Annotated in this window: 56 protein-coding genes (2 of these 56 running past the window's edge); 43 read left to right on the top strand and 13 right to left on the bottom strand. The window is 69.6% G+C overall.

All coding sequences use genetic code 11. The annotated features are described in order from the left end of the window. Positions 1 to 275, bottom strand: the beginning of a protein-coding gene (crtD, locus tag AAHF99_RS20495) for a 1-hydroxycarotenoid 3,4-desaturase CrtD (RefSeq protein WP_342166318.1). 1,261 nt of this gene lie to the left of the window's left edge; only the first 275 of its 1,536 coding nucleotides appear in the window; its start codon is at positions 273 to 275; its stop codon lies beyond the left edge, outside the window. A gap of 100 nt (positions 276 to 375) precedes the next feature. On the opposite strand from crtD, the gene AAHF99_RS20500 reads away from it, so the two are divergent. The 15 genes from AAHF99_RS20500 (at position 376) to AAHF99_RS20570 (ending at position 14,932) form a co-directional block, all read left to right on the top strand. Next, positions 376 to 1,245 carry a polyprenyl synthetase family protein gene (locus AAHF99_RS20500; RefSeq protein ID WP_342166389.1) on the top strand — a complete coding sequence of 290 codons (870 nt, stop codon included), beginning with the start codon at positions 376 to 378 and terminating at the stop codon, positions 1,243 to 1,245. A 14-nt stretch (positions 1,246 to 1,259) separates the two neighbouring features. Then, positions 1,260 to 2,393, top strand: coding sequence for a methyltransferase (locus tag AAHF99_RS20505; protein WP_459558956.1), 1,134 nt, complete (start codon positions 1,260 to 1,262; stop codon positions 2,391 to 2,393). A 99-nt stretch (positions 2,394 to 2,492) separates the two neighbouring features. Continuing rightward, positions 2,493 to 3,431 carry a chlorophyll synthesis pathway protein BchC gene (gene bchC / locus AAHF99_RS20510; RefSeq protein ID WP_342166320.1) on the top strand — a complete coding sequence of 313 codons (939 nt, stop codon included), beginning with the start codon at positions 2,493 to 2,495 and terminating at the stop codon, positions 3,429 to 3,431. Further along, positions 3,428 to 4,432: a chlorophyllide a reductase iron protein subunit X gene (locus AAHF99_RS20515; protein ID WP_342166321.1), complete on the top strand. Its 1,005-nt coding sequence runs from the start codon at positions 3,428 to 3,430 to the stop codon at positions 4,430 to 4,432. Before bchC ends, AAHF99_RS20515 begins: the two co-directional genes overlap by 4 nt. 5 nt (positions 4,433 to 4,437) lie before the next feature. Next, positions 4,438 to 5,967: a chlorophyllide a reductase subunit Y gene (gene bchY / locus AAHF99_RS20520; RefSeq protein ID WP_342166322.1), complete on the top strand. Its 1,530-nt coding sequence runs from the start codon at positions 4,438 to 4,440 to the stop codon at positions 5,965 to 5,967. Continuing rightward, entirely contained in the window at positions 5,967 to 7,433 is a 1,467-nt protein-coding gene (bchZ, locus tag AAHF99_RS20525; protein WP_342166323.1) for a chlorophyllide a reductase subunit Z, read from the top strand. The genes bchY and bchZ overlap by 1 nt, the downstream gene beginning before the upstream one ends. Positions 7,434 to 7,461: 28 nt before the next feature. Beyond that, positions 7,462 to 7,683: a hypothetical protein gene (locus AAHF99_RS20530; RefSeq protein ID WP_342166324.1), complete on the top strand. Its 222-nt coding sequence runs from the start codon at positions 7,462 to 7,464 to the stop codon at positions 7,681 to 7,683. A gap of 129 nt (positions 7,684 to 7,812) precedes the next feature. Beyond that, positions 7,813 to 8,049 carry a light-harvesting antenna LH1, beta subunit gene (pufB, locus tag AAHF99_RS20535; protein WP_238204760.1) on the top strand — a complete coding sequence of 79 codons (237 nt, stop codon included), beginning with the start codon at positions 7,813 to 7,815 and terminating at the stop codon, positions 8,047 to 8,049. 10 nt (positions 8,050 to 8,059) lie between these two features. Then, entirely contained in the window at positions 8,060 to 8,248 is a 189-nt protein-coding gene (pufA, locus tag AAHF99_RS20540; protein ID WP_243958276.1) for a light-harvesting antenna LH1, alpha subunit, read from the top strand. 66 nt (positions 8,249 to 8,314) lie between these two features. After that, on the top strand, positions 8,315 to 9,139 hold the full coding sequence (gene pufL / locus AAHF99_RS20545; RefSeq protein WP_342166326.1) for a photosynthetic reaction center subunit L: 825 nt from the start codon (positions 8,315 to 8,317) through the stop codon (positions 9,137 to 9,139). A gap of 85 nt (positions 9,140 to 9,224) precedes the next feature. Next, the gene (gene pufM / locus AAHF99_RS20550) at positions 9,225 to 10,205 is read left to right on the top strand and encodes a photosynthetic reaction center subunit M (protein WP_342166327.1); all 981 of its coding nucleotides are present in this window, start codon (positions 9,225 to 9,227) and stop codon (positions 10,203 to 10,205) included. A 10-nt stretch (positions 10,206 to 10,215) separates the two neighbouring features. Further along, positions 10,216 to 11,331: a photosynthetic reaction center cytochrome PufC gene (gene pufC, locus AAHF99_RS20555; RefSeq protein ID WP_342166328.1), complete on the top strand. Its 1,116-nt coding sequence runs from the start codon at positions 10,216 to 10,218 to the stop codon at positions 11,329 to 11,331. 114 nt (positions 11,332 to 11,445) lie between these two features. Continuing rightward, the gene (locus AAHF99_RS20560; protein ID WP_342166329.1) at positions 11,446 to 11,598 is read left to right on the top strand and encodes a DUF3096 domain-containing protein; all 153 of its coding nucleotides are present in this window, start codon (positions 11,446 to 11,448) and stop codon (positions 11,596 to 11,598) included. A 188-nt stretch (positions 11,599 to 11,786) separates the two neighbouring features. Beyond that, complete coding sequence (gene ppdK, locus AAHF99_RS20565; protein WP_342166330.1) at positions 11,787 to 14,474, top strand: pyruvate, phosphate dikinase; 2,688 nt, start codon at positions 11,787 to 11,789, stop codon at positions 14,472 to 14,474. A gap of 203 nt (positions 14,475 to 14,677) precedes the next feature. After that, positions 14,678 to 14,932: a hypothetical protein gene (locus tag AAHF99_RS20570; protein WP_243958300.1), complete on the top strand. Its 255-nt coding sequence runs from the start codon at positions 14,678 to 14,680 to the stop codon at positions 14,930 to 14,932. A 40-nt stretch (positions 14,933 to 14,972) separates the two neighbouring features. On the opposite strand, the gene AAHF99_RS20575 is transcribed toward AAHF99_RS20570, so the two are convergent. Then, entirely contained in the window at positions 14,973 to 16,853 is a 1,881-nt protein-coding gene (locus tag AAHF99_RS20575; protein ID WP_342166331.1) for a M3 family oligoendopeptidase, read from the bottom strand. 249 nt (positions 16,854 to 17,102) lie between these two features. Here AAHF99_RS20575 and AAHF99_RS20580 point away from each other — a divergent pair, with 249 nt between their 5' ends. From AAHF99_RS20580 to AAHF99_RS20610, 7 genes are all read left to right on the top strand, one after another. Further along, positions 17,103 to 18,587 (top strand): sigma-54-dependent transcriptional regulator, encoded by a 1,485-nt coding sequence (locus AAHF99_RS20580; RefSeq protein WP_342166333.1) that lies wholly within the window; start codon positions 17,103 to 17,105, stop codon positions 18,585 to 18,587. A gap of 163 nt (positions 18,588 to 18,750) precedes the next feature. After that, positions 18,751 to 19,044, top strand: coding sequence for an aa3-type cytochrome c oxidase subunit IV (locus AAHF99_RS20585; RefSeq protein ID WP_243958306.1), 294 nt, complete (start codon positions 18,751 to 18,753; stop codon positions 19,042 to 19,044). A gap of 180 nt (positions 19,045 to 19,224) precedes the next feature. After that, positions 19,225 to 20,442 carry a Re/Si-specific NAD(P)(+) transhydrogenase subunit alpha gene (locus AAHF99_RS20590; protein WP_342166335.1) on the top strand — a complete coding sequence of 406 codons (1,218 nt, stop codon included), beginning with the start codon at positions 19,225 to 19,227 and terminating at the stop codon, positions 20,440 to 20,442. A gap of 21 nt (positions 20,443 to 20,463) precedes the next feature. Further along, a complete protein-coding gene (locus AAHF99_RS20595) occupies positions 20,464 to 20,922 on the top strand; it encodes a proton-translocating transhydrogenase family protein (RefSeq protein WP_238204817.1) in 459 nt (152 codons plus the stop codon). A gap of 4 nt (positions 20,923 to 20,926) precedes the next feature. Beyond that, the gene (locus AAHF99_RS20600; RefSeq protein ID WP_342166336.1) at positions 20,927 to 22,327 is read left to right on the top strand and encodes an NAD(P)(+) transhydrogenase (Re/Si-specific) subunit beta; all 1,401 of its coding nucleotides are present in this window, start codon (positions 20,927 to 20,929) and stop codon (positions 22,325 to 22,327) included. Positions 22,328 to 22,428: 101 nt separating this feature from the next. Beyond that, positions 22,429 to 24,243, top strand: coding sequence for a single-stranded-DNA-specific exonuclease RecJ (gene recJ, locus AAHF99_RS20605; RefSeq protein ID WP_412759922.1), 1,815 nt, complete (start codon positions 22,429 to 22,431; stop codon positions 24,241 to 24,243). Positions 24,244 to 24,251: 8 nt separating this feature from the next. Then, positions 24,252 to 25,208 carry a right-handed parallel beta-helix repeat-containing protein gene (locus AAHF99_RS20610; protein WP_342166337.1) on the top strand — a complete coding sequence of 319 codons (957 nt, stop codon included), beginning with the start codon at positions 24,252 to 24,254 and terminating at the stop codon, positions 25,206 to 25,208. 4 nt (positions 25,209 to 25,212) lie between these two features. On the opposite strand, the gene AAHF99_RS20615 is transcribed toward AAHF99_RS20610, so the two are convergent. The 3 genes from AAHF99_RS20615 to AAHF99_RS20625 all read right to left on the bottom strand — a co-directional run bounded on the left by AAHF99_RS20615 (position 25,213) and on the right by AAHF99_RS20625 (position 27,897). Next, positions 25,213 to 25,707, bottom strand: a complete 495-nt coding sequence (locus tag AAHF99_RS20615; protein WP_342166338.1) for a CAP domain-containing protein — start codon at positions 25,705 to 25,707, stop codon at positions 25,213 to 25,215. A 119-nt stretch (positions 25,708 to 25,826) separates the two neighbouring features. Further along, the gene (locus AAHF99_RS20620; RefSeq protein WP_342166339.1) at positions 25,827 to 26,906 is read right to left on the bottom strand and encodes an HD-GYP domain-containing protein; all 1,080 of its coding nucleotides are present in this window, start codon (positions 26,904 to 26,906) and stop codon (positions 25,827 to 25,829) included. A gap of 298 nt (positions 26,907 to 27,204) precedes the next feature. Continuing rightward, a complete protein-coding gene (locus AAHF99_RS20625; RefSeq protein WP_342166341.1) occupies positions 27,205 to 27,897 on the bottom strand; it encodes a GntR family transcriptional regulator in 693 nt (230 codons plus the stop codon). A gap of 160 nt (positions 27,898 to 28,057) precedes the next feature. Between AAHF99_RS20625 and AAHF99_RS20630 the strand changes: the two genes are divergently transcribed. From AAHF99_RS20630 to AAHF99_RS20640, 3 genes are all read left to right on the top strand, one after another. Continuing rightward, positions 28,058 to 28,726: a class II aldolase/adducin family protein gene (locus tag AAHF99_RS20630; protein ID WP_342166342.1), complete on the top strand. Its 669-nt coding sequence runs from the start codon at positions 28,058 to 28,060 to the stop codon at positions 28,724 to 28,726. 82 nt (positions 28,727 to 28,808) lie between these two features. Then, complete coding sequence (locus AAHF99_RS20635; protein ID WP_342166344.1) at positions 28,809 to 29,801, top strand: flagellar motor protein MotA; 993 nt, start codon at positions 28,809 to 28,811, stop codon at positions 29,799 to 29,801. Then, positions 29,801 to 30,814, top strand: a complete 1,014-nt coding sequence (locus tag AAHF99_RS20640) for a peptidoglycan -binding protein (RefSeq protein ID WP_342166345.1) — start codon at positions 29,801 to 29,803, stop codon at positions 30,812 to 30,814. Before AAHF99_RS20635 ends, AAHF99_RS20640 begins: the two co-directional genes overlap by 1 nt. Positions 30,815 to 30,822: 8 nt before the next feature. Here AAHF99_RS20640 and AAHF99_RS20645 read toward each other — a convergent pair whose 3' ends face one another. Further along, positions 30,823 to 32,682 (bottom strand): ABC transporter transmembrane domain-containing protein, encoded by a 1,860-nt coding sequence (locus AAHF99_RS20645; RefSeq protein WP_342166346.1) that lies wholly within the window; start codon positions 32,680 to 32,682, stop codon positions 30,823 to 30,825. A gap of 302 nt (positions 32,683 to 32,984) precedes the next feature. Here AAHF99_RS20645 and rpmE point away from each other — a divergent pair, with 302 nt between their 5' ends. The 6 genes from rpmE to AAHF99_RS20675 all read left to right on the top strand — a co-directional run bounded on the left by rpmE (position 32,985) and on the right by AAHF99_RS20675 (position 39,257). Next, on the top strand, positions 32,985 to 33,224 hold the full coding sequence (gene rpmE, locus AAHF99_RS20650) for a 50S ribosomal protein L31 (protein WP_313898773.1): 240 nt from the start codon (positions 32,985 to 32,987) through the stop codon (positions 33,222 to 33,224). Positions 33,225 to 33,347: 123 nt separating this feature from the next. Next, positions 33,348 to 33,572, top strand: a complete 225-nt coding sequence (locus tag AAHF99_RS20655) for an AbrB/MazE/SpoVT family DNA-binding domain-containing protein (protein WP_243958330.1) — start codon at positions 33,348 to 33,350, stop codon at positions 33,570 to 33,572. Positions 33,573 to 33,593: 21 nt separating this feature from the next. Beyond that, the gene (locus tag AAHF99_RS20660) at positions 33,594 to 33,980 is read left to right on the top strand and encodes a type II toxin-antitoxin system death-on-curing family toxin (protein WP_342166347.1); all 387 of its coding nucleotides are present in this window, start codon (positions 33,594 to 33,596) and stop codon (positions 33,978 to 33,980) included. 85 nt (positions 33,981 to 34,065) lie between these two features. Further along, the gene (locus AAHF99_RS20665; RefSeq protein WP_342166348.1) at positions 34,066 to 35,433 is read left to right on the top strand and encodes an ABC1 kinase family protein; all 1,368 of its coding nucleotides are present in this window, start codon (positions 34,066 to 34,068) and stop codon (positions 35,431 to 35,433) included. Positions 35,434 to 35,695: 262 nt separating this feature from the next. Beyond that, positions 35,696 to 37,657 carry a L,D-transpeptidase family protein gene (locus AAHF99_RS20670; RefSeq protein WP_342166349.1) on the top strand — a complete coding sequence of 654 codons (1,962 nt, stop codon included), beginning with the start codon at positions 35,696 to 35,698 and terminating at the stop codon, positions 37,655 to 37,657. A gap of 160 nt (positions 37,658 to 37,817) precedes the next feature. After that, positions 37,818 to 39,257, top strand: coding sequence for a DUF882 domain-containing protein (locus tag AAHF99_RS20675; RefSeq protein WP_342166350.1), 1,440 nt, complete (start codon positions 37,818 to 37,820; stop codon positions 39,255 to 39,257). Between the two features lie 10 nt (positions 39,258 to 39,267). Here AAHF99_RS20675 and AAHF99_RS20680 read toward each other — a convergent pair whose 3' ends face one another. After that, on the bottom strand, positions 39,268 to 39,774 hold the full coding sequence (locus tag AAHF99_RS20680) for a hypothetical protein (RefSeq protein WP_342166352.1): 507 nt from the start codon (positions 39,772 to 39,774) through the stop codon (positions 39,268 to 39,270). Positions 39,775 to 40,059: 285 nt separating this feature from the next. On the opposite strand from AAHF99_RS20680, the gene AAHF99_RS20685 reads away from it, so the two are divergent. The 3 genes from AAHF99_RS20685 to AAHF99_RS20695 are packed head-to-tail and all read left to right on the top strand — an operon-like array spanning position 40,060 to position 42,838. Further along, on the top strand, positions 40,060 to 40,278 hold the full coding sequence (locus tag AAHF99_RS20685; RefSeq protein WP_342166353.1) for a ferredoxin: 219 nt from the start codon (positions 40,060 to 40,062) through the stop codon (positions 40,276 to 40,278). 1 nt (position 40,279) lies between these two features. After that, the gene (locus AAHF99_RS20690) at positions 40,280 to 41,560 is read left to right on the top strand and encodes an NAD(P)/FAD-dependent oxidoreductase (RefSeq protein WP_342166354.1); all 1,281 of its coding nucleotides are present in this window, start codon (positions 40,280 to 40,282) and stop codon (positions 41,558 to 41,560) included. Positions 41,561 to 41,584: 24 nt separating this feature from the next. Then, positions 41,585 to 42,838 (top strand): cytochrome P450, encoded by a 1,254-nt coding sequence (locus tag AAHF99_RS20695; RefSeq protein WP_342166355.1) that lies wholly within the window; start codon positions 41,585 to 41,587, stop codon positions 42,836 to 42,838. A gap of 1 nt (position 42,839) precedes the next feature. On the opposite strand, the gene rcdA is transcribed toward AAHF99_RS20695, so the two are convergent. Continuing rightward, positions 42,840 to 43,370 (bottom strand): protease adaptor protein RcdA, encoded by a 531-nt coding sequence (rcdA, locus tag AAHF99_RS20700; protein ID WP_243958347.1) that lies wholly within the window; start codon positions 43,368 to 43,370, stop codon positions 42,840 to 42,842. Between the two features lie 411 nt (positions 43,371 to 43,781). Between rcdA and AAHF99_RS20705 the strand changes: the two genes are divergently transcribed. Together AAHF99_RS20705 and AAHF99_RS20710 are read left to right on the top strand one after the other, a co-directional pair. After that, complete coding sequence (locus AAHF99_RS20705; RefSeq protein WP_243958349.1) at positions 43,782 to 45,110, top strand: L,D-transpeptidase family protein; 1,329 nt, start codon at positions 43,782 to 43,784, stop codon at positions 45,108 to 45,110. A gap of 127 nt (positions 45,111 to 45,237) precedes the next feature. Continuing rightward, positions 45,238 to 46,857 (top strand): calcineurin-like phosphoesterase family protein, encoded by a 1,620-nt coding sequence (locus tag AAHF99_RS20710; protein WP_342166356.1) that lies wholly within the window; start codon positions 45,238 to 45,240, stop codon positions 46,855 to 46,857. Positions 46,858 to 46,863: 6 nt separating this feature from the next. Here AAHF99_RS20710 and AAHF99_RS20715 read toward each other — a convergent pair whose 3' ends face one another. Further along, positions 46,864 to 47,442 carry a type 1 glutamine amidotransferase domain-containing protein gene (locus AAHF99_RS20715; RefSeq protein ID WP_342166357.1) on the bottom strand — a complete coding sequence of 193 codons (579 nt, stop codon included), beginning with the start codon at positions 47,440 to 47,442 and terminating at the stop codon, positions 46,864 to 46,866. Positions 47,443 to 47,609: 167 nt separating this feature from the next. Between AAHF99_RS20715 and AAHF99_RS20720 the strand changes: the two genes are divergently transcribed. Beyond that, positions 47,610 to 47,813: a hypothetical protein gene (locus tag AAHF99_RS20720; protein WP_243958355.1), complete on the top strand. Its 204-nt coding sequence runs from the start codon at positions 47,610 to 47,612 to the stop codon at positions 47,811 to 47,813. A 14-nt stretch (positions 47,814 to 47,827) separates the two neighbouring features. Here AAHF99_RS20720 and AAHF99_RS20725 read toward each other — a convergent pair whose 3' ends face one another. Then, positions 47,828 to 48,223 carry a hypothetical protein gene (locus AAHF99_RS20725; RefSeq protein WP_342166358.1) on the bottom strand — a complete coding sequence of 132 codons (396 nt, stop codon included), beginning with the start codon at positions 48,221 to 48,223 and terminating at the stop codon, positions 47,828 to 47,830. A 362-nt stretch (positions 48,224 to 48,585) separates the two neighbouring features. Here AAHF99_RS20725 and AAHF99_RS20730 point away from each other — a divergent pair, with 362 nt between their 5' ends. Both AAHF99_RS20730 and AAHF99_RS20735 read left to right on the top strand, forming a co-directional pair. Next, positions 48,586 to 48,795, top strand: coding sequence for a cold-shock protein (locus tag AAHF99_RS20730; protein ID WP_243958359.1), 210 nt, complete (start codon positions 48,586 to 48,588; stop codon positions 48,793 to 48,795). A 151-nt stretch (positions 48,796 to 48,946) separates the two neighbouring features. Next, positions 48,947 to 49,174, top strand: a complete 228-nt coding sequence (locus tag AAHF99_RS20735) for an AsnC family transcriptional regulator (RefSeq protein WP_243958361.1) — start codon at positions 48,947 to 48,949, stop codon at positions 49,172 to 49,174. Positions 49,175 to 49,187: 13 nt separating this feature from the next. Here AAHF99_RS20735 and AAHF99_RS20740 read toward each other — a convergent pair whose 3' ends face one another. Continuing rightward, positions 49,188 to 50,003, bottom strand: coding sequence for an inositol monophosphatase family protein (locus tag AAHF99_RS20740; RefSeq protein ID WP_342166359.1), 816 nt, complete (start codon positions 50,001 to 50,003; stop codon positions 49,188 to 49,190). A 384-nt stretch (positions 50,004 to 50,387) separates the two neighbouring features. Here AAHF99_RS20740 and AAHF99_RS20745 point away from each other — a divergent pair, with 384 nt between their 5' ends. Then, complete coding sequence (locus tag AAHF99_RS20745; protein WP_342166360.1) at positions 50,388 to 50,858, top strand: DUF6101 family protein; 471 nt, start codon at positions 50,388 to 50,390, stop codon at positions 50,856 to 50,858. A gap of 12 nt (positions 50,859 to 50,870) precedes the next feature. Here the strand turns inward: AAHF99_RS20745 and ubiA are convergent, their stop codons facing one another. Then, complete coding sequence (gene ubiA / locus AAHF99_RS20750; RefSeq protein ID WP_412759923.1) at positions 50,871 to 51,836, bottom strand: 4-hydroxybenzoate octaprenyltransferase; 966 nt, start codon at positions 51,834 to 51,836, stop codon at positions 50,871 to 50,873. Continuing rightward, a complete protein-coding gene (locus AAHF99_RS20755; RefSeq protein ID WP_342166392.1) occupies positions 51,833 to 52,258 on the bottom strand; it encodes a hypothetical protein in 426 nt (141 codons plus the stop codon). Before AAHF99_RS20755 ends, ubiA begins: the two co-directional genes overlap by 4 nt. Positions 52,259 to 52,600: 342 nt before the next feature. Here AAHF99_RS20755 and AAHF99_RS20760 point away from each other — a divergent pair, with 342 nt between their 5' ends. From AAHF99_RS20760 to AAHF99_RS20770, 3 genes are all read left to right on the top strand, one after another. Next, entirely contained in the window at positions 52,601 to 53,353 is a 753-nt protein-coding gene (locus tag AAHF99_RS20760) for a 16S rRNA (uracil(1498)-N(3))-methyltransferase (RefSeq protein WP_342166361.1), read from the top strand. Positions 53,354 to 53,632: 279 nt separating this feature from the next. Next, positions 53,633 to 55,000, top strand: coding sequence for a glutamate--cysteine ligase (locus AAHF99_RS20765; protein ID WP_342166362.1), 1,368 nt, complete (start codon positions 53,633 to 53,635; stop codon positions 54,998 to 55,000). 102 nt (positions 55,001 to 55,102) lie between these two features. Next, on the top strand, positions 55,103 to 55,263 hold the beginning of the coding sequence (locus AAHF99_RS20770) for a hypothetical protein (RefSeq protein WP_342166363.1). Its footprint extends 271 nt past the window's final position; 161 of the gene's 432 nt are visible here — the first part of the coding sequence; its start codon is at positions 55,103 to 55,105; the stop codon falls past the right edge of the window.

Consider the following 55,263-nt stretch of genomic DNA (forward strand, 5'->3'; position numbering starts at 1 on the left):
GCGTGGCGGGCCAGCAGGCTCGCATCCCGCAGGGTGACACGCTCGGCGAGACTCGCGCCGCACTCGGCCAGAAGCTCCTCGAACACCCAGCGCATGGTGAAGACGGTCGGCCCCGCCTCGATGCGCGTGCCGTCCACCGGCACCGCGCGCATCTTGCCGCCCGGCGCCTCGGCGCGCTCCACCACCGTGACCGACAGGCCGGCACGGGCGAGCCTGAGGGCGGCGGCGAGCCCGCCGATCCCGGCTCCGATCACGACGACGCGCGTGGCCGACACGGTTGCGGAGCCTCCCTGGCCGGGATTGATCTTGTGGTCCGTGAGTGTCAATTATAAGTGACACATGGCGATGGCAACCCGCCATGACAGGGAGGGCGGCATGGAGCCCGGCGCGCGGATCGAATCGGCCCTCGACAGGGCTGTCGCCTACTCGGAGGCGCCCGGCGCGCCACCCCTTCTGGCGGAAGCGATGCGCTACGCCGTCTTCCCCGGCGGGCACCGCATCCGGCCCCGGCTCTGCCTCTCGGTGGCGCGGGCCTGCGGCGACGACGATCCCCTGGGCGCCGATTCGGCGGCGGCGGCGATCGAGCTTCTGCACTGCGCCTCCCTCGTCCACGACGACCTGCCCTGCTTCGATGACGCGCCGACGCGCCGCCAGAAGGACACGGTCCACATCGCCTTTGGCACGCCCATCGCCGTCCTCACCGGGGACGCGCTGATCGTGCTTGCCTTCGAGACCCTGGCGCGGGGATCGTGGCGGCATCCGCGCCGGCTCGCCCGGCTCGTCGGGCTGCTCGGCCGGGCGGCGGGCTCACCCTCCGGCATCGCGGCGGGGCAGGCCTGGGAATCCGAGGCGCATGTGGATCTCAGCGCCTACCAGCAGGCCAAGACCGGCGCGCTCTTCGCGGCGGCGACGGTGGCCGGCGCGGCGGCGGCGGGGGCCGAGCCGGAGCCGTGGCGGCGCCTCGGCGAAGCGCTCGGCGAGGCCTATCAGGTGGCCGACGATCTGCGCGACGTCGCCTGCCGTCAGGAGGAGATCGGCAAGCCCGCCGGGCGCGACGCGACCCTCGGGCGGCCCAACGCGGCAGCGCTGCTCGGCACGGGCGGCGCCCTCGACAGGCTGAAGCGCCTCACCCGCGAGGCCATCGCGGCCGTGCCGGATTGCCCCGGCGCGAAGGGGCTGACGGCGGAGATCGAGGCGCAGGCCCGGCTGTTCCTGCCGGCGAGCCTGCGGGCGGTGTCGGCCTGAGCCGGGGCGCGGCCCTGTCGGATCCCCCGGCGGCGCGCCCGCGCCCGCTCTCCGAGCGCTGGCTGGCGCTGCGGAATCGCCTCGTGGCGAGTCCGCGCTTCCAGCGCTGGGCGGCGGGTTTCCCGCTGACGCGGCGCATCGCGCAAGCCAACACGCGGACCCTGTTCGATCTCTGCGCGGGCTTCGTCTACGCGCAGGTGCTGACGGCCTGCATCCGCTTCGACCTGTTCGCGATCCTGGCGGAGGGGCCGATGACGATCGAGGCCCTGGCCGTGCGCCTCGGCCTGCCGCCGGAGAAGGCGCGGACGCTGCTCCTCGCCGCCCGCTCCCTCGATCTGATTCGCGCCCTGCCGGACGGGCGCTTCGCCCTGGCCGACCTCGGCGCCGCCGTCACCGGCAATCCCGGCATCGCGGCGATGGTTGAGCACCACGCCCTGCTCTACGCCGACCTCGCCGATCCCGTCGCCCTGCTGCAGGGCCGCGCGGAGCGCACGCGGCTCTCCTCCTACTGGCCCTATGCCGAGGGCGGCGCCGTCGCGCCGGGCGAGGCCGCGCCCTACGGCGCGCTGATGGGCACGTCCCAGGCGATGATCGCGCAGGACATCATCGAGGCCTGCGACCTGCGCGGCATCCGCCACTGGATGGATGTCGGTGGTGGGGAGGGGGCCTTCCTAGAAGCCGCCGCGCCGCATCTGCCGGGGCGACGACTCACCCTGTTCGACCTGCCCGCCGTGGCGGAACGGGCCGGCGCCCGCCTCGGCCGCGTCGGGCTGGGCGACCGGATCGACTGCGTCGGCGGCAATTTCCACGCCGGCTTGCCGGAGGGCGCCGACGCGATCTCCCTCGTGCGCGTCCTTCACGACCACGACGACGCACCGGTTCGGGCGCTGCTGCGCGCGGCCTATGCGGCGCTGGCCCCCGGCGGACGACTCGTCATCGCTGAACCGATGGCGGGAACGCCCGGCGCGGAGCCGGTGGGGGACGCCTATTTCGGGTTCTACCTGCTTGCGATGGGCTCCGGCCGTCCCCGGACGGCAGACGAACTGTCACGCTTGGCCCGCGAGGCCGGATTCGCGGCGTTGAAAGAGCGCAAAACCCGTCGTCCCCTGCTCGCCCGTGTGCTCGTCGCACACAAAACCAGCAGATGACTGTTAAGACAGGTTGACGCGCAAAAGTGTCTATCTAGAATGACACTCAGGAGACCCGACCCTGCGGTGTCGCCTTTGAGTCGGGCGGAAATTCCAGTCATGGACGCTCTCGCCGTCATCCTCGAACAACCGGAAAGGCTGGCCCTGCGGCGCCTGACCCTCACCGGCGCGGGTGTGGGCGACGCGGTGGTCGATGTCGCCTGGAGCGGCATCAGCACCGGCACCGAGCGCCTGCTCTGGTCCGGCCGGATGCCGGCCTTTCCGGGCATGGGGTATCCGCTGGTGCCGGGCTACGAGACCGTGGGCCAAGTCGCCGAGGCCGCCGCCGACGCTCCCGTCCGCGTGGGGCAATGGGTGTTCGTCCCCGGCGCCCGCTGCTTCGGCCCGGTGCGCGGCCTGTTCGGCGGCGCGGCCTCCCGCCTCGTCGCCCCCGCCGACAAGCTGCTTCCCGTCGATGGGGCGCTGGGCGAGCGCGCCTGCCTGCTGGCTTTGGCCGCCACCGCCCATCGCGCGGCCGGCGGCATCGCGGAGGGCGAGCGTCCCCTGATCGTCGGGCACGGCGTGCTCGGCCGGCTTCTGGCCCGTGTCGCCGTGGCGATGGGGGCCGAGCCCACCGTGTGGGAGACGAACCCCGCCCGCCGCGACGGCGCGGAGGGCTATGACATCCTGGCCCCCGAGGACGATGTCCGCCGCGACTACGCGCGCATCCTCGACGTGAGCGGCGATTCCGCCGGCCTCGACGGGCTGATCGGGCGTCTCGCCCCCGGCGGCGAGATCGTGCTCGGGGGCTTCTACGAGGCGCCGCTCTCCTTCGCCTTCCCGCCCGCCTTCATGCGGGAGGCGCGCCTGCGCATCTCCGCCGAGTTCCGGCCGGGCGACCTCGCCGCCGTCACCTGCCTGATCGAGGCAGGGCGCCTGTCTCTCGACGGCCTGATCACCCACCGCGTGCCCGCCGCGCGGGCCGAGGAGGCTTACCGGACGGCCTTCGCTGATCCGGCCTGCCTCAAGATGGTCCTGGATTGGAGGGACGCCGCATGAACGTTCAACTGAACAAGGCGGCCCTGGCCCAGGCGACGCACCTGCGCAACGAAGCCGCCATCGAGCCCGATCCCGTCTCCACCGCTCTGGCGAAGAAGGAGACGCAGATCATCGCGATTTACGGCAAGGGCGGCATCGGCAAGTCGTTCACGCTGGCGAACCTCAGCTACATGATGGCCCAGCAGGGCAAGAAGGTGCTGCTCATCGGCTGCGATCCGAAGAGCGACACCACCTCCCTGCTGTTCGGCGGCAAGGCCTGCCCGACCATCATCGAGACCTCCACGAAGAAGAAGCTCGCGGGCGAGCAGGTCGCCATCGGCGATGTCTGCTTCAAGCGCGACGGCGTCTACGCCATGGAACTCGGCGGGCCGGAGGTCGGGCGCGGCTGCGGCGGGCGCGGGATCATCCACGGCTTCGAGCTGCTGGAAAAGCTCGGCTTCCACGAGTGGGGCTTCGATTTCGTCCTGCTCGACTTCCTCGGCGATGTGGTCTGCGGCGGCTTCGGCCTGCCGATCGCCCGCGACATGTGCCAGAAGGTCATCGTCGTCGGTTCGAACGACCTGCAATCGCTCTACGTCGCCAACAACGTCTGCTCGGCGGTCGAATACTTCCGCAAGATGGGTGGCAATGTCGGCGTCGGCGGGCTCGTCATCAACAAGGATGACGGCACCGGCGAGGCGCAGGCCTTCGCGGAGGCCGCCGGCATCCCGGTGCTCGCCTCGATCCCGGCCGACGACGACATCCGCAAGAAGAGCGCGAATTACGAGATCATCGGCAAACCGGACGGCCGCTGGGGCGATCTGTTCTCCGAACTCGCCGCCAACGTGGCCGGCGCCGCCCCGCACCGTCCGACGCCGCTGACTCAGGACGGTCTCCTCGGCCTGTTCTCCAGCGAGACGACGGGCCGCGACGTGGTGCTCGTCCCGGCGACGCAAGAGGACATGTGCGGGGTCGCCGAGGTGACCAAGCCGTCCCTCGAAGTCGTGTACGACGAGGTCTGACGCGCATGGCCGTCTCCCTCGACATCGCCGAACTGCGGGCCCGCAAGGCGGCTCCCGCCATCGACCTCGCCGCCACCAAGGGCGACGGGCTCGGCTGCCACGCCGGCAAGGACGCGATGCGGGAGGCTGCGGAGGCGGCGGGGATGTCGGAGACCCTGGCGCAGCTGCGCGAGGATTACCCGCAGGGTCCGCACGATCAGCCGCAGAGCATGTGCCCGGCCTTCGGCTCGCTGCGCGTCGGCCTGCGGATGCGCCGCACCGCGACGATCCTCTCGGGCTCGGCCTGCTGCGTATACGGCCTGACCTTCACCTCGCATTTCTACGGCGCCCGCCGGAGCGTCGGCTACGTGCCGTTCAACTCCGAGACGCTCGTCACCGGCAAGCTGTTCGAGGACATCCGCGAGGCGGTCCACGCCACCGCGAAGCCTGAGGATTACGACGCCGTCGTCGTCATCAACCTCTGCGTCCCCACCGCGTCGGGCGTGCCGCTGCGGCTCCTGCCGAAGGAGATCGACGGGGTTCGGGTCATCGGTATCGACGTGCCGGGCTTCGGCGTGCCGACCCATGCCGAGGCCAAGGACGTGCTGGCCGGGGCCATGCTGAAGGTCGCCCGCGCCGAGGCCGAACAAGGCCCGGTCCAGGCGCCGAAGGGCGGCCGCTCCGAGCGCCCGACCGTGGCGCTGCTCGGCGAGATGTTCCCGGCCGACCCGATGGTGATCGGCAGCCTGCTGGCGCCGCTCGGCCTCGCCGCCGGGCCGGTGGTGCCGACGCGGGAATGGCGCGAATTGTACGGCGCCCTCGACTGTTCGGTCGTGGCCGCGATCCACCCGTTCTACACGGCGAGCATCCGCGAGTTCGAGGCGGCCGGGCGGCCCATCGTCGGTTCGGCCCCCGTGGGCGTCGAGGGCACGGCCGCGTGGCTGGAGCGGATCGGCAGCGCCTGCAACGTCTCGGCCGAGACCATCGACGCGGCCAAGGCCGGCATCCTCGCCGGCATTCGCGGCGCCCTGTCGGCCTCGCCGATCAAGGGCCGGATCACGCTCTCCGGCTACGAGGGCTCGGAGCTTCTGGTCGCCCGCCTGCTCATAGAGAGCGGCGCGGAGGTGCCCTATGTCGGTACCGCCTGCCCGCGCACACCCTGGTCCGAGGCGGATCGCGATTGGCTCGAAGCGCATGGCTGCGAGGTCCGCTACCGGGCTTCCCTCGAAGACGATCTCTACGCCTTCCACCACTTCCGGCCGGACCTCGCCATCGGCACGACGCCGGTGGTGCAGAAGGCCAAGGAGGCCGCGACGCCGGCCCTTTACTTCACGAACCTCATCTCCGCCCGCCCGTTGATGGGCGCGGCCGGCGCCGGCTCGCTGGCGACCGTGGTCAACGCGGCGCTCCGCAACAAGCCGCGCTTCGATGCGATGCGCGACTTCTTCGAGGGCGTCGGCACCGGGCATGCGGCGGGTGTCTGGCAGGAAATTCCGCAGAAGAAGCTGTCTCCGAAGGCCGAAGGCCCGAAGAAGCCGATCGGGGAGATGGCATAATGCTGATCCTCGATCACGACAGAGCTGGCGGATACTGGGGCGCGGTCTACGTCTTCACGGCGATCAAGGGCCTTCAGGTCGTCATTGACGGTCCCGTGGGCTGCGAGAACCTGCCCGTCACCTCGGTGCTGCACTACACCGACGCCCTGCCGCCGCACGAACTCCCCATCGTCGTGACGGGTCTGGCCGAGGAAGAACTCGGCCGCCACGGCACCGAGGGCGCGATGAAGCGCGCCCATTCGACCCTCGATCCGGGGCTGCCCAGCGTCGTCGTCACCGGCTCCATCGCCGAGATGATCGGCGGCGGCGTCACCCCGGAGGGCACCGGCCTCCAGCGGTTCCTGCCGCGCACCATCGACGAGGACCAGTGGCAGGCCGCCGACCGGGCGATCACCTGGCTCTGGCAGGAATACGGGGCGCGCAAGTTCGCCAAGAAGGGCATTCCGGCCCGCCCCGCCCGCAAAGAGGGTGAGAAGCCCCGCGTCAACCTCATCGGCCCGGCCTACGGCACGTTCAACATGCCGAGCGACCTCGCCGAGATCCAGCGGCTGGTGGAAGGCATCGGCGCGGAGGTGAACCTCACCTTTCCGCTCGGCTCGCACCTCGCCGACGTGCCGAAGCTCGTCAACGCGGATGCCAACATCTGCCTCTACCGGGAGTTCGGCCGGGGCCTGTGCGAGGCACTAGAGCGGCCGTATCTGCAAGCGCCGATCGGCGTGCTCTCGACCACCAAGTTCCTGCGGGCGCTGGGCGAGATCCTGGGCGTCGACCCCGAGCCGTTCATCGAGCGCGAGCGCCACACCACGATCAAGCCGGTCTGGGACCTCTGGCGGTCGGTGACGCAGGACTTCTTCGGCACGGCGAGCTTCGGCATCGTCGCCACCGAGACCTACGCGCGGGGCGTCCGCCACTTCCTCGAGGAGGAGATGGGCCTGCCCTGCCACTTCGCCTTCGGCCGTTCCGCCGGGCTCAAGCCCGACAACGCCAAGGTGCGGGACGCCATCGCCAAGAACCCGCCGCTGGTCCTGTTCGGCTCGTTCAACGAGCGGATGTACCTCGCGGAGGCCGGCGGCCGGGCGACCTACGTGCCGGCCTCGTTCCCCGGGGCGATCATCCGGCGGCACACCGGCACGCCGTTCATGGGCTACGCGGGCGCGACCTACCTCGTGCAGGAGGTCTGCAACGCCCTGTTCGACACGCTCTTCCACATCCTGCCGCTCGCCCGCGACATGGACAAGGTCGAGCCGACCCCGGCCCGCACCCACCGCGAGCTGCCCTGGGACGCCGAGGCGCTGTCCGCCCTCGACCGCGCCGTCGAGGCGCAGCCCGTCCTCGCCCGGATCTCCGCCGCCAAGCGCCTGCGCGACGCGGCCGAGCGCGCCGCCCGCATGGCTGGCGCCGACACCGTTGCCGCCGGTCATGTGACCGGCGCGCGCACCACACTCAGCGCGGGGATCCCCGCATGAGCCGCCTTTCACGAGAGGAGACCTGAGGATGCGTACGATGGCCCCGACCGCGCGCCTGCATCAGGAGGAACTCCAGTTCCGGCTGATCCTGGCCGCGACTTACCCCTTCTTCCTCGCCGCCGCCGCCCTCGGCCGGATGTCGCCCGCCCGCAAGCCCGCCCATGCGGGCCTGCCGGCGCCGCACCGTTCGGTCTTCGGCGAGGCCCGGGCGATGGCCATGCAGGCCATTCCCTTCGCCTTCATGGGCTGAGCGTTCGCGCCTCAGCCCAGACACGAGACGCTTCCGTCCGGTCACGCGGGGGAAGTGAGGCCGCGCCACACGCGGCAGCACCCGTCGCGCTTCGTGAGAGGCGCGGCCAACACACGGAGGTCTTAAACCATGGCTGGTGGACCCATCACGACTGAGAGACCGAGCAGCCTGTCCGGGCTGACGGAACCGGAGGCCAAGGAGTTCCACGCGATCTTCCTGACGAGCTTCCTCATCTTCACGGCGATCGCCGTGGTCGCCCACATCCTCGTCTGGCTGTGGCGCCCGTGGCTTCCCGGACCGCAGGGTTACGCCTCCCTCGAAGGCGTGACCGACACGGCCCGCGCCCTCGTTTCGATGATCGGCTGAGGAGGATCGGATGCACAAGGTTTGGTTGCTTTTCGATCCGCGGCGCACGCTGGTGGCTCTGTTCACCTTCCTCTTCATCCTGGCGCTGCTGATCCACTTCATCCTGCTCTCGACCGACCGGTTCAACTGGCTGGAAGGTCCGAAGGCGAACAAGGCCGCGAACGCCATCACGCTCGCGCTGCCGGAAATGCCGGCCTGACATCACTGAGCGGAGGGGCGGACGTCGCCGCCCGCCTCTCCGAACGACGAACGGGAGGTCTTCGCCATGGCGATGCTGAGCTACGAGCGCAAATACCGGGTCCGCGGCGGCACCTTGCTCGGCGGCGACCTCTTCGACTTCTGGATCGGTCCCTACTTCGTCGGGTTCTTCGGCGTGACGGGGATCTTCTTCACCGTGCTGGGCACCGCCCTGGTGATCTACGGCGCGGCCCTCGGGCCGACCTGGAACATCTGGCAGATCAACATCGCCCCGCCGGACATCAGCTACGGCCTCAAGCTCGCGCCCCTGAAGGAGGGCGGGCTCTGGCAGATCATCACCATGTGCGCGCTGGGCTCGTTCGTGTCCTGGGCGCTGCGCGAGGTCGAGATCTGCCGCAAGCTCGGCATCGGCTACCATGTGCCGATCGCCTTCGGCATGGCGATCTTCGCCTATTTCACCCTGGTGGTGGTCCGCCCGTTCCTGATGGGCGCCTGGGGCTACGGCTTTCCCTACGGCATCCTCTCGCACCTCGATTGGGTGTCGAACACGGGATACCAGTATCTCCACTTCCACTATAACCCGGCGCACATGCTCGCGGTGACGTTCTTCTTCACCACGACGCTCGCGCTCGCCATGCACGGCGGCCTGATCCTGTCCTCCACCAACCCGCCGAAGGGCGAGGTGGTGAAGACCCCCGAGCACGAGGACACCTTCTTCCGTGACACGATTGGCTACTCGATCGGCACCCTCGGCGTGCACCGTCTCGGCTGGTACCTCGCCCTGGCGGCCGGCTTCTGGAGCGCGGTCTGCATCGTGATCAGCGGTCCGTTCTGGACCCAGGGCTGGCCCGAATGGTGGGGCTGGTGGCTCAACCTGCCCGTGTGGCGCTGACGAATATCCCGCAGTCCGCGCGGGGTGTGTCGCGGACGCTGTGAGCCGGGTCGGGGCGACCGACCGGCCTCCGGGGGATCGGACGATGGCCTATTATCAGAATTTCTTCACGCAGGTTCAGGTCCGGCCCCTGGAGCCGGAGATGGGCATCCCGGTCGCGGTCGATGGCCGCGTCGGCAAGCCGTTCAACAGCTACCTGTTCGGCCTCATCGGCAACAGCCAGGTCGGGCCGATCTACATCGGCTATATCGCGGCTCTCTCGATGGTCTGCGGGCTGATCGCCTTCGAGATCATCGGCCTCAACATGTGGGCCTCGGTGAACTGGGATCCGGTGCAGTTCGTGCGCCAGCTCCCCTGGCTCGCCCTGGAACCGCCGCTGCCGAAATACGGCCTGCGCATCCTGCCGCCGCTGGCGGAAGGCGGCTGGTGGCTGATCGCCGGCTTCTTCCTCACCGCCTCGATCCTGCTGTGGTGGGTCCACCTCTATCGCCGCGCCAAGGCGCTGGGCCTCGGCACGCACGTGCCGTGGGCCTTCGCCAGCGCCATCTGGCTCTATCTCGTCCTCGGCTTCATCCGGCCGATCATGATGGGCTCGTGGTCCGAGGCCGTGCCCTTCGGCATCTTCCCGCACCTCGATTGGACGGCGGCGTTCTCGCTCCGCTACGGCAACCTCTTCTACAACCCGTTCCACATGCTCTCGATCACCTTCCTCTACGGGTCGGTGCTGCTCTTCGCGATGCATGGCGGGACCATCCTCGCCTGCTCCCGCTACGGGGCGGATCGCGAGATCGACCAGATCGTGGATCGCGGCACGGCCACCGAGCGCGCCGCCCTGTTCTGGCGCTGGACGATGGGCTTCAACGCCACGATGGAATCGATCCACCGCTGGGCGTGGTGGTTCGCGGTGCTGACGACGCTCACGGGCGGCATCGGCATCCTCCTCACCGGCACGGTGGTGGACAATTGGTACCTCTGGGCGGTCAAGCACGGCGTCGCGCCGGCCTACCCACAGGTCTACGGGCCGATCGTCGATCCGGCCCATCTCAACCCCGTCGTGAAGCCGTGAGGAGGGCGCAATGAAGACCGTTCTCTCCGTGGCGGGGGCCGCCCTGGCCCTCTTCCTCACCATCGCGATGTTCGGCGGGGCGGGCTGGACCCATCCGCCCATGGCCAACAAGCAGACCGGCTTCCGGGGCACCGGCATGGACCTCATCCGCACCCGTGCGGGCAACGAGGAACTGGCCGACGCCAACCGGGCGCCGGCTCCGGCCGATCCCGCCGACGCCTCGGGCGACAAGGCGTCGGCCGTCTACGAGAACGTGCAGGTGCTGGGCGACCTCTCGGCCGAGCAGTTCAACCGCGTGATGGTGTCGATCACCGAATGGGTCGCGCCGCAGCAGGGCTGCACCTACTGCCACAGCACCGAGAACATGGCCTCCGACGAGCTGTACCAGAAGCGCGTCGCCCGCCGCATGTTCCAGATGACCCAGCACATCAACTCGACCTGGAAGGAGAAGCACGTCCACGAGGCCGGCGTGACCTGCTACACCTGCCACCGGGGCAATCCCGTGCCGGCCAACATCTGGTTCGACACGCCCCCGCCTTCGGCCGGTGCGAAGTTCATCCCGCGCAACAACGGCCAGAACCTCGCCTCGGCGAATGTCGGCCTGACCTCGCTGCCCTATGCCGTCTTCGACGAGTATTACGGCAAGAAGGACGTGCCGGAATCCTTCGTGCGGGTGAACGCCACGACGGCTCTCCCCGAATCGAAGAGCAAGCCGATCCAGGACGCGGAGCGCACCTTCGCGATCATGATCACCATGTCCCAGGCGCTGGGGGTGAACTGCACGTTCTGCCACAACACCCGCTCGGTGGCGCAGTGGGACACCAGCACCCCGAACCGGGTCCATGCGTGGTACGGCGTGCAGATGGTTCGCGAACTGAACCAGGACTACATGCACCCGCTGACGACGACGTTCCCGGCGGCCCGCCTCGGACCGACCAACGACGTCGCCAAGATCAGCTGCGCCACCTGTCACAACGGCGCGAACAAGCCGCTGAACGGGGCGAACGTGATCTCGCCGTACCCGGAACTCGCCAAGCCGACGACAGAGGTCAGCCTCCCCGTCGGCGAGGCCAAGGATCCGATCCCCGGCACGAACACGCCGACGCCCAAGCCCCCGCCGATGTAGCGCCCACCCGGCCGCTCCCCGCGTGAGGGGAGCGGCCGGCATCGCCCGTCGAGGAACCCTTCAGGCCGCCTGGACGTCTCCTCCTCACGGCCGAGCTTGGCCGGAGGACGGACCATGACGATCACGATCTCGCACCTGCAGCCGATCATCGCCATCCTGGCGGGCATCCTGATCCTCGTGATGCCCCGGCTGCTGAATTACATCGTCGCGATCTACCTGATCGCGGTCGGCGTGATCGGCCTCGGCCTGTTCCGCGGCCTCTCCTGATCCGGATTCAACGAAGCCCGTCCGTGCGTCCATGCCCTCCCTTTCGGCGGGTGGGCGTCATGGGCGGGATTTCGTCACATGAGGCTGCCGTTTCGCACTGCCCGTTCATCTTGCGTTGCAGTGCCGAATGGTTCACCCCGCCGTGAAGGGCATTCACGGCCCAACGGCGAGCGACGAGCGGTATCGAGATGGCTGGCGACGCGAAGTGGGTCTACGCTTTCGGTGATGGCAAGGCCGAGGGCAAATCGCAGATGCGCGATCTGCTCGGCGGCAAGGGCGCGAATCTGGCCGAGATGTCGAATCTCGGCCTCCCGGTGCCTCCCGGCTTCACCATCACCACCGAGGTCTGTACGTATTACTACGACCACGGGAAGAGCTACCCGCCGGAGCTGAGGGACCAGGTGACCGCCGCCCTGGCGCAGGTCGGCAAGCTCACCGGCCGCGCCTTCGGCGATGCGAAGGCCCCGCTCCTCGTCTCCGTCCGCTCCGGCGCCCGCGCCTCCATGCCCGGCATGATGGACACGGTGCTGAACCTCGGCCTCAACGACGAGACCGTGACGGCGCTGGCCAAGGAAGCCGACGACGAGCGCTTCGCCTACGATTCCTACCGCCGCTTCATCACCATGTACTCGAACGTCGTGCTCGACGTGGAGCACCATGCCTTCGAGGAGGCGCTGGAGCAGTACAAGGAGACGAAGGGCTTCGACCTCGACACCGAACTCGGCGCCGAGGACTGGAAGACCCTGATCCAGACCTACAAGAAGATCGTCCGCGAGCAGCACGGCTCCGACTTCCCGCAGGGGGCCGACGACCAGCTCTGGGGCGCCATCGGCGCCGTGTTCAACTCCTGGATGATCCCGCGCGCGAAGAAGTACCGCGAGCTGAACAGCATCCCGGAGAGCTGGGGCACCGCCGTCAACGTGCAGGCGATGGTGTTCGGCAACATGGGCGACACGTCGGCGACCGGCGTGGCCTTCACCCGGAACCCTTCCACCGGCGAGCGGGCGCTCTACGGCGAGTTCCTTATCAACGCCCAGGGCGAGGACGTGGTGGCGGGCATCCGCACCCCGCAGAACATCACCGAGAAGGCCAGGGAAGAGGCCGGCAGCGACAAGCCTTCGATGGAGAAGGCCATGCCCGAGAGCTTCGCGGAGCTGACCCGGATCTACGGGATCCTGGAAGGCCATTACCGCGACATGCAGGACATGGAGTTCACCATCGAGAAGGGGAAGCTCTGGATGCTCCAGACCCGCAACGGCAAGCGCACCGCCAAGGCGGCCCTGCGCATCGCCGTGGATCTGGCGGCCGAGGGGCTGATCTCCCGCAACGAGGCCATCGGCCGCGTGGAGCCCTCCGCCCTCGACCAGCTGCTGCACCCGACCATCGACCCGAAGGCCGAACGCAAGGTGATCGCCAACGGCCTGCCGGCCTCGCCGGGCGCGGCCACGGGCCAGATCGTGTTCAACTCGGAGGATGCCGAGGCGCATCGCAAGGCCGAGAAGAAGTGCATCCTCGTGCGCGTCGAGACCTCGCCTGAGGACATCCACGGCATGCACGCGGCCGAGGGCATCCTCACCACGCGCGGCGGCATGACCAGCCACGCGGCGGTGGTGGCGCGCGGCATGGGCAAGCCCTGCGTCTCCGGCGTCGGCACGATCCGCATCGACTACAAGGCGCAGACGATGACCGTCGGCGGCCAGATGCTGAAGGCGGGCGACAAGATCACCATCGACGGCTCGACCGGACAGGTGATCCTCGGCGAGGTGGCGATGCTGGAGCCGGAGCTCTCCGGCGACTTCGCGACGCTGATGGAATGGGCCGACGGCATCCGCACCATGAAGGTGCGCACCAACGCCGACACGCCCACCGACGCCCGCACCGCGCGCAACTTCGGCGCCGAGGGCATCGGCCTCTGCCGCACCGAGCACATGTTCTTCGAGGGTGACCGGATCATCGCCGTCCGCGAGATGATCCTGGCCGACGACGCCGAGGGCCGGAAGGCGGCGCTGGCGAAGATCCTGCCCTACCAGCGGCAGGACTTCATCGAGCTGTTCAAGATCATGTCCGGCCTGCCGGTGACGATCCGCCTGCTCGATCCGCCGCTGCACGAGTTCCTGCCGCACACCGATTCGGAGGTGCAGGAGGTCGTGAAGGCGACGGGCGTGTCGGAGGACAAGATCCGCCAGCGGATGCGCGAGCTTTCCGAGCACAACCCGATGCTCGGCTTCCGCGGCTGCCGCCTCGCCATCGCCTTCCCGGAGATCGCCGAGATGCAGGCCCGCGCCATCTTCGAGGCCGCCATCCAGGCCGCCGAGGAGACCGGCAAGCCGGTGACGTCGGAGGTGATGGTGCCGCTGGTCTTCACCCGCGCCGAGTTCGACCTCGTGAAGGCCCGCATCGACGCTACGGCGAAGGCCGTCGAGCAGGAGAAGTCGGCCAAGCTCGACTATCAGGTCGGCACGATGATCGAGCTGCCCCGCGCCGCCCTGATGGCGGGCCAGATCGCCGAGACGGCGGAGTTCTTCTCCTTCGGCACCAACGATCTCACCCAGACGGCGCTCGGCATCTCCCGCGACGACGCGGCGACCTTCCTCGGGCCCTACACCCAGAAGGGCATCCTGCCGGCCGACCCGTTCATCACCATCGACCAGGAAGGCGTGGGCGAACTGGTGCGGATCGGCTGCGAGCGCGGCCGGGCCACACGGGCGAACATCAAGCTCGGCATCTGCGGTGAGCATGGCGGCGATCCCGCCTCCATCGCCTTCTGCCAGGAGGTCGGGCTCGATTACGTCTCGTGCTCGCCCTACCGCGTGCCGATCGCCCGTCTCGCCGCCGCCCAGGCGGCCCTGGGCAAGGCCCATGCGGGCGAGGGCTAGCGCCCTCCCGGCGCCCCCCGTCACAGGGCGGGGGGGCGCCGCCAAGCTTTCAACAAGCATAGCGGTGCAAAAAAGTACGCAACCGGCAATTGTCACGCTTGAACCTTTGCCGTTACGGCACGTTGCATGCTAGCGGCCCATAGCGTCCGCATGAGCGTGGCCGGATCGTCCGGCCGATGGCGTCGCGGGTGAAGCTAACTGCCATGAGCGACAGCAGCCCGACCCCGCTGGCCCTCGGCCCCTGCGCCGACGAGACCATCGTTCCACGCGCCGCGTTGCGCGCCTATCTGGCCCTCACCGCCGGTATCGGCGCGATCGGCACCGGCTTGATGCTGATGATGTCCGTCGCGGCCAACAGCGGCGGCGAGGCCGAGCGCATCGCCGACACGCGATCCGACGGCTACACGCTCACGCTGGTCTCGGCCTTGGCCGTGAACCTCGCCAAGCCCCTGCGCTGAGCGCCTGGAGGGGAGGGGGCGGCGAACCGCCCCCCGTTCCTCAATCCTGGCCTTCCATCGCTTCCAGTTCGGCGATCATGCCCTCGATCATCCCGAGGCCGACCTGCCAGAAGCCGGGATCGCGCGCGTCGAGCCCGAACGGCGCCAGCAACTCGGCGTAGGGCTTGGCCCCGCCCGCCGAGAGCAGCGCCATGTAGCGCTCCGCGAAGCCGTCGCCGGACTTCTGATAGACGCCGTAGAGCGAGTTCACGAGGCAATCGCCGAACGCGTAGGCGTAGACGTAGAACGGCGAGTGGATGAAGTGCGGGATGTAGGCCCAGAAGGGCTCGTACCCCGAATCCAGGGTGATCGCCGGGCCGAGGGATTCCGCCTGCACCGAGAGCCACAGGGCGTTGATCTGCTCGGTGGTCAACTCACCCTTGGCGCGGGCGAGGTGGACCTTCCGCTCGAACAGGTAGAACGCGATCTGCCGCACCACCGTGTTGATCATGTCCTCGACCTTCGCGGCGAGCATCGCCCGGCGCTGGGTCGTGTTCTGGGTCGCCGCGAGGAGCTTGCGGAAGGTCAGCATCTCACCGAACACGCTGGCGGTCTCGGCCAGCGTCAGCGGGGTCGGCGCCATGAGGGCGCCGTTCGGCCCCGCCAGCACCTGATGCACCCCGTGCCCGAGTTCGTGGGCGAGCGTCATCACGTCCCGCGGCTTGCCCTGGTAGTTCACCAGCACATACGGGTGCACGGAGGGCACGGTCGGATGCGCGAAGGCCCCCGGCGCCTTGCCCGGACGGGTCGGCGCGTCGATCCAGTTGCAGTCGAAGAAACGCTTGGCGATGCCGGCCATGTCCGGTGAGAACGCCTCGTAGGCGGTCAGCACCGTGTCGCGCGCCTCGGTCCAGGGGATCGTGCGCTGATCGACCTTCGGCAGGGGGGCGTTGCGGTCCCAATAGGGCAGGGTCTCCTGCCCGAACCACTTGGCCTTCAGCTTGTAATAGCGGTGCGACAGGCGCGGATAGGCGGCCTGCACGGCATCGACCAGCGCCGCCACGACCTCCGGCTCGACCCGGTTCGAGAGGTGGCGGGCATCGGCCACGTCCCGGAAGCCCCGCCAGCGGTCGGAGATCTCCTTGTCCTTGGCCAGCGTGTTGGTGATGAGCGTGAACACGCGCAGGTTCGTGCGCAGCACTTCGCTGATCGCCCCCGCCGCCTCCTTGCGCACGGTCCCGTCCGGGTCCTGCAGCTTGTTGAGGGTCGGCTCCAGGGACAGGCGCTCGCCCTGCACGGTGAAGCGCAGGCTGGCGATGGTCTCATCGAACAGCCGGTCCCAGGCGGCGTTGGCCGTCACCGACTTTTCGAGGAACAGCTTCTCGATCCGGTCCTCAAGCTGGAACGGCTTCTCCCGGCGGAGGTCGTCGATCCAGGGGGCGTAGCGCGACAGCGGCTCCCGCGCTTTGGCGGCGTCGAGGGTCGCGTCGTCCACGCGGTTCAGTTCGAGGCCGAAGAACAGCAGGTCGCCGGAGGCGTTGGTCAGCCGCTCGCGGGTGTCGCCGTAGAACTTGGCGCGGGTCTCGTCGGTGGTGTCGCCGGAATAGACGAGCCCGGCATAGGACATCAGCTTGCCGAGCAGGTCCTCGATCCGCTCATAGGCGGCGACGGCCTCCGCGAGGCGCACCGACGCGTCCGGCCCGGTGGCGAGGCCGGTGATCTTGCCCGCATACGATTCGTTGAACTGGCGGCATTCCTCCTCGGCGCGGGTGAGGTCCGTCGAGAAGTTCGGATCGTCGAGCCCGCCGTAGAGGTCGGTCAGGTCCCATTCCGGCAGCGGGCCGAGAATCTGGCCGAGATCGGCCGCCTTCGCGGCGGCGCGGGCGGCATCGGCTCCTTCTGCCATCACGGCGGGCAGCGGGGCGGCGGGGCTCACTCTCATCGGATCTTCAGTCCTCGGGCGCGTTGGGGCAGCGTGCGCTCAGGGGGGATATCGAGCGAAGCCCGTTGCGGTTCAACGCAAGCGTCCATCTCTTGCCCCAGAGCACGATCCGCCGGGAAGACAAAACGTCGTTAAGCGCGACTTTACGGATCTGGGCGAGGGTACGGCTCGAAACGAAACAGCCGCCGAATCGGACGCGCGCCGGACTCCCGGCGCCGAGCCGCAGGGTGCGGCCTCAAGGGTGCCGCCATGTCGACCGCCGTCCTCATCGTCGACGACGATCCCGTGCAGCGCCGCCTGACCGAGGCCGCCGTCCGCCGGTTCGGCTTCGAGGCGCGGGTGGCCGAGACGGGCATCGACGGGCTGGCCATGCTGCGGGCCGAGGGCGCCGACGTCGTGCTCCTCGACATGGTGATGCCGGGGCTCGACGGGCTCGGCGTCCTGGCCGAGATGCGCCGCAGCGGCCTCGACACGCCGGTCATCGTGCAGACCTCGAACGGCTCCATCGACGCCGTCGTGAACGCCATGCGGGCGGGCGCGGTGGATTTCGTGGTGAAGCCGGCCGGCGCGGAGCGCCTTCAGGTCTCGATCAAGAACGCCCTGCGGGTCGATCACCTCGAGGAGGAGGTGCGCCGGATGCGCCGCCGGGCCTCCGGGGCGCTGAGCTTCAAGGACCTCACCTCCCGCAGCCCGGACATGGAGCGGGTGATCCGCCTCGCCGAGCGGGCCGCGAAATCCACCATCCCCGTTCTGATCGAGGGCGAATCGGGTGTCGGCAAGGAAGTGCTGGCCCGCGCGATCCAGGGCTCCGGCGACCGCAAGGGCAAGCCCTTCGTCACCGTGAACTGCGGCGCCATCCCCGAGAACCTCGTGGAATCGACCCTGTTCGGGCACGAGAAGGGCGCCTTCACGGGTGCCACCGAGAAGCACGCCGGCAAGTTCGTGGAAGCCTCGGGCGGGACGCTGTTCCTGGACGAGATCGGCGAGTTGCCCCTCGACGCGCAGGTGAAGCTCCTGCGCGCCCTGCAGGAGGGCGAGGTCGATCCGGTGGGCGGCAAGCGCGCGGTGCGCGTCGACATCCGCCTGATCTCGGCCACCAACCGCTCGCTCCTCGACCTCGTGAAGCAGGGCAAGTTCCGCGAGGACCTGTTCTACCGGCTGAACGTCTTCCCGATGACGCTGCCGCCCCTGCGGGCACGCCGCGAGGACGTCGCCGAGTTGGCGCGCTCATTCTGTGCGCGGTTTGCCGCCGAAGAAGGCAAGCGCGTCCGGGGCATCAGCCAGGAGGCGATGGCGCTGCTCACCCGCTATCCCTGGCCCGGCAACGTCCGCCAGTTGGAGAACGCCCTGTTCCGCGCCGTGGTGCTGGCCGATGGCGACGAGCTCACCCTGGCCGAGTTTCCGCAGATCGCGGCGCAGGTCGAGGGCTTCGACGTGCGCATTCCCCCGGCGCCGAACCAGCCGGTGATGCAATCCTACGTGCCGGAGCCGGTGCGCGAGATCGTCCGGGTGGAGGTGCGCGATCCGCACGCCCTGTCGCTGGTCACGGAGGAGACCGGCGAGATCAAGACGATGGAGACCCTAGAGACGGACATCATCCGCTTCGCCCTGCAATTCTACCGGGGGCGGATGTCCGAGGTGTCCCGGCGGCTCGGGATCGGCCGCTCGACGCTCTACCGCAAGCTGAAGGATCTCGGCCTGGAAGGCGAGGAGAAGGCCGACGACGCCGCCTGACCGGGCGAATCGGCCAGACCACCCGGCGCAACTGCACTTTGGTACGGGAACGGGCCTGTCGAAGTCTCCTGCGGAGGGGGCATCGGGCGATTGCGACGATTGAGCCCGTCGGCTAGATACGCTACCAACGAAAAAACAGTTGCGCCCAAGGGATCCGCTTCAAATGGCCGAGAGTCAAACCGTCTCAGGGCACGCCTATAGCCCGGCTATGGATGGGTCTACTCACGAGCAGACCTATCGCGGCTTCGTCCGCTTCGTGGAAATCGGGACCGGCGTCGTCATCTGCTGGGTCCTCGCCCTCGCCGTGGGCGGCATCCGCGAGGCGTGGCTGATGGCCATCCTCGGTGTGGTCGCCTCGGGCGCGGCCGGCGCCGTTGGCGCGCTCGCCCCGGCCATCGGCTGGCGGGCTCCGCTCGTGGTCGGCGTACTTCTTGCTCTGTACCTCGCGTTCGCCTAGTTCGCATCACGCGGCCGGGCCGAACGGGTCCCGGTCGGTTCAGCGGACACGCTCGGCGGCAGGAATGCCGTCGGGTTACAACCGCTCCGAAACTCCTATCGCAACCTGACATGATCCCTCGAAATGTAGCCGAGCTTGGCGCATGCGGGGGGTCACACGCTTTTGTCTGAGGGTCGACGCATGCGCATCGCTGTGCTGTCCGAAAGGGACTCCGCGGAACCGCGGGTCGCGGCGGTGCCGGAGACGGTGAAGAAATTCAAGGCGCTCGGCGCCGACGTGGTGGTCGAATCCGGGGCCGGCACCCGCGCCGGTATCCTGGACAGCGAATACGAAGCGGCCGGCGCCACCGTCGCGTCGAGCGCCGAGGAGGCCGCCCGTGACGCCGACCTCATCCTGAAGGTCCGCCGCCCCGCCAAGGAAGAGCTTCCGCATCTCCGGCGCGGCGCCACCGTGGTCGCCATCATGGACCCCTACGGCAACGAGGCGGCCCTGAAGGACATCGCCGACGCAGGCGTCAATGCCTTCGCGATGGAGCTGATGCCCCGCATTACCCGCGCGCAGGTGATGGACGTGCTGTCCTCGCAGGCGAACCTCGCCGGCTACCGCGCCGTGGTGGACGGCGCTTCCGAATACGGCCGCGCCATGCCGATGATGATGACGGCGGCCGGCACCGTGCCGGCGGCCCGCGTCTTCGTGATGGGTGTCGGCGTCGCCGGCCTCCAGGCCATCGCCACCGCCCGCCGCATGGGCGCGGTCGTGACCGCCACCGACGTGCGCCCCGCCACGAAGGAGCAGGTCGAATCGCTCGGCGCGAAGTTCGTCGCCGTCGAGGACGAGGAGTTCAAGCAGGCGGAGACCTCCGGCGGCTACGCCAAGGAGATGTCGGCCGATTACCAGAAGAAGCAGGCCGATCTGGTGAAGGGCCACATCGCCAAGCAGGACATCGTCATCACCACGGCCCTCATCCCGGGTCGCCCGGCGCCGAAGCTCGTCTCCGAGGAGATGGTCGCCTCGATGAAGCCGGGCTCGGTGCTGGTGGACCTCGCGGTGGAGCGCGGCGGCAACGTCGTCGGCGCGAAGCCGGGCGAGATCGTCGTCACCGACAAGGGCGTGAAGATCGTCGGGCACCTCAACGTGCCGGGTCGCCTCGCCGCCACGGCGTCGAGCCTCTACGCCCGCAACCTCTACGCCTTCATCGAGACCCTGGTCGACAAGGAGTCCAAGGCTCTGGCGATCAAGTGGGACGATGAACTGGTGAAGGCCACCAACCTCACCCGCGACGGGTCCGTCGTTCACGCCTCCTTCCAGCCGAAGACCGACGGCGCCGCCTCCGAGGCCGGCGCGGTCGGCCTGGCCAAGTCGGAGCCGGGCAAGTCCCCGGCTACCGGCGCCGCCTGATCCGTCGAGGGGATTCCTGTCATGGCAAACGTTGTCGTCGTTCCTCCCGACCAGGCGGCCGATCAGGCCCGCGTCCTGGCCGATGCGGCCCGTGCCGCCGCCGCCGTCGCCCGTAACGCCGCCGATCAGGCGCAGGTCATCGCCGACGGCATGGGCCACGGCGTGGCCGCCGCCACCGGCGGCGCGGTCGATCCCACCGTCTTCCGGCTCGCGATCTTCGTGCTGGCGATCTTCGTCGGCTACTACGTCGTGTGGTCGGTGACCCCGGCGCTCCACACGCCGCTGATGTCCGTCACCAACGCGATCTCGTCGGTGATCATCGTCGGCGCGCTCCTCGCCGTGGGCGTGCCGCTCATCGAGAAGGGCACGGGCGTCGCCCGCTTCTTCGGCTTCATCGGCATCGTGCTGGCCAGCGTGAACATCTTCGGGGGCTTCCTCGTCACGCAGCGCATGCTCGGCATGTACAAGAAGAAGGGCTGAGCCGGTGTCCGAGAACGTCTCCTCACTCCTCTACATCGTCGCCGGCGTCCTGTTCATCATGGCGCTGCGGGGGCTCTCGCACCCGACCACCTCCCGCCAGGGCAACATGTACGGCATGGTCGGCATGGGGCTGGCCATCCTGACCACCCTGGTCGGCCATCCGCCGGCCGGCTTCGGCGCCTGGATCCTCGTGCTGCTGGGCCTCGGCATCGGCGGCGGCGCGGGTGCGGTGATCGCCAAGCGCGTGCCGATGACCGCCATGCCGCAGCTCGTCGCGGCCTTCCACTCGCTGGTCGGCCTCGCGGCGGTGTTCGTGGCGGCGGGCGCCCTCTACGCCCCGCAGGCCTTCGGCATCATCGAGAACGGCCACTTCCACAAGCAGTCGCTGTTCGAGATGGGCCTCGGTGTCGCCATCGGCGCCATCACCTTCACCGGCTCGGTCATCGCCTTCGCGAAGCTCGACGGCCGCATGTCCGGCAAGCCGATCATGCTGCCGCAGCGCCACCTCATCAACGCGCTGCTCGCCGCCGGCCTCGTGCTGCTGATCGCCCTGTTCATCGGCACCGAGTCGAAGGCCATCTTCTGGCTGATCATCCTCGCCTCGCTGGTGCTCGGCGGCCTGATCATCATCCCGATCGGCGGCGCCGACATGCCCGTCGTCGTGTCGATGCTCAACTCCTACTCGGGTTGGGCGGCGGCCGGCATCGGCTTCACCCTGGGCAACCTCGCGCTCATCATCACGGGCTCGCTGGTCGGCTCCTCGGGCGCGATCCTGTCGTACATCATGTGCCACGCGATGAACCGCTCGTTCATCTCGGTCATCCTCGGCGGTTTCGGCGGTGATGCCGCCGCGGCGGCCGGCGGTGGGCAGGTCGAGACGCGTCCCGTGAAGCAGGGCTCGTCGGACGACGCGGCCTACATCATGAAGAACGCCGAGCGCGTCATCATCGTCCCCGGCTACGGCATGGCGGTCGCCCAGGCGCAGCACAGCCTGCGCGAGATGGCCGACATGCTGAAGAAGGAAGGCGTGGACGTGAAGTACGCCATCCACCCGGTGGCGGGCCGGATGCCGGGCCACATGAACGTGCTGCTCGCCGAGGCGAACGTGCCCTACGACGAGGTGTTCGAGCTTGAGGACATCAACGGCGAGTTCCCGCAGGCCGACGTGGCCTTCGTGATCGGCGCCAACGACGTCACCAACCCGGCCGCCAAGACGGACAAGGCCTCGCCGATCTACGGCATGCCGATCCTCGACGTGGAGAAGGCCAAGACCGTGCTGTTCATCAAGCGCGGCATGGGCTCGGGCTACGCGGGCGTGGAGAACGAGGTGTTCTTCCGCGACAACACGATGATGCTGTTCGGCGACGCCAAGAAGGTGGTCGACCAGATCCTCAAGGCGTTCTGACCGCCCGACAGGGACGGAACCGGGGGGCGGGCGATGAGCCCGCCCCTTTTTCGTGTGAGGGTGCCACAGCATTGCCCCGGCCGGCGGTGTAGGATGCGCCCGTGTCTGCCGCCTCAGCCCTGATCGAACCCGCCTCCCTCCTCGGCGTCGACTGCTCCGTCACGGGGCGGCGCTGGGCGACGCGCTGCGCGGGCCTCGACAGCGATCTCGCCATCGCACGGATGGTCCAGGCCCACGCCCTGCCGGAACTCCTGGCCCGCGTGCTGGCCGGGCGCGGCGTGCGCCCCGACGCGGCCGACGCCTTCCTGGCGCCGCGCCTGCGTGACCTGATGCCGGACCCCGACACCCTCCTCGACATGCAGCCGGCGGTGCGCCGCCTCGCCCGCGCCGTGCGCGAGGGCGAGCGGGTGGCGGTGTTCGGCGATTACGACGTGGACGGTGCTGCGAGCGCGGCGATGCTCGCGGAATACCTTCGCGGCCTCGGGTTGACCGTGCCCGTCCATATCCCCGATCGGATCGCGGAGGGCTACGGCCCGAACGAGGGCGCCATCGCGGCGCTCGCCGCCGAGGGCGCGCGGGTCCTCGTCTGCGTCGATTGCGGCACGAGCGGCCACGGCCCCCTGGAACAGGCGGCGCGCAACGGCCTCGACGTCATCGTCCTCGATCACCACGCCGCCTCGGAGATCCTGCCGCAGGTCCATGCGGTGGTGAACCCGAACCGGCAGGACGACCTCTCCGGCCTCGGCCATCTCTGCGCGGCGGGGGTGGTGTTCCTCACCCTCGTGGCCCTGAACCGCCTCCTGCGGATCGAGGGCTTCTTCACATCCGAGCGGCCGGAGCCACGCCTCACCGATTGCCTCGACCTCGTGGCTCTGGCCACCGTGGCCGATGTGGTGCCCCTGCGCGACCTGAACCGCGCCTTCGTGGTGCAGGGCCTGTCGGTGATGCGCCATCGCGGACGCACCGGCCTCGCGGCGCTTCTCGATGCCTCGTCGCTGTCGGAGCCCCCGGAGGCGTGGCATCTCGGCTTCGTCCTGGGGCCGCGCATCAACGCGGGCGGGCGGATCGGCGATGCCGGGCTCGGCGCGCGGCTGCTCTCCACCCGCGACGCGGCCGAGGCGGCGCGGATCGCGGTCGATCTCGACCGGCTGAACCGCGAGCGGCAGGCCATCGAGGCGCTGGCCGTCGCTGAGGCCGAGGCCGAGATGGACAAGGCGCTGACAGAGGATCCGGCCCTGCCGGTCCTCGTCATCGGCAAGACCGAGTGGCACCCCGGCATCGTCGGCCTCGTGGCCGCGCGGCTCAAGGAGCGGTTCGGCCGCCCGGCCTTCGCCTTTGCGATCCGGCCGGACGGCAGCGCCACGGGGTCAGGGCGCTCGGTGCCCGGCGTCGATCTGGGCCATGCGGTGCGCGCCTGCGTCGAGGCCGGCACGGCGCGCAAGGGCGGCGGCCATGCCATGGCGGCGGGCGTCACCCTCGACGGCGACGCGATCACTGCCTTCGGCCGGCATCTCTCGACCCATCTCGGGGCGGCGGTGGAGAAGGCCCGCGCGTCGGATGCCCTGCTCCTCGACGGCACGCTCAGCGCCGGGGGCGCCACGGCCGAGACCGTGCGGCTGCTCCAGCGGGCGGGTCCGTTCGGGCAGGGCGCACCGGAGCCGCTTTTCGCCCTGGCGCGGCACCGGATCGTGGATGCCGGCATCGTCGGGACGGGGCATGTCCGCGCGCGGCTGCGCAGCCGCGACGGGCAGGCGGTGGGCGCCATCTGCTTCCGCGCCGCCGAGCGCCCCCTCGGCCGGGCGATCCTCGACAGCATCGGCCGCGAGGTCCACGTCGCGGGCACGCTCTCGCGGGACCAGTGGCGCGGCGCCGAGCGGGCGCAGGTCCGCATCGTCGATCTCGCCCCGGCGGATTGACCCCTTACATGGACGCCAGCCCGCCCCCCGCGCTCGTGCGCCCGGCGCCGGAATGCGACGCGGCGACCCGCGCCCGCATTCTCGCCCCCCGCCGGCCGGGGGACGACGTGGCGAGCCTCACCTGCTCCCTGCGCCTCGCGCCGGGGGAGCGGGTAACGAAGCGCCTGCTCCTCGAAGGCTCGGCGGCCTCGGGCGTCACCGTCGCCTGCGACGGCGGCGCCATCGGGCCGGGAGAGGCCGGGACGGGCCTCCTCGACTTCGCGGTGGAGATCCGCTCTCGCCCGCCCGCGCCGGGCTCGTCCCGCTGGGACCGGCCGGAGGGCATCACCCTCCGGGGCTGCGCCATCCTCGGCCATGTCCGCATCTGGGGCATGGGCATGAACGGGCAGGGCGAGCGGATGCGCGACTCGTCCCACAGCCTCGGCCATACCGAGCGGGCCCAGGCCGCCGCGCCGACCCGCGTGAGCATCCTCGATGCGACGATCACCGCCTTCGGCCGTATCCCGGTCTATCTCGGGCCGGGGGTGACGGGCTTTACCCTGCGCGGCTCCACGATCACCGGCACGTCATCCGCGACGGCGGTCTATCTCGATGCCGAAAGCGCGGACAACGTGATCGCCGACAACACCTTCGACATCCGGACCGGCCGCGAGATCATCGCGGTTGATGGTTCGGCCCGCAACCGGATCACCGGCAACCGCTTCGCCTTGCATGGGGAGGGCGGGGTGCGCCTCTACCGCAATTGCGGGGAGGGCGGCACGGTGCGCCACCAGACGCCGTCCGACAACGTCGTCACCGGCAACACTTTCAGCGGGGCGGGCTTCTTCGCCGCGCCGATCGTCGTGAATTCCCGCAACGGGTGGGACATCCACTGCGGAGCCGATTCCGGCTACCCGTTCGGCAGCAGCCTCGACAACCGGGACAACGGCACCGGCAACGTCGTGGAGCCGAACCGGACGGAGTGACGGGCTAGCCGCCCGCCATCACCAGCGCCCAGAACCGCTTGTAGCGGGTGTCCGGCGCGTCCACGCGGGCGATGCCGATCCGGCGGATCTGCGGGATCAGCATGTTCTTGTTGTGCTCGGGCGAGTTCTTCCAGCGGGCGAAGACCTGCTCGAAGGTCTCCGAGCCGGCGCTCAGGTTCTCGGCGGCATAGGACCGCGCGAGGCCCGCCGCGCCCATGCGCGAGGTGAAGCTGCCGCCGACATCGTGGCTCAGCTGCCCGTGGCGGGCATTGTTCCCGGCCTGGAAGGCGGCGGCCTTCACGAGACCGGAATCGACCACCACCGGGCTCAAGCCGTGCTGCGCGCGGTAGGCCGAGATCGCGGCGGCGGCGGCGACCTCATCGAGCAGGGTCGTCTTGGTGGGATAGCGCGCGGATGGCTCCTCCGTGGGGGAGAAACGTCCGCAGCCGGCGAGGGACAACAGGGTGAGGGCGAGGATCAGGAAGCGGGTTGGCGTCACGGGATCGGCTGCTGAGCGAATGCGATGCGCGTCCCTCCCGGTCCCTTGCGGCGAAAGCACGGCGGATCGGGCGAGCGATGACGTGCGCCGCCCGGCCGTGGCGCGGGGGCCACGCCGGTTCAGGTGACGTAGGGCTCGCAGGCCAGCATCGACGGCGCGAAGGCCGAAAGCAGCGCCTGATCGAGATGGCCCGGCGTCTCGACCATGATCGCCAGCGCCTCGGCGGGTCTCGCGGGCTGACGGTAGGCGCGTCGCTCGGTGAGGGCGGAGAACACGTCGCAGATCGCGACGATGCGCACGAGATCGCTGATCTGCTTGCCCTTCAGCCGGTCGGGATAGCCGGTGCCGTCGATCCGTTCGTGATGGTGGCGGACGACGTCGATCACCTCGTCATCGAAGCCGCCCTGCGCGATGAGGAGCGAGGCGCCGATCTCCGGGTGGCGGCGCATCAGCCGCAACTCGTTGCTGTCGAGGCGCCCCGGCTTGTCGAGGATCTCCTTCGGGATGCGCGCCTTGCCGAGGTCGTGCAGCAGGCTCGCCCGCGCCAACCGGGCGAGGTCGGTGCGCGACAGGCCGATCCGTCCGCCGAAGGCCGCGCAGAGCCCTGCGACACTCAACGTATGCTCGTAGACGCCCGCGTCGTGGCGCCATAGCTCCGCGAGCCAGGCCGAGATGCCGGCCTCCGAGACGGCCGCGAGCACCGTTTCGGTGCCTCTGTCGACATCGCCCGGCGCCAGCGTCCCGCCGAGGGCGGCGCTGTCGAACAGGTCGGTGACGATGCTCCTGGCCGCCTGCGCCCGCTCGTTCAGACGGCGGGCCCGCGCCGCCGCCGCCCGGCTGGCGGCCTCGATCAGCGCGAAGGTCTTGGTGAGGATCACCTCCCGCGAGGCGCCGGCCGGCAGGACGATGGTGTTGGCGTCCCGCTTCACGCCCTCGCCACGGGCGAGGACGATGCGGGGCACGGCGGGGGTGAAGACGTCGAGCCGGCGGGTCCAGTCCGTCAGGGCGGGGGGAGCGAGGTCGAGCACCGCCAGGACCGGGCGACCCCGCGCGGGGGATTCCCCGGGGGCATGCGCGCGGCAGGCGGTGACGAACGCGATGGCACGGGCCAGCGCGGCTCGCTCGGTGGGCCGGTCGGAGACCAGCAGGACGAACGCATCACTCGCCGGAGGAAGCGGTCTGTCCGGAGACGGAGACACGCGAACCTCGTGAGTCTGAAGGTGGCCGCCGGTTCTTTGGCATTAGCACGATCGCCTTATCGACACCTTAACCATCTTCCTCTTTCGCGCGGATGGGAAGTATGTCGCCTCTACGAATGTGACGATGTGCTCATAGCCTGCTCCCCCCGCCGACCGAGGAGTTATCTTACGGCGGCCGCTTATTTGGGAGGAGGTCGCGCGTTACCGCCGCACGGACAAGCTGCACAGCTTTCGCGTGTGGTGGTTGCCGATTTCTGCTGCGGGTTGGGGACGCTTAACTGCCGGTCCGGCTTTCGGCCTAGCCGAGATAGTCGCCGTACAGGTCCACGTGGTGGGCGAGGCCGAGGCCGTGGTCGCGGACCAACCGCTCGGCCCGTTCCGTGTCCCGCGCCTGCAGGGCGGCGATGATCGCTTGATGCTCGCGGATCGAGCTTTCGGCCCGCTCGCCCTGGCGCAGCGAGGCGTTGCGGATCGCCCGCACATGCATCAGCAGGTTGCCGGTCAGTTCGGTGATCGCCTCGCAATGGCCGAGGCGGATGATGGTCTGGTGGAAGCGGATGTTCGCATCCGAGTATTCGTCGATGTGTTCGGCCGGCTTGCCGGTGTAGAATTCCGGGAAGCCGTCCCGCAGGTCCTGCAGCTGCGTGTCGCTAGCCCGTGTGCAGGCGAGGCGCGCGGCCATGCTCTCCAGGGCCGCCCAGGCCTGGATCATCCCCACGATCTCGCGCTTGCTCTTGCGGATGACGAAGACGCCGCGCCGCGCCTCGGAGCGCACGAAGCCCTCCTGTTCAAGCACGGTCAGGGCCTCCCGCACGGGGGTGCGGCTCACGCCAAGGTCTTGCGAGAGCTTGCGTTCGTCCAGGCGGATCTCGTCCGACCGCCCGTAGATGTCCATCTTGGTGATCGCCGCCTTCAGCGCCTCGTAGGCGAGGGTCCGAAGGCTCGAACTGACGACGATCGGCTTCACGCTCAGCGGTTCAGAATTCGCCATGCCTCGTCCGGCCGTCCTGCGATCAGGTCACGTGTTCCATGAGACCAAGACCGGCCTAGACCAAAGGCGCCCTGGGGAATAGGCGAAAGCACAAAGTTTCACAGGTAGTGGCCGGGCGGCAGCACTTCCCGCGCGAGCCGCCGCATACCGGAGGATCGGAATGGACGCGCAGGAGCGGCAGGCACGGGAGGGCGTGGTCGCGGCCGCGCGGGACCTCGACGCGATGGGGCTCAACCGGGGCACGTCGGGCAACGTCTCGTGCCGCTTCGGCGGGGGGCTGCTCATCACCCCGTCGGGCGTCCCGACCGCCGACCTCACCCCGGAGGGCATCGTGCCGATGGGGCTCGACGGGACCTATCCGGAGGGCCTGAAGCCGTCCTCGGAATGGCGCTTCCACCGCGACATCCTCGCCGCGCGGCCGGAGGTCGGCGCCGTGGTCCATGCGCACCCGATCTATTCCACCGCCTTCGCCCTGTGCGGGAAGGCGATCCCGGCGGTGCATTACATGATCGCGGCCTTCGGCGGGCCGGACGTGCGCTGCGCGCCTTACGCCCCCTATGGCACCGAGGCCCTGTCGCGGCTCGCCCTGGAGGCGCTGGAGGGCCGCTCCTGCTGTCTCCTCGCCAACCACGGCATGATCGCCGCCGGCTCCGATCTGCGCCGTGCCCTGTGGCTGGCACAGGAACTCGAGACCCTGTGCCAGCAATACGCGGTAGCCCTTCAGATCGGGGCGCCGCAGATTCTCTCCGACGCGGAGATCACCGAGACGGTCGAACGCTTCCGGGGCTACGGGTTGAACGCGGGCACCGGGGGAAAGAGCGCGACTTGATTGGGCATCGGCATGTCGCCAGAGTGCCCACGAACCCGGCAATCCGCGACCGGCACTTTTACTCACTGAGCAAGACCGACCGATGGCTGCGCGCGATACCCGCGAAACCCAGTACAGGCCGCTCTCTAAGCCCGGAATCTACCTGGCGCGGATGGTGATCTTCCTCGCCCTCGTCGGATTTCTCGCCTTCATCCTGTTCAAGCAGATCACGCCGGCCTTCCTGGCCAATCCCGGCCTGAACGGCCTGATCCTCGGCGTGCTGCTCATCGCGGTCATCATCGCCTTCGGGCAGGTGATGCGGCTCTCGCGGGAGGTCGCCTTCGTCAACGCGGCGGCGGCGGGCGAGACCGCGCGCAAGCCCGCGCTCCTGCTCAAGCCGCTGTCCCGCGCCATCGCCGCCCGCACCGGCGGCAACCCCGTCCCCGGCACGGGACTGGTGCTCGACACCATCGCCGCCCGCCTCGACGAGGGCCGCGAGATGCTGCGCTACATTGCGGGCATCCTCATCCTGCTCGGCCTCCTCGGCACCTTTTGGGGCCTCATCGACACGCTCTCAGCGGTGGGCGGCGTCATCAAGGGCATGCGCGGCGGCGGCGATGCCGGCGTGATGTTCGATGAACTGAAATCCGGCCTCGCCGTGCCGCTCTCCGGCATTGGCCTCGCCTTCTCCGCCTCGCTGTTCGGCCTCGCCTCGTCGCTGATCACCGGGTTCCTGGAGTTGCAGGCGGGGCAGGCGCATGCACGTTTCCACAACGAATTGCAGGATTGGCTGATGGCCGTCGGCGTCGCCACCGAGCCGACCCTCGCCGCCCCCGTCGCCGCCGCGCCCGCCTATGCCGGCCCCTCGACGCGGGAGTTGAAGGAGGCGGTGGATCACCTCGCGGCGATCATGGCCGAGAGCGGCGGCAACCGCGCGACGACGCTCGCCATGACGAACCTCGCCGAAGGCATACAGGGCCTCGTCCAGCACATGCGCGCCGAGCAGCAGATGATCCGCGACTGGGTGGAGGCCCAGGCCAGCCGCGAGCGTGAATTGAAGCAGGTGCTCGACCGGCTCGGCCGGGAGCGCGTCTGATGGCGTCCACCGCCGCCCGCAGCCGGCGCAGCCTCAACGTCTGGCCGGGCTATGTCGATGCCCTGGCAACGCTGCTGCTGTCGGTGGTCTTCCTGCTGACCGTCTTCGTGGTCGGCCAGTTCTTCCTCTCGCAAGAGCTGACCGGGCGCGACGCGACGCTCGCCCGCCTGAACCGCCAACTCGCGGACCTCACCGACCTCCTGGCCCTCGAACGCTCGAAGAAGCAGGGCGACGAGGCCGAAATGCGCGACCTGCGCTCGACGCTCGCCGCCGCGCAGGCCGAGCGCGATCAGGCCAAGACCCAGGCCGAGGCCGCCACGGTCAGCCAGGGCGCGACCGGCACCCTCGACAAGCAACTGGAAGCCGAGCGCGGCGCCACCAAGCGGGCGCTGACGCAGGTCGATCTCCTCAACGAGCAGATCGCCGCGATGCGTCGCCAACTCGCGGCGCTGGAGGATGCGCTCGCCGCGTCCGAGACCCGCGATCGGGAAAGCCAGGCGCGCATCGCCGAACTCGGCAGCCGCCTGAACGTGGCCCTGGCCCAGAAGGTTCAGGAACTCGCCCGCTACCGCTCCGACTTCTTCGGCCGCCTGCGGCAGATCCTGGGAAGCCGCTCCGACATCCGCGTGGTGGGCGACCGCTTCGTCCTGCAATCGGAGGTGCTATTCCCCGGCGGCTCGGCGACGCTGAAGCCCGAGGCCGCGCCGGAACTCGACCGGATCGCCGTCGCCATCGCCGACCTCGCCAAGCAGATCCCGGCGGATCTGCCCTGGGTGCTGCGCGTGGATGGGCATACGGATGCCCGGCCCATCGCGACCTCGCAATTCCCGTCGAACTGGGCGCTGTCGGCGGCCCGCGCCATCGCGGTGGTGCAGTACCTCGCCAGCAAGGGCATCCCGCCGCAGAACCTGCTGGCGGGCGCCTTCGGCGAGTTCCAGCCCCTCGACCCGGGGACGACGGACGAGGCCTATGCCCGCAACCGCCGGATCGAATTGAAGCTGACCGAGCGGTAGGCGGCGCGCTACTGCGCCGCCTCGCTCGGCACCGTGCGGTTTCGGCCCGACTCCCGGCCCCTGGCCGTCTCGTCGAGGGCATCGGTGAATTGCAGGCTCGCCAGCTGCGCGTAGAGCGCGCCGTAGGCGAGCAGGCTCTCGTGCGTCCCCGATTCCACGATCCGCCCGTCATCGATGACGAGGATGCGGTCGGCCGCGCGGATCGTCGCGAGGCGGTGGGCGATCACGATGGTCGTGCGCCCGCGCATGAGCGTGCCCAAAGCCGCCTGCACCGCGCGCTCGGATTCGGCGTCGAGCGCCGAGGTCGCCTCGTCGAGGAGCAGGATCGGCGCGTCCTTCAGGATCGCGCGGGCGATGGCGATGCGCTGCCGCTGCCCGCCGGAGAGAGTCACGCCGCGCTCGCCCACCTGGGTGTCGTAGCCCTGCGGCAGGGCCTCGATGAAGGCGTGGGCGTTGGCGAGGTCCGCCGCGCGGCGCACCTCCGCATCCGTGGCGGCGGCGCGGCCGTAGCGGATGTTCTCCGCGACGGTGCCCGAGAACACCACCGGGTCCTGCGGCACCAGGGCGATGCGGGCGCGCAGGGCCTCCGGATCGACCGTCGCGATGTCGAGTCCATCGACGCGGACTTGCCCGCCCTGGGGATCGTAGAAGCGCAGGAGCAATTGCAAAACCGTCGACTTGCCCGCCCCCGAGGGGCCGACCAGGGCGATCCGCTCGCCGGGCGCGGCCGTGAAGCTCAGCCTGTCGAGGGCAAGATGGTCCGGCCGCGTCGGGTAGGAGAAGCGCACCGCGTCGAACTCCACCCCGCCGCGCGCCGGCTCCGGCAGGGGCAGGGCGGGGACGGGAGCCTTCACCGCCGGCTCGGCGGACAGGATCTCGGTAAGCCGTTCGGCGGCGCCGGCCGACATGGCGAGGTCGCCGTAGACCTCGGAGAGCTGGCCCAGCGCCCCGGCGCCGAACACGGCGTAGAGCACGAATTGCGAGAGCTGGCCGCCGGTGATCGTGTGGGCCAGCACGCCTTGCGCGCCGTACCACATCACCCCGACCACGGAGGACGAGATGAGGAAGATCGCGACGCCGGTCAGGATGGCCCGCGCCCGGATCGAGGCCTGCGCGGCGCCGTAGGCCTCTTCCGACGCGGCGCGGAAGCGTGCCGCCGTCTCGGCCGAGCGCCCGAAGGCCTGCATGGTGCGCACCGCGCCGACCGCTTCCGCCGCGTAGGCCGAGGCCTCCGCGAGGCGGTCCTGCGCCGCCCGCGAGCGCCGCCGCACCCCACGCCCGGAGAAGATGAGCGGGAAGACGATCACCGGGATCGCCGCGAGCACCAGCACGGACAGGCTCGGGCTGGTGATCACCATCATCGCGATGGCGCCGACGAACAGGAACAGGTTGCGCAGCAGGATCGAGATCGAGACGCCGAAGGCGGCCTTGATCTGCGTGGCGTCGGCGGTGAGCCGCGAGACGATCTCGCCGGATTGCGCCTTGTCGAAGAAGGCGGGGTCGAGGATCGTCAGCCGGGCGAAGACCGCGGAGCGCAGGTCCGCCACCACGCGCTCGCCGAGGGTGACGACGGTGTAGACCCGCGCCGCGCTCGACAGGGCGAAGCACAGCACCACGCCGAGCAGGGCGAGGAAGTAGGCGTCGATGACGCCGCTGCCGTCCTCGGTGAAGCCGTGGTCGATCACCCGCCGCATGGCGATGGGCACGACGAGGGTCGAGGCCGAGGCGCAGACCAGAGCCGCGATGCCGAGCGCGATGCGGCCCTGATAGCGCAGGGCGAAGGGAATGAGCGGGCGCAGCGCCTTGATCGGCGCCTTCGGCCGCGCGGGACCCGCGGTGCCTGCGGCGGCTCTACCTTTGCGGGCCATCACGCCTCATCGTTCACTCCCCCCGACGCTTGTTCCGGCGGGACGGCTGGGGTATACGCCGCCCCTTATCCGATTGCGTGTGTTCAATGGCCGCGGGCCGTCACCCGGTCGGCTTCCGACGCGCGGTTGCCATGAACACCCCGTTCGACGCAACAGCGTAGACCCGTTTTAAAGTGGCATCCGGGTCGGGCGGCGCCCTTCGTGCCTCCCGCCGGCTGCGAGAACAATAGGGATCACGAGTCATGGCGAAGGCACCGGTGAACAAGGCCCCGGCGATTGCTCCGGGGAGAAGCGTCGAGAAGGTGAAGCGCTCGTCGGCGCCGACGGAGCACCCGGATTACCACTTCATCAAGGTGGCGATGACGGACGGCACGGTCTACCAGACCCGCTCCACCTGGGGCGCCGAGGGCGACACGCTCAACCTCGACATCGACCCGCTGACGCATCCGGCCTGGACCGGCGGCGAGCAGAAGATGCTCGACCGCGGTGGCCGCGTCTCGCGCTTCACCTCGCGCTTCGGCAACCTCGGCGCGCGCCGCTAAGGCTGCCTTCGACTTACGAGTGTTCTGGCAGCGGGCGGTCCTTTGGGGCCGCCCGTTTTCGTTGGTGACAGGGTCTCTCCAGCGGCGTTATACGTTAGTTGAACATGGATCGCGGAGGATGCCGTGAAGATCGAGGTGAAGAAGATTGGCAACTCGACGGGCCTGATCCTGCCGAAGGAATTCGTGAGCCGGCTGAACCTTTCGCAGGGGGATTGGCTGCACGTGACCGAGAACGCGGATGGGTCTGTGCGGCTGTCGCCCTATGACCCGACTTTCGAGAAGGGCATGGAGATCGCCGAGAAGGCGATGAAGACGTACCGCAACGCCCTCTCTGAACTCGCCAAGTAGGCCAACTCGCCAACGACGACGATGAGTAGAATCGTCTGGCTGACAGGTGAACTTGTTCAAGCCATCCACGGCCGGCAGCTTCGTCTGTTCGGCGGGCCGACCGGTCTTCGCGACGAAGGAGCACTCGAATCCGCCCTCGGCCGTCCGCTCAACCGGGCGGCCTATGGTGAGCCCGATCTCGCCGAGTTGGCAGCAGCCTACGCGTTCGGCATCGCCAAGAATCATCCCTTCGTGGACGGGAATAAGCGGGCTTCTCTGCTCGCCCTCGTCACGTTCCTCGGACTCAACAACATCGAGTTCGTGGCCGACGAGGCACAAGCCGTGGTGATGATTCGCAGCCTCGCCGCAGGCGAGATCGACGAAGCGGGCCTCACGCGCTGGATCCGGGACAACTGGCCGAAAGACTAGCGCCCGCGTTACGGCGTCTCGGTGCCTTTCTGTGGGTGGGAGCGAGGCTTATCTCCCTGTCAAACGCAGTCGAGATGTCGAGCCGATGCCGAGCCCCTACAGAGACCGCGAAGCCAACCGCTTCACCGCCCGCGCCGGGCGCTATGCCAGCGTCGGCGCCAATGTCGGCGGCGTCGCCGCGCGCATGGCCATGTCGCGCCTGTTCGGGAAGGAAGGCACCACCAACGCCGCCGCCCTCGCGGAGGCCCTGGGCGGCCTGAAGGGGCCGATCATGAAGGTGGCGCAGCTTCTTGCCACCGTGCCGGATCTGCTTCCGCCGGAATACGCGGCCGAGTTGCAGAAGCTCCAGGCCGACGCGCCGCCCATGGGCGCAGCCTTCGTGAAGCGCCGGATGCAGGCCGAACTCGGGCCCGATTGGTCGAACCGCTTCGGCAGCTTCGACCTGAAGCCCGCCGCCGCCGCCTCGCTGGGGCAGGTCCACCGCGCCACCACGAAGGATGGCCAGAAACTCGCCTGCAAGCTCCAATACCCGGACATGCAATCGGCTGTTGAAGCCGACCTGAAGCAGCTTGAGGTCGCCTTCGCCTTGCATCGCCGGATGAACTCCTGGCTCGACACCCGCGAGATCGCCAAGGAGATCGGCGAACGGGTGCGCGAGGAGTTGGATTACGAGCGCGAGGCCAAGCACGCGAAGCTCTACGGCGCCGTGCTGCGCGACATCGACGCCGTGCGGGTGCCGGAGGTGTACCCGGAACTCTCCACCGGCCGCCTCCTGAGTCTCAGCTGGCTCGACGGCGAGAAGATCCTCGGCTTTACCGAGGGGTCGGTGGAAACTCGCAACCGCATCGCCCAGGCGATGTTCAAGGCGTGGTGGCACCCGTTCAGCCGCGCGGCGGTGATCCATGGCGATCCCCACCTCGGCAATTACACGATCTTCCGCGACGGCAATGAGCCGGCGGGCATCAACCTGCTCGATTACGGCTGCGTCCGCATCTTCCACCCGCGTTTCGTCGGCGGCGTGGTCGATCTCTATCGCGGCCTGCTGGAGAACGACGAGGCCCGTGTCGTCCACGCCTACGAGGTCTGGGGTTTCCGCGATCTCGACCGGGAGAAGATCGAGATCCTCAACATCTGGGCGCGGTTCATCTACGGGCCGCTGCTGGAAGACCGGGTCCGCACCGTCGCCGACGGGGTGAAGCCCGGCGAATACGGGCGGCGGCAGGCTTTCGAGGTGCATCAGGCGTTGAAGGAGCGGGGGCCGGTGACGGTGCCACAGGAATTCGTCTTCATGGACCGAGCGGCGGTCGGCCTCGGCGCGGTGTTCCTGCATCTGCGCTCCGAGCTGAACTACCACCAGTTGTTCGAGGCGGAGATCGAGCACTTCTCCACGGAAGCCCTCACCGTGCGGCAGGGGCAGGCCCTCGACGCGGCCGGTCTCGCCCGACCGGTCTGAGCCGGGGACGGCGTGCGCCATCGCACGCCGCCGCCGGGACAGTATACCCGCGTCGGCGACAGCAATCCCTGCAGTTGCCGACGTCTCGGCCCCGATCTTCGCCGCATTCCGGGAGCAGAAACCATCGGATACCGGTCCGTGACCGGCCCCTGACAACCTCCGGCTGGGCGCTTTCCGCGCAGGCAGCGTTGCTTAAAGCTTGGCTTAAGGGGATACAGCTACCCGTTGGGTTGCGGCAGTTCGGCCGCCGGTGGAGAATCCGATGCGCGTCTCGCGCTCCAACCAGGCCGCGCTGGCTGCCCTTCTCGCCGGGTTGATGGCCGGCGGACCGGTCCGTGCCGCCTCGCCCGAGCCGAGCTCCACCTCCGTCGAGGCGGCGGCCAAGCCCTCCGTGGCCGCCACCCCCGAGCCCAAGGGCGACGACGGCAAGGACGCCCCGGCCAACCCCGTCTCCGATTACAAGCCGCCGGAGCCCGCGCCGGACAGCGCCCCGGCGCCGGCCCCCACGGCCACCGCCCCCGCCGAGCCGACCGAGCCGCTTCCGGCCGCCGTCTTCGCGCGGCTGAACGACTCCGCGCCGCTCCTCACCCGCTTGGGTTCGAAGGAGCGCGCGGCAATGAAGACCTTCTACGATGCCCGCGCCGACAAGCCCGTCTGGATCGTGGACGGCGCCTGGACGCCGGCCGCCAAGGCCATCGCCGCGCGCCTCGGCGCGGCCGACGAGGATGGGCTCGATCCGCGCGCCTATCCCGTGCCGCCCCTCGCCGAGAAGCCCGACGACAAGGCCGTGGCCGATGCCGAGCTGCGCCTCTCGGCGGCGGCGGTACTCTATGCGCGGGATGCGCGCGGCGGGCGGATTAACCCGTCCTCGATCTCGCGGCTCATCACCCCGACCCTCGATCTGCCCACCGCCGACGCGGTGCTGTCCAAACTCGCCGAGGCGGGCCCGCAGGCCGGCGACATGCTCGCCGCCTACAACCCCGCCACCGAGGGCTACCGCGCCCTGAAGGCACAGCTCGCGAGCCTGCGCGGCCCGAAGGTGCCGGCGGCCAAGCCGCTGACCCTGCCGCCGGGCCCGACCCTCAAGACGGGGATGCGCGACCCGCGCGTGCCCGCCCTCCGGACGCATTTTGGCCTGGAGAGCCGGCCGGGCGAGGCCGACCTTTACGATGCCTCCGTCGCGGACGCGGTGGCGCGGTTCCAGCGCGAGCGTAGCCTGCCGGGGGATGGCGCGCTGAACAAGCGCACGCTCGCGGCGCTGGCCAATCTCGGCCGCCCGACGAAGTCCGGCGACGAGGCCGAGTTGCTCGTGAACATGGAGCGTTGGCGCTGGCTGCCCCCGACCCTCGGGCCGGATTACGTGCTGGTGAACATCCCGGAATTCCGCCTGCGCATCTTCCGGGACAGCAAGCTCCGCGACGAGACCCGCGTGATCGTCGGCAAGGCGGAATCGCCCACGCCGACCTTTTCGGGGCTGATGGAATACGCCGTCGTCAACCCGTCCTGGTACGTGCCGCCCTCCATCCTGAAGACGATGGCGCCGAAGCTCGCGAGCTATGGCGGCAAGACCTGGGGCGGATACGAGATCGTCCGCCGGGGCGGCCACATCTCCCTGCGCCAGCCGCCGGGCGAGAAGAATGCCCTCGGCTTCATCAAGTTCATGTTCCCGAACCAGCACGCGGTGTACCTGCACGACACCCCGAATCGCTCGCTGTTCTCCGCCTCGACGCGGGCTTTCAGCCATGGCTGCGTGCGGGTGGACGACCCGTTCCGCTTCGCCGACACGGTGCTGCCGGATTGGAGCGAGGAGCGCCTGAAGAAGCTGATCGGCAAGGGCGAGCGGACGATCCGCCTGCCGCAGAAGCTACCGGTCCATCTCGCCTACTTCACCACCTGGGTGGACGATCTCGGCTCCCTGCGCCGCGCGCCGGACCTCTACGGCTACGACGCGCCGATGCGCGCCGCCCTCGGCCTGCCGGGGGGCGGTGGCCCGGCCATCGCGAAGCTGGCGAAGGAGCCCGCCAGGAAGGTCGCGGAGGGCAGTCCCCGCCAAGCGGCGCCGACGCGGCACGCGACCCATGCCCGCCCGCATCCCCGCCGTTACGCAGAGCCGGAGATGGACGTGTTCGATTCGCCCCGGGGCGGTCGCGGCGGTCGGCCGGAATACGGCGAGCCGGGGCTCTGGACCCCCGCACCCGCGCCGGTCTCGCGCTCCTTCTGGTAGGCGCGGGCCTTTCTCCCCAACGAGGCGTGCGCGCCCGCACGGCCGGGCACGATTTCGCCATGGTCCAGGCTTAGCCGTTCGGCCGTGATGGCCGCGCGGAGTGACTTCAGGCACGGCCACGGATCGTCCCGCCTCGGGCGGGCTCCGGGAGGAGAGTGCCGTGCCGACCAGTCGCGTCTCCACCCGATCGATCCGCCGGTGGGTCGTCGCCGCATCGGGCATCCTGGCGGCGATGGTCGCGGGCACGGTGGAGACGGAGAACGCGGTCGCCAACGGCGACACCCGCACCCTCTCGATCTATCACACGCACACGCAAGAGAGCCTGACCGTCACCTTCAAGCGGGACGGCCGCTACGACCGCGCCGCCCTCGACCAGTTGAACTGGTTGCTGCGCGATTGGCGGGTCAACGAGCCCACCAAGATGGACCCGCGCCTGTTCGATACGGTGTGGGAGGCCTACCGGCAGGTCGGCTCCAGCCAGCCGATCAACATCGTCTCGGCCTATCGCTCCCCCGGCACCAACGCCATGCTCCGGCGGCGCTCGAAGGCGGTGGCCGAATACAGCCAGCACATGCTCGGCAAGGCGATGGATTTCTACCTGCCCGACGTCGCGATCGACCGGATCCGCGAGGTCGGGTTCCTGATGTCGCGTGGCGGCGTGGGCTGGTATCCTCGCGCCAACACGCCGTTCATCCACATGGATGTCGGCTCGGTGCGCTCCTGGCCGCGCATGACGCACGACCAGTTGGCCCGCCTGTTCCCGGACGGAAAGACCGTCCACCTGCCCGCCGACGGCCACCCGATGGCCCGCTACGAGGAGGCGAAGGCCGAGATCCTGGCACGCGGCGGCACGGTCGCCGGCATCACCACGCAGTTGGCCGGGGGCGAGGAGGAGGACGGGCCGAGCCTGATGAGCTTCCTCGCCGGCCTGTTCGGCGGCGCGAAGCCGGAGCCCGTCGCGCCGCCTGCACCCGTCGTCGCCGCGCGCCGGGGCAAGGCGCCGCCGGTCGTCGCCGTCGCGAGCGCCGATGTCGAGGACACGAGCGGGGCGAAGGCCGCCCTGGCCTACGCGGCGCCGGCCGCCGCGCCGCAGGCCGACGCGAAAGCGATGCTGACCGCCGAGCGCGCCGCCGCGCCGGACACCGAGTCCGCGCTGCCCTCCGTCGTGGCGCCGCTCCCGCCGCGTCGCCCGAGCGAGGCGTCCATCATCGCCGCCGCCGCGATCACCATGCCGCTTCCGCCGCCGCGCCCGGTGCAACTCGCTGCCCTCGACGGTGGGATGGCGTTGCCGCTCCGCGCGGCGATTCCCGCCGCGCCCGCGCCGACGCCGCACGCGACCCTCGTGGGGCCGGATGCGGATTCGAAGCTCCAATTGCGTTCGCTGTTCGAGGCGGTGGCGATGGGGCCGGTGGCCGCCCCGGCGGGCCGCAACGTGCCGGTGCGCGTGGCCACCGCGAAGCCTCAATCCGTCGCCCCGGCCCTGCCGGTCGACGGCCCCTCCCGCGTCACCACCCGCTTCGCGCGGGAGGTGCCCGATGGCGCCCTGCTCGGCGACCGCTTCACCGGCCCTGCGGCCGTGAAGCTTCGTACGTCGCAGTGAGGCGCGCGCCTCACTCCATCCCGTCATCCTCGACCGGACGGTAATAGCGGATCACCCGCCCATCCGGATATTCCAAGGTGCGCCGACGCATCACGAGGTAGCCCGACCCCACCGCCGTGCTCAGCCGGTCGAGGCGCTGGTCCTCGTAGGAGGGCGGGAAGCCGGCCTCGCTGTAGGTGCGGTAGACGTAGCGGCGCGGCGGGGCCATCGCCACGATCCGAGGCGCATGCGCAGGGATCATGCGGGGCGGGGGCGCCTCGTGGGCGACGCGGACGCGGCGATGCCGCACGGCCACTCGGCGGGGCGCCTCGACAGACCGGCGCTTCACCCGCGCTTCCTTGCGCACGGGCGCCGAGACGGCGGCCGGCGTCTCCGGCTTGGCGGCCTGGGGAGCGGGCTTGGCCGCTTCCGACTGGCGGGCCGGCGGATCGGTCCATGTCGAGCCGTCCGCCGCATGGGCGGCGAAACCGGTACAGAGAAGGGCGGCGATGAGGCTGCTGCGCACGCCGTGCGGCATGGGGACCTCCCGAAAGATGCTGCCACGAAGGCGGTGCAGGATTGCCAAGGACTATACAGCAATCACACGATTCGAGATATGGCGCGCCGCAATGCGCGGCAAACTTCTACAACTCAAATCGCTATCGAACACGAAAGTGAGTTAATTTCGATCTCGGTGGATTATTGAGCTGTTTCGGCGCACAGGCGGACACGCAAACCGGATATTCGGTTTTTCGATGCGGCGCGAAGACCTTCGACGGAACTCCACCCCGCCGGAGTGGTTTGCGAGCCGATGCCATCTGACATGACCCGTGATGCGGCCCCCTTGCGGGTCAGCGTCGATCTCAACCTCTGCCAAGCTTACGCGCAGTGCTGCTACGCGGCACCGCGACATTTCCGCATCGATGGGCGTGAGGCGCTATTCTACGATCCGGCGCCCTCGGCGGCCGACCGCCTCGACATCGAGCGCGCCCGCCTGGCCTGCCCGGTCCAAGCGATCCGCGTCGAAGACAGCCAATCCTGACATGGCCGACCTTCCTCCGCCGGAGCGCATCGTCGTGGTCGGGGCCGGGCTCGCGGGCCTGCGCGGGGCCGAAGCCCTGCGGGCGTCGGGCTATCGTGGCCAGCTCACCCTGGTCGGCGACGAGCCGCACCGCCCCTACGACCGGCCGCCCCTGTCGAAGCATGTCCTGCTCGGACACCTGCCGGCCGATTCCAGCCGCTTGCCCTCGGACCTGACGGATGACGTGACGTGGCGCCTCGGCGTCGGCGCGCGCGCCCTCGACCGCGAGGCGCGGATCGTCCACCTCACGGACGGCGACAGCCTTCCCTACGACCGCCTGCTCATCGCCACCGGCACGCGGGCGCGGCCCTGGGTGCACGAGGACGAGGCGCGGCTCGCCAACGTCTTCACCATCCGCACCCGTGACGATTCCGCCGCGCTGCGCGAGGTCCTGGCCGCGCGGCCGAAGCGCGTCGTGGTGATCGGCGCTGGCTTCATCGGCTGCGAGGTCGCCGCCGTCTGCCGCGAACTCGACCTGAAGGTCAGCCTCGTCGATCCCGCCGCCACCACGCTCTCGCGGGTGCTCGGCACCACCGTGGGCGGGATGATCGGTGAGGTGCATCGCAAGGCGGGCGTCGAGATGCGCTTCGGCAGCGAGGTCGAGCATCTCGAACACAAGGACGGCCGTGTCACCGGCGTGCGGCTCGCCGACGGCAAGCATCTGAAGGCCGATGTCGTGGTCGTCGCCCTCGGCGCCGTGCGCAACATCGAATGGCTCGACGGCTCCGGCCTCTCGGCCGATCCCGGCGGGCTCGATTGCGACGAGCACGGCTTCGTCCTCGACGATCAGAGCCGCCCCGACCGCGCCATCACGGCAGCGGGGGATGTCGCGCGCTTTCCCCACCCGCTCTATGGCGGACGGCGGGTGGCGCTGGAGCATTGGGGCCATGCGGTCGCGCAGGCCGAGTATGCCGGGCGCCTGCTCGCGGGGCTCGAACCCGCCGCGCCCTACGCGGCGGTGCCGAACTTCTGGTCCACCCAGGGCACCATGGTGGTCAAGTCGGCCGGCCTCACGGACGGCGCCGACGCGGTCGCCATCGTGCAGGGCAACCCGGCTGAGCGCCGCTTCGTCGCCGTCTACGGCCGGGCCGGACGGTGCATCGCGGCGGTCGCCGTCGACAGCGCCCGCTGGCTCCCGATCTACGCCGAAAAGGTCGCCACCGCCGCGCCCTTCCCCCCGACCGAGACGGCCACCGACCGTCCCTTGCGCGACCTCGAGATCCAGGATCCGGGCTTCGCCTGACAGACCGGCAACGGAGCCGACATTATGGCCGACGCCACTCTCCTCAACCAAGTGAAGGACTTCGCCAACCGGGCGAATCCGTACCCGATCTACGCCAAGCTGCGGCAGAACCCGGTCTCGCACCAGGACGACGGCACGCCGGAGGGCACTTGGGTGGCCTCCACGCATGGCGCCATCGCGAGCCTGCTCGGCGATCCGAGGGTGAGTTCCGAGACCCTGCCGCCGGCTGACCGGCCAAAGACCGGCAACCCGGTGAAGGACTACCTGATCAAGCCGATCAAGGACCGGATCACCAATCAGCACCGACCCTTCATCTTCCGCGATCCGCCGGACCACGATGCCCTGCGGGCGGCGGTGATGCACCAGTTCACCCGCGAGCGGGTGCAGGGCATGCGTGCCCGCTCCGACCGGCTGGTCGAGGAGTTGCTGGACGCCAAGTGCGACGCGCACCGCTTCGACGCGGTGGACGACCTCGCCTATCCCCTGCCGGTGACGGTGATCTGTGAATTGTTCGGCGTGCCCCGCGAGGACGAGGCGCAGTTCCATTCCTGGGCGACGCAGCTCGCCACGGCCCTGGAGCCCGACAGCCTCGCCGACGACGAGAACCGCGCGGAGAACAGCCGGACCTTCGACGCCATCGCCGACTACATGTCCGGCCTCATCAAGGACAAGCGCCGCCACCCGAAGGACGACATGCTCTCGGGGCTCGCCAACGAGGTGACGCCGGCGGGCGTGAAGATGGGCGATTACGACCTGATCGCCACCTCGGTGCTGATGCTGGTGGCCGGGCACGAGACCACGGTGAACCTCATCACCAACGGCCTGCTGACGCTGCTGCGCCACCCGGACGAGTTCGAGAAGCTGAAGGCCGACCCGTCGCGGGCGCCCCGCGTCATCGAGGAATTGCTGCGCTACGAGCCCCCGGTGCAGTTCCGGACCCGCACGACCCTCAGCCCCATCGACATCGCCGGGGTCACGATCCCCCAGGGCGCGGACCTCGTGTTGCTGCTGGCCGCCGGCAACCGCGACGCCTCGGTCTTTCCCGATCCCGACACGTTCAACCCCGACCGGGTCGGAAGCCGCCATCTCGGCTTCGGCGGGTCGCTGCACTACTGCGTCGGCGCGCCCCTCGCGCGGTTCGAGGCCGAATCGGCGCTGACCGCCCTAACGCGCCGGCTTAAGAACCCGCGCCTCGTGGAAGACCCGCCGCCGTACCGGTCCGGTGCGGCCCTGCGTGGGCCGCAGCACCTTCCCGTCGCCATCGACGGGATGGCTTAGCTCAGCCCTCCCGACGGCCGAACACCGCGTGGAGCAGTCCCTGCTGGGCCGCGACCGGGCTCGCCACCGGGCGCGGCGTCGGCCGGTCCTCGGTGATCAGCCCGTCGAGGTGGAGGATGCGCGAGTGCAGCCGCCGCGTGCGCAGGATCAGCTGCTGCAGGCGCATCGGCAGGAGCGCGAAGGCCTCGGCCTTCGGCGGCTCCGTGGCGCCGAGCTTCACCCGGTGCTTCTCCTCCGTCGCCTGGGCGGGGGTCATCTCGCCCTCGGCTACGGCGCGCTGGACCAGAAGCCAGGACGCGATCTGCATGAGCAGCGTCGTCAGGCGCATGCTCTCGGCGGCGTAGCTTAGGGTCGCGTCCCGCGAGACGAGGCGCGATTCGTCCCGCCCGTCGCCGTCGAGATAGCCCGCCGTCTCCTCCACGAGGGCCATCCCGTCGCGGAACAGGGCCTTGAACGCGTCCGAGTGAACGTAGCTGGCTCCGAACTCCACCCACTCCCGGTTGTCCCGAAACGTTACGTCGTACCCGTTCATCCTGCCTCCTGTGCCGCAGAGCGGCCCCGTCTGTCCCAGGCCGGACCATCGCCCAGCGGATCCTGCGGTGGCGGGGCAATCCTAGCGCCTCGGGCGCGGCGTGGCGAAGTTACCTCTCGTTAACCTTAAACCGCCAGAAGCGCCGATCGCCGACTCCGCCCGCAAATTTGAGCGATCTCCGATCCGCGCCGCCCTCGCTGTGGACGACTTACGGTGGTGAGAATGGGCCTTATCGACTGTGGCGCGCAGGCCGCAGGGGCGATCAAGCCGCGCCTCAGGTGCGGCGGCGCACGGCGACGCCACATTCCGGCCCCTTCGATAGGGAGTGTTAAACGCCATCACGACACGGTGCGGCCCACCACTCCGAAGGCCGCCCGGGCCAAACGACATCCGGACCAGAGCCAGCGACACATGCGCAGACAGGCACATCACCGGTACACCCCCCTCCGCTCCACGGCCGTGCTCGGCCTTGCGCTGAGCACCGCCCTCGTCGGCGTGGCGATGGCGGCTCCGGCCCGCGATCAGGCCGGCTACGCGCAGGCCGAGTGGGCGCAGGATTACGCGGCGCCGGCCGCCATGCAGGTCCAGCGCGAGACGGTGCCGATCCTCTCGCCGCAGACCGTCGCGGCCACCGAGCAGATGGCCGAAAAGTACCGCGAGATCGTCTCGCGCGGTGGCTGGCGTCCGGTGAACGGCGCCGAGCGCCTACGCATCGGCTCGAAGGGCCCGGCCGTGGCGGCCGTGCGCCAGCGCCTGATCGTGACCGGCGACCTCGACCCGGCCTCGGCCAACACGGGCGTCTATGATTCCTACGTCGCGGCCGGCGTGAAGCGCTTCCAGGCCCGTCACGGCCTGAGCCAGACCGGCGCCATGAGCGCGGCGACCGAGCAGGCCATGAACGTGCCCGCCGAGATCCGCCTGCGCCAGCTCGAGACCAACGTGCTGCGCCTGCGCTCCTACTCGGGCGACCTCGGCCGCCGCTTCGTCATCACCAACATTCCGGCGGCTCTGGTGCAGACCGTCGAGGACGGCCGCATCGTCACCCTGCACGCGGCCGGCGTCGGCAAGATCGACCGGCAGTCGCCGATCATGAACACCAAGGCGACGCAGATCAATTTCAACCCGACCTGGACGGTCCCGGCTTCCATCGTGAAGAAGGATCTGATCCCGAAGATGCAGAAGGATCCGAACTACCTCACGGATAACCGGATCCGCATCCTGTCGAACGGCCAGGAAGTCTCGCCGAAGGCGGTGAACTGGAACTCCGACGAGGGCACCCGCTACACCTACCGACAGGATTCGGGCGCCGACTTCAACTCGATGGGCATCGTCCGCATCAACATCCCGAACCCCTACGGCGTGTTCATGCACGACACGAACACCAAGGGCGTGTTCGGCGACGATTTCCGCTTCATCTCCTCGGGCTGCGTGCGCGTGCAGAACGTGCGCGAGTACATCACGTGGCTGCTGAAGGACACGCCCGGCTGGGGCCGCGAGCAGGTCGAGCAGGCCATCGAGAGCGGCAAGCGCGTCGATGCCACCCTCACGCAGCCGGTGCCGGTCTACTGGACCTACATCACCGCCTGGGCGACCCCGGACGGCGTCGTGCAGTTCCGCGACGACATCTACAAGCGTGACGGCGTGAACGTGCCCTCGACCATCAGCGCCCCGACCCCGGTGGCGAGCGCCGAGTCGACCATGCCGCAGACCTTCGAGCCGGGCGACGAAGACGCCAACTAAGCGCGACACGCACCGCGATCCGAAGGCCCGCGTCTCCCCAGGCGCGGGCCTTTCTCGTATGGGGCACGGCTGTCATGCGCCGGTCGCTGAAATCTGCTGCATCGGCCGGGCCAGAATGGAGCCACCCATGCCGCCTCTGACCCGCCGCGAGACCCTCGCCGGCGCCGCCGTCCTGACGCTCGCCGCCGGACGCGCCGAAGCCGAGGCGAAGGAGGCCACCGGCATCGTGTTCGGCCTCGACGGCGCCGCCCGCGCGCCGCTGCCGAACGTCCTCGTCTCCAACGGGCAGGAGGTGGTGCGCACCGATGCCCAGGGGCGCTACCGGCTGCCGATGCCGGGCGACGGCACGGTCTTCGTGGTCAAGCCGCCGGGCTACGCCCTGCCGCGCGATGCCGACAACGTCGTCCGCCACAGCTACATCCACCAGCCGGAGGGCACGCCGCACGAGATCGGCCTGCGCTACCGGGGCGTCGCGCCGACCGGCCCGCTGCCCACCTCCATCGACTTCACCCTGACGAAGCAGGACGAGCCGGAGGATTTCGACGTCCTGCTCTTCACCGATCCGCAGCCGGAGACGCGACACGAACTCGACCACGTTCGCGATACGGCGGTCGCGCGGGCGATGGGCATCCCGGCGGCCTTCGGCCTCACGACGGGTGACGTGCTGTTCGATGACCTTTCCCTCTACGGGCGGTCGAACGCCATCGTCGGGCGCATCGGGATCCCCTGGTACAATCTCCCCGGCAATCACGACCTGAACATGCAGGCGCCCGACGCCCGCTACAGCCGCGAGACGTGGAAGCGCGTCTTCGGCGCTCCGTCCTTCGCCTTCCAGCACGGGCGGGCGCTGTTCGTGCTGCTCGACAACGTGGTCTGGCTCGGGCCGCCGGTTCCGGTCGGCGGCAACACCTACGAGGGGCGGCTCGGTGAGCGGAACCTCGCCCTCCTGCGCAACCTCCTCGCGGAGGTGCCCGCCGATACGCTGATCGTCCTCGCGACCCATATCCCGCTGCAGACGGACGCCACGCCGAGCGGGCCGCACAACAACACCGCCGACCGCGAGGCGCTGCTCGACATCCTGCGCGGACGGAAGGTGCTGGCCATCTGCGGCCACACCCACACGACGGAGCATCATTACCTCGCGGAGGGGCTGCATCACCACGTGCTGACGGCCGTCTCGGGCTCATGGTGGAGCGGGCCGGACACCCGCACGGGCATCCCCTCGGCCGACAGCCGTGACGGGACGCCGAACGGCTTCCACGTCCTCTCCGTGCGGGGGACCGACTACACCACCCGCTACATCCCGGCGCAGGGCGAGCCGGACGGCACGATGCGCATCGCCTTCGAGAGCCAGATCCGAAGCGGCGCGCCGGAGGTCGTGCGCGCGCTGCGGCCGATGGAGGCCCTGCGTCCGCCGATCCCGCAGGACGCGCTCGCCGACAGCCTCGTGGTGGTCAACGTCTTCGACGGCGGCCCGAAGACGGCGGTGACGTGGCGTGTGGGCGATGGCCCGGCCGAGCCGATGGTCCGCACCCGCCGGCCGGACCCGTTCGTCACCGAACTCTTCGCGCGCTATCCCGATGCCAAGAAATCCTGGGTCCAGGCGATCCCGTCGAGCCATGTCTGGACGGCGCGTCTCCCGGCGGACCTGCCGCCGGGAGCGCACCGGATCACCGTGGAAGGGAGCGACGAGTACGGCCGCCCCTTCCGATCGGCCACGGTGCTGGAAATCACCCGTGGCGTGTGAGGTGCCTCAGGCGGCGAGCTGCCGCTGGCCGTGATTGCCCTCGCCGATCTCCTCGATGATCTTCTTGCAGAAGGCGTCGAGGTCGTCGGGCTTGCGGCTGGTGACGATGCCCTGATCCGTCACGACGTCCTTGTCGTGCCAGTTGCCGCCCGCGTTGATCACGTCGGTCTTGATCGACGGGAACGAGGTGAGGTCGCGGCCCTTCACCGCCCCGGCCTCGATCAGCAGCCACGGGCCGTGGCAGATCGCGGCGACGACCTTGCCGCTGGTCAGGAAGCTCTTGATGATCTCAAGGGCCTTCGGCTCCAGGCGCAGCTTGTCGGGGTTGATCTGGCCGCCCGGCAGGACGAGGGCATCGAAGCCGGAGGCGTCGAGGCTCTCGATGTCGGCATCGACCTTCACGTCCTTGCCCCAGTCGGTCTTGTCCCAGCTGCGGATGGTGCCTTCGCTCTGGCGCGACTTCGGCGCGGCAATGGTCACCTGGGCGCCGGCCTCGGAGAGCTTGGCCTGCGGCACGGTGAGTTCGGTCTCCTCGAAACCGTCCGTGGCGATGATGAGGATCTTGGCTTGCTTGATGTCGGTCATGGGGCATCTCCCAATCGTGGAGTTGCCCGCCCAACCGTCTGACCGCTTGCCTGTTCCCTAAGCGATTGAGGCAGTTCGCCCCATTGGCGAGCAGGGTTTCCACCCGGAACAAGGCCGTGCCGGACCCGTTGGCCCCCAGAACCCGGACGCGTCAGGAGACACCGATCATGGCCAATCCAGGCATCCCCGATCCGACCCCCGGCGATCTGCCGCTGCCCCCGCCGCCGCCCGATCAAGAGCCGGATATCGGGCCGACCGGCCCGCGCACGCCCTACCCGGTCAACGACCCCGGCGTGGGTGAACCCGGCGGTCCCGGCTCCGAGCCGGACGTGTTCCCTGGCTCCCCGACCGACCCCGGCACGCGGATGTAATCCGCGTCGGGACGTCAGTGCCCGCCATGCGAGGCGCGGACGTCCCTCGGCGCTGCGAGGATTTCGGAGAGGCTCGTCGCAACGTGACGGGCCTCTTCGTCCGTTAGGCGAAGCTGGAACGGGGGGAGGGCGCCCGCCTGGAAGGCGACGACGGCCTGTCCCTCCTCGTCGGTGCCGACTTCGATGGCCGCCGAGGTCACGTCGAGCATGGCGATGTCCTCGCCCAGCGCGTCGGCGGTTTCCGGGTCGTCGCCCTCGTCCGATTCGTCGATGGCCGTGAGCAACTGGCCGACGGCGCGCATCAACGCGCGGGCGGCCCGCGCATCCATCACCACCGCCGTCGCCTGATCGTCCTTCTGGAACGAGAGCTGGATGTTCGCGCCGTCCAGCGAGACCGAGATGCCTGCCATATACCGCCCGGAAGCCGTTTCGATGCGCCCGCTCCGGCCGACAGGGTCGGTGCGGAGGCGGGCCGATGTGCCAGCCGTAAGCGGCTGTTCCCTTTGTTCTATATGCACCGCCGGGCGGGGAAAACACAGGGGCCGGAAGGGTGCGGCGCTGACGTGCCTCGGTTGCGACCCCGGTGATGCCTTGTTGCCGCCGCAGGGTCGGCCTATCTAAGTCGGTGGGGGGCACACCTGTCGAGACCGACGCTCACGCGAAAGGTTCTGTGTCTCGCGCCCCGCCGCTCTGGAAAACACCAGACAGACCGTCGTGCCATTTGCGGCCATGATGCCGCGCGCACGATCTATGGACGAACGAGGTACACTACGTGAATACCGGCACTGTAAAGTGGTTCAACGAGACCAAGGGCTATGGATTCATCCAGCCCGATGACGGCGGCAAGGACATCTTCGTCCACATTTCCGCAGTCGAGCGCGCCGGAATGCGCAACCTGGTCGAGGGCCAACGGATTTCCTACGAGATCCTGCAGGACAAGCGCAGCGGCAAGGACGCCGCCAGCAACCTTCAGGCCGCCTGATCCAAAGCCAGACTGACGGGGCACCCTGAACGGCCCCAATCGACAGCCGTCCCGGGCGCAGAGGCGTCCGGGACAGCGCAGGACCCATAATGAGAAACGACGCCGGATGCGCAGGGACGCGCCGGTCCAGATAAGAAAAGCAGACACGAGAATGCAGTTCGAGTTCACGCGGCGCCGCAGCGTCCGCTCCCCCGTCACCGATGCGCCCACCTTCAAGGTCGGCCGCCTCGCTGATGCCGGCAAGACCGGCCGGGACATGAGCCACCTGATCGACCGCTCCTACAACTACCACTCCTCGCGCGAGCTGCACTGGCATCTCGCCGACCGTCTCGGCCTCGCGCCGAACGCGGTCTCGCTGCGGGAGACGATCGCCGCCTGACGGTCGGGGCGCTTCAGGCGCCCCAGGCCGCGATCACCGGATCGCGCAAGGCGTTGGAAAGGGCGACCAGCTCGCCATGGACGGGATCGGCGCGGTTGTAGACCGCGCCCTCGCCCCGCAGGCTGCACACGGTGCCGCCGGCTTCCCGCAACACCAGATCGGCCGCCGCGAGATCCCAATCCCGCGCGTCCGACGAGATCATCCCCACATCGACGGAGCCTTCGGCCACCCGCACGAGGCGTAACGCCAGCGACGGGATCCGGTCGATTCGCACGAAATCGGGCTCCGGCCCCGCGCCCCGCGTCAGCCGGTCGAGCATCGGCTTCGGCCCGGTGATGCGGGCCGCGTGCAGGCTCTCGCGCGGGTCCACCACGATCTTCTGCTCATCGCGATAGGCGCCCTGGCCCCGCACCGCCTCGTAGGCGACGCCGAGCGCCGGCGCGTGCACGAAGCCGATCACCGGCTCGCCCGCATGGAGCAGAGCCACGGCGATCGACCAATCGGGATGCCCCGAGAGGAAGGCGCGGGTGCCGTCGATCGGATCCACGATCCACACGAGGTCCCGCCCGATCCGGGCGTGGTCGTCCGCCGTCTCCTCCGACAGCCATGCCGCCTGTGGCACCATCTCGCTGAGGCGGATCTTCAGGAAGGTGTCGACGGCGACGTCGGCCTCCGTGACCGGCGAGCCGCCGGCCTTCGACCAGACCCGCGCCGTGGTCTGCTGGCCCTTCCGGAAGAACGGCTTCGCGATGGAGGCGGCCTCGCGCATCACCGTGCGCAGTTCGGGCATCATGTCCGCCACGCTCGCGTCGGTGAAGGGCTTCGACATTCTGGTCCTGCTTCGGACGTGCCGGCGACAGCGCGGAAAGGGTCGCGCGGGCAGCGACGGGCGCCGGGTTCCGAGTTCGGGGAAAGATGCGTCCGGTCAGCTTAAGCCTCATGCCCCCGTGCCACAAGCGCGGCCGTGTCGCGGCCAATGGTGGTGGTCCCGGCACATGATGAATCGATGTTGAAGGGTCGTCGCAAGAAAACATTGAGCATTCAAGGAAGCATTGAGCATTCCATCAGTGAAGTCCCTGTCCAGAATCGCTTAACTGCAGCTCTTAAGGCGTAACAAGGGAGGGCGATGCGAATTTGCTGCGCATAACGGACGGCCTGACCGGGCCGCCACTTGTGAGAATCGCCGGAAGGCGCTGAGGCTCGGACGATGGATATGCGTGACCACAGCCACGACCCGATCCAGGCGATGCCCGCCTTCGCGGTGTCGCCCCTTCCGCTGATCGGCCGCCTCCCGGCCGCCCGTCCCGCCGTCGGCGTGGCGCTCGCCTATGCCGAGGAAGATGCCGACATCAGCGGCGAGGATTGCTTCCACCTGATCCTCGTGGATGCCGAGGGCCGGACGCTGCAGCGCCTCGGCCCCTTCATGGAAGAGGACGTCGTGGCCACCTGGCGCGACCTCGCCACCCGGGCGGGCCTCGTGCGGATGATCGTCCGCGAGGACGGCGCACTCGTGCCGGTGTCGCAGCAGGTCGGGCGTCTGATGCTCGGCAAGACCCGCTTCCGCCGCCGCCATGCCGGACTCGGCGCCCGCCGTCCGCGCTTCCTCGTCCGCCGCAAGACCGGTCGCCTGCCGGCCCGGCCGCAGATCTTCCGCGGCGAGGCCGAGATCATTGCCCGCTCATAAGGGGAGACGGGCCTAGGACAGGCCCCGGATCAGCGCATCGACCGTGAGGCCCGCGAACAGAATCAACCCCGCGTCCCGGTTCGACCGGAACAGCCGCAGAGCGCCGGCCCCGTCCCGCTCCTGAAGCCGCAAGACCTGCCACGCCAGATGCCCGGCGAAGGCGGCGACGCCCAGGAAGCCTACCGGCCCCGCGCCGGCCCGCCACGCGGCGAGCCCCACCAGCGCCGCAGCCAGCCCGTAGCACAGCCCCACCGCGCCCTTGAGACGCCGGCCGAACAGCCGCGCCGAGGAGCGGATGCCGGCCATCTCGTCATCCTCGATGTCCTGCACCGCGTAGATCGTGTCGTAGCCGACGATCCAGGCAACGGAGGCGGCGTAGAGCAGGAGCGGCGGCGCATCGAGATGCGCGAACACGGCGACCCAGCCCATCAGCGCGCCCCAGCCGAAGGCGAAGCCGAGCACGAGCTGCGGCAGGGACATGATCCGTTTCATGAACGGATAGATCGCCACCGGCAGCAGCGAGCACAGCCCGACGAGGATCGCCGTGCCGTTGAACTGCACCAGCACCGCGAAGCCCACGAGGGCCTGCGCCAGCAGGAACAGAGCCGCGTGGCGCACCCGCACCTGCCCCGAGGGGAGGGGGCGCAGCCGCGTCCGCTCGACCTTCGCGTCGAGGTCGCGGTCGGCGATGTCGTTGTAGGTCGAGCCGGCCCCGCGCATGGCGACGGCGCCGATCAGGAACAGCAGGCAATCGACCGGATCGGGGAAGGTGCGGTCGGCGGCGATGGCCGCCAGCGCGGCCGACCACCAGCACGGGAGCAGCAGGAGCCACCAGCCGATGGGCCGGTCGATCCGGGCGAGGCGCAGGTAGGGGCGCCACGACAGGGGAGCGTGGCGATCGACCCAATGACCCGCGACCGCATCGGCGGGGCGCCCATCTCGGAAGGCGGCCCCGTTCGCGGGAGGCAGCGTGCTCAGAGCGCGCCCTGCGGCAGCTTGAACGATCCGCTCAGACCCGGCCCGCCGAGGAGACCGCCGCCACCGCCGCCAGCCTGCGCCTGGGCGCGGGCCTGCGCTTCCATCTTCGACGCCTGGGCCGCGACGCCGCAGATCTGCGTGCGGATGCCGGAGACCTTGGTGTGGTCCGCCTTGAAGCCTTCAGCGAACGAATCGGGGATCGAGCACCATTCCTTGTTGGCGGCGATCCACTTCATGCCCTCGGACCCGTTGGTCACGAGGCGGCCGAACAGGCTGCACGCCTCCCCGGGGGTCATCTTCTTCTTCGAGGTCGAGGCCGCGTTGGCCCGGCTGACCAGCGCCTTGCGCTCGGCCAGGGTCTTCTGGATGCCGTTGCAATCGTTGGCGACGGTCGGCGCGGGGGCCGTCGGCTGGGTCGACATCGGCGTCGTCGGCAACGGCGACGACGGCATCGTGGTCGCCATGCTCTGGGCATTCACCTGGCCGGACACCAGGAGACCGGCCGCCAGCGACGCCGCTCCCAGCACGAAGCTCCTGTAGGTCATTCCGAGACTCCCCTCGACACGCTGCCTCGTCACGCTCCACGCGTTACGAGATCGTTACCACCGGCTTCGCCATAGGAATGTGGCGTCAATCGAGCGGTAGGGTGCATCTCGTGTGAGGCCCTGGGGAAGAGGGCGAAATCCGCCGGCTGTCGCAAGGCTGCAACACCGACCGCCGCCGCGTCCGTTGACACCCGCGCGGGCACGCGCGACCACCCGGCCATGCCGGCCTACGACTTCAAAGCCCCCCGCCTCTTCGTAGAGACGCCCCTCGCGGCCGGCACCGTGCTGCCGCTCGAACGGGCGCAGGCGAACTACCTCATCAACGTGCTGCGGCGGGGGGAGGACGATCCGGTCCTCGTCTTCAACGGGCGCGACGGCGAATGGCACACGCGCCTCGTCGCGACGGGCCGCAAGGACGGGCAGCTCCATTGCGTGGCGCGGACGCGCCCGCAGCACCCGCCCTCGGACCTCCATTATCTCTTCGCGCCGCTGAAGAGCGCGCGGCTCGACTATCTCGCGCAGAAGGCCGTGGAGATGGGCGCGGGTCTGATCCGCCCGGTCATCACCCGCTTCACCCAGGGCGACCGCATCAACATGGATCGGCTCCAGGCCAACGCCATCGAGGCCGCCGAGCAATGCGGCATCCTGGCGATCCCCGAACTCGCGCCGCCGCTCCGCCTCGACGAGGCCCTGGCTGGGCTGGACGAGGCCCGCCTCCTCGTCTTCTGCGATGAGGACGCGCCCATCACCGATCCGGTGCGTGCCCTGTCCGAGGCCGCCGATCCGGCGAACCCGCCGCCGCTCGCGGTGCTGGTCGGGCCGGAGGGCGGCTTCTCGGAGGAGGAGCGCGCGGCGATCCGTGCCCGGCCGAACACGGTGGCCCTGTCCCTCGGCCCGCGCATCCTGCGGGCGGACACCGCGGCGGTGGCGGTCCTGGCCCTCGTCCAGGCGGTTCTGGGGGATGGTCGCTAATCCCCGAAAGCGCGTGTGCCGGCGCACACGCCGCGCCGCTCACGCAAGGATCGGCCCGTTCTCGCCCACAGCCACGCTTGGCGCGCAGGTTTCGTCGCGTTGTCCCCCCGTCCGCTCTCGACTATGTGCGTGTCAGGACGCCGACCGCGTGGACCTCCATGCGGGCGGCGGTAGCCCGTCCAAAGTCCCGTTCTCGGGACGGGGTTTTAACCGGGCGGGACGACCGGGCGACCGGCGCGCCGCCATCCGAACGGATCACAATTCCTGGGTGGGCAGCGCATGGCGCGCGACTCCGATGACACGACGCCGCTGACGACGCGTGCCGAACTGATCGACTGGTTCGCTGCCGGCGAAAAACCGCGCGAGCGGTTCGCCATCGGCACCGAGCACGAGAAGATCCCCTTCTACAGGGCCGACCGGCGCCCCGTGCCCTATGACGGGGACACGGGGATCGGCGCGCTGCTCGTCGGCCTCGGCCGCGAAACCGGCTGGGAGCCGATCACCGACCGGGGCGCGGTCATCGGCCTCGCGGCAAAGGAGGGCGGGGCGATCTCGATCGAGCCGGGCGGACAGTTCGAACTGTCGGGCGCGGCCCTGCCGGATGTCCACGCCACGGCGGCCGAACTCGCCACGCATCTCGAGGCGGTGAAGCGCGTGGCCGAGCCCATGGGCATCGGCTTCCTCACCCTGGCCATGAGCCCGAAATGGCGGCGGGACGAGACGCCCGTCATGCCCAAGAGCCGCTACAAGATCATGGCCGGCTACATGCCGAAGGTCGGCAGCCTCGGCCTCGACATGATGCTGCGCACGGCCACCGTGCAGGTGAACCTCGATTTCAGCTCCGAGGCCGATATGGCGCGCAAGATGCGCGCCTCCCTGGCGCTGCAGCCTGTGGCGACAGCGCTCTTCGCCAACTCGCCCTTCACCGATGGGCGGCCGAACGGCTTCCTCACCCGCCGTTCGGAGATCTGGCGCGACACCGATGGCGACCGCACCGGGATGCTGCCCTTCGCCTTCGAATCGGGCTTCGGCTACGAGGCCTATGCCGACTGGCTCCTCGACATGCCGATGTATTTCGTGAAGCGCGGCGACATCTACCACGACGTGTCGGGCGCCTCGTTCCGCGACCTGATGGACGGCCGCCTGCCGCAATTGCCGGGCGAGCGCGCCACCGTCTCGGACTGGGCGAACCACGCCTCCACCGCCTTCCCCGAGGTGCGCCTGAAGCGCTTCCTCGAAATGCGCGGCGCCGACGTGGGCGATGCGGGGATGATCGCTGCGCAGGCGGCGTTCTGGACCGGCCTGCTCTACGACGAGGCCGCTCTCGACGCCGCCCTCGACCTCGTGAAGGGCTGGACCGCCTCGCAGCGGGAGGCCGCCCGCGCCACGGCGCCCCGCCTCGGCCTCGCGACGCCTGTCGCTAAGCGGACCCTCGGAGAGGTCGCCGCCGAGGCCCTCGCCATTGCCCGCGCCGGCCTCAAGGCCCGTGCCCGTCGCGATGCCAACGGCCATGACGAGACAGGCTATCTCCAGCCTTTGGAGATGATCGTGGCCGCCGGGCGCACCCGCGCACAAGATCTCCTCGATGCGTACGAGTCTCGCTGGGAATCGTCAGTCGATCCCTCCTTCACGGAGTGCGTATTTTAATCCTGATCATCGGTGACGCGCCGGCTCGCGTCATTTCAGGTGGAACGTCTTTGCGGGGAACGCTGTTCTGCGTCCGGACACATCACTCTGAAGGATCCGGCCATGTCCCGCATCGCTACCTTCGCCGTCGGCGCCGTCACCTCGGTGGCCCTCGTCGCCGGCTCGCTCACCGCCGCCCAGGCGGCCCCGCTCCCGGCCCAGACCGCCGTCAAGGTCGCCGGTGAGAACACCAGCGTCGATCACGTCCGCTACCGCGGCTACGG

Source organism: Methylobacterium litchii (assembly GCF_038442315.1).
Classification (GTDB): Bacteria; Pseudomonadota; Alphaproteobacteria; order Rhizobiales; family Beijerinckiaceae; genus Methylobacterium; species Methylobacterium litchii.

Coding starts and splice junctions, on each gene's coding strand:
- AAHF99_RS20500 (WP_342166389.1), top strand. CDS start 376: ATGGAGCCCGGCGCGCGGATCGAATCGGCCCTCGACAGGGCTGTCGCC.
- bchC (WP_342166320.1), top strand. CDS start 2,493: ATGGACGCTCTCGCCGTCATCCTCGAACAACCGGAAAGGCTGGCCCTG.
- AAHF99_RS20515 (WP_342166321.1), top strand. CDS start 3,428: ATGAACGTTCAACTGAACAAGGCGGCCCTGGCCCAGGCGACGCACCTG.
- bchY (WP_342166322.1), top strand. CDS start 4,438: ATGGCCGTCTCCCTCGACATCGCCGAACTGCGGGCCCGCAAGGCGGCT.
- bchZ (WP_342166323.1), top strand. CDS start 5,967: ATGCTGATCCTCGATCACGACAGAGCTGGCGGATACTGGGGCGCGGTC.
- AAHF99_RS20530 (WP_342166324.1), top strand. CDS start 7,462: ATGCGTACGATGGCCCCGACCGCGCGCCTGCATCAGGAGGAACTCCAG.
- pufB (WP_238204760.1), top strand. CDS start 7,813: ATGGCTGGTGGACCCATCACGACTGAGAGACCGAGCAGCCTGTCCGGG.
- pufA (WP_243958276.1), top strand. CDS start 8,060: ATGCACAAGGTTTGGTTGCTTTTCGATCCGCGGCGCACGCTGGTGGCT.
- pufL (WP_342166326.1), top strand. CDS start 8,315: ATGGCGATGCTGAGCTACGAGCGCAAATACCGGGTCCGCGGCGGCACC.
- pufM (WP_342166327.1), top strand. CDS start 9,225: ATGGCCTATTATCAGAATTTCTTCACGCAGGTTCAGGTCCGGCCCCTG.
- pufC (WP_342166328.1), top strand. CDS start 10,216: ATGAAGACCGTTCTCTCCGTGGCGGGGGCCGCCCTGGCCCTCTTCCTC.
- AAHF99_RS20560 (WP_342166329.1), top strand. CDS start 11,446: ATGACGATCACGATCTCGCACCTGCAGCCGATCATCGCCATCCTGGCG.
- ppdK (WP_342166330.1), top strand. CDS start 11,787: ATGGCTGGCGACGCGAAGTGGGTCTACGCTTTCGGTGATGGCAAGGCC.
- AAHF99_RS20570 (WP_243958300.1), top strand. CDS start 14,678: ATGAGCGACAGCAGCCCGACCCCGCTGGCCCTCGGCCCCTGCGCCGAC.
- AAHF99_RS20575 (WP_342166331.1), bottom strand. CDS start 16,853: ATGAGAGTGAGCCCCGCCGCCCCGCTGCCCGCCGTGATGGCAGAAGGA.
- AAHF99_RS20580 (WP_342166333.1), top strand. CDS start 17,103: ATGTCGACCGCCGTCCTCATCGTCGACGACGATCCCGTGCAGCGCCGC.
- AAHF99_RS20585 (WP_243958306.1), top strand. CDS start 18,751: ATGGCCGAGAGTCAAACCGTCTCAGGGCACGCCTATAGCCCGGCTATG.
- AAHF99_RS20590 (WP_342166335.1), top strand. CDS start 19,225: ATGCGCATCGCTGTGCTGTCCGAAAGGGACTCCGCGGAACCGCGGGTC.
- AAHF99_RS20595 (WP_238204817.1), top strand. CDS start 20,464: ATGGCAAACGTTGTCGTCGTTCCTCCCGACCAGGCGGCCGATCAGGCC.
- AAHF99_RS20610 (WP_342166337.1), top strand. CDS start 24,252: ATGGACGCCAGCCCGCCCCCCGCGCTCGTGCGCCCGGCGCCGGAATGC.
- AAHF99_RS20625 (WP_342166341.1), bottom strand. CDS start 27,897: ATGGCGAATTCTGAACCGCTGAGCGTGAAGCCGATCGTCGTCAGTTCG.
- AAHF99_RS20630 (WP_342166342.1), top strand. CDS start 28,058: ATGGACGCGCAGGAGCGGCAGGCACGGGAGGGCGTGGTCGCGGCCGCG.
- AAHF99_RS20635 (WP_342166344.1), top strand. CDS start 28,809: ATGGCTGCGCGCGATACCCGCGAAACCCAGTACAGGCCGCTCTCTAAG.
- AAHF99_RS20640 (WP_342166345.1), top strand. CDS start 29,801: ATGGCGTCCACCGCCGCCCGCAGCCGGCGCAGCCTCAACGTCTGGCCG.
- AAHF99_RS20645 (WP_342166346.1), bottom strand. CDS start 32,682: ATGGCCCGCAAAGGTAGAGCCGCCGCAGGCACCGCGGGTCCCGCGCGG.
- AAHF99_RS20660 (WP_342166347.1), top strand. CDS start 33,594: ATGAGTAGAATCGTCTGGCTGACAGGTGAACTTGTTCAAGCCATCCAC.
- AAHF99_RS20665 (WP_342166348.1), top strand. CDS start 34,066: ATGCCGAGCCCCTACAGAGACCGCGAAGCCAACCGCTTCACCGCCCGC.
- AAHF99_RS20670 (WP_342166349.1), top strand. CDS start 35,696: ATGCGCGTCTCGCGCTCCAACCAGGCCGCGCTGGCTGCCCTTCTCGCC.
- AAHF99_RS20680 (WP_342166352.1), bottom strand. CDS start 39,774: ATGCCGCACGGCGTGCGCAGCAGCCTCATCGCCGCCCTTCTCTGTACC.
- AAHF99_RS20685 (WP_342166353.1), top strand. CDS start 40,060: ATGACCCGTGATGCGGCCCCCTTGCGGGTCAGCGTCGATCTCAACCTC.
- AAHF99_RS20690 (WP_342166354.1), top strand. CDS start 40,280: ATGGCCGACCTTCCTCCGCCGGAGCGCATCGTCGTGGTCGGGGCCGGG.
- AAHF99_RS20695 (WP_342166355.1), top strand. CDS start 41,585: ATGGCCGACGCCACTCTCCTCAACCAAGTGAAGGACTTCGCCAACCGG.
- rcdA (WP_243958347.1), bottom strand. CDS start 43,370: ATGAACGGGTACGACGTAACGTTTCGGGACAACCGGGAGTGGGTGGAG.
- AAHF99_RS20705 (WP_243958349.1), top strand. CDS start 43,782: ATGCGCAGACAGGCACATCACCGGTACACCCCCCTCCGCTCCACGGCC.
- AAHF99_RS20710 (WP_342166356.1), top strand. CDS start 45,238: ATGCCGCCTCTGACCCGCCGCGAGACCCTCGCCGGCGCCGCCGTCCTG.
- AAHF99_RS20715 (WP_342166357.1), bottom strand. CDS start 47,442: ATGACCGACATCAAGCAAGCCAAGATCCTCATCATCGCCACGGACGGT.
- AAHF99_RS20720 (WP_243958355.1), top strand. CDS start 47,610: ATGGCCAATCCAGGCATCCCCGATCCGACCCCCGGCGATCTGCCGCTG.
- AAHF99_RS20725 (WP_342166358.1), bottom strand. CDS start 48,223: ATGGCAGGCATCTCGGTCTCGCTGGACGGCGCGAACATCCAGCTCTCG.
- AAHF99_RS20735 (WP_243958361.1), top strand. CDS start 48,947: ATGCAGTTCGAGTTCACGCGGCGCCGCAGCGTCCGCTCCCCCGTCACC.
- AAHF99_RS20740 (WP_342166359.1), bottom strand. CDS start 50,003: ATGTCGAAGCCCTTCACCGACGCGAGCGTGGCGGACATGATGCCCGAA.
- AAHF99_RS20745 (WP_342166360.1), top strand. CDS start 50,388: ATGCGTGACCACAGCCACGACCCGATCCAGGCGATGCCCGCCTTCGCG.
- AAHF99_RS20755 (WP_342166392.1), bottom strand. CDS start 52,258: ATGTCGACCCAGCCGACGGCCCCCGCGCCGACCGTCGCCAACGATTGC.
- AAHF99_RS20760 (WP_342166361.1), top strand. CDS start 52,601: ATGCCGGCCTACGACTTCAAAGCCCCCCGCCTCTTCGTAGAGACGCCC.
- AAHF99_RS20765 (WP_342166362.1), top strand. CDS start 53,633: ATGGCGCGCGACTCCGATGACACGACGCCGCTGACGACGCGTGCCGAA.